We start from the raw sequence: 54,143 nt of genomic DNA on the forward strand, positions 1-54,143 counted from the left end.
GTCCGCCTCGATCCTGCGCTGGGACGGCCGGCAGTGGGCGCCGGAGCACCTGCCGCCGCTGGAGTTCGCGGAGCTGGCCGACATCGTGGCGCTGGCCGAGGACGACGTCTGGGCGGTCGGCGCGATCGTGGTCCGCCGCGACGGCGTGCGCTCGCTGCGCGAGGCGCTGGTCCTGCACTGGGACGGTACGGCGTGGCGGCGGGTCCAGCACCGCCCGGCGGCCACGGGCTACACGGCCGCCGCGCCCGACGGGACCGGCGGCCTGTGGCTGGCGACCGAGTCGGCCGAGGGCCCCGACACGCTCACCCGCCACCGCCGTGGCGCCTGGGAGTCGGTCGCGCTGGGCCTGCCGAAGGCCCAGGTCAAGGGCCTGGCCAACGTTCCGGGCAGCACCCGGATGTGGGCCACGGTGGACGCCGACGGCGAACAAGTGATCCTCTCGTACAAGTGAGTTTGGAATCATCGGTCCCGGTCGGCGATGCTGTGAGGGTGTCAACTGTGACTACTCCGCTCGCCGACGTCGCGTCTTCCAACGCGACGTTGCGAGCATTCCTGCACGGCCTGCCCGGTGTCGACCGGGTCGGCGCGGACCAGCGGGCCGCCATGCTCGGCACTCGCTCGATCAAGACCAGCGCGAAGGCGCAGGCCATCGACCTGGCCATCTCCATGGTCGACCTGACCACGCTGGAGGGCGCCGACACCCCGGGCAAGGTCCGGGCGATGTCCACCAAGGCGGTGCACCCCGGCGGGGACGCGCCTCGCGTGGCCGCGGTCTGCGTCTACCCCGACCTGGTCCACGTCGCCGCCGAGACGGTCAAGGGCTCGGGCGTCAAGGTCGCCTCGGTCGCCACCGCCTTCCCCAGCGGGCGCAGCTCGCTGGAGGTGAAGGTGAGCGACACCGCGCTCGCGGTCGCCGCCGGGGCCGACGAGATCGACATGGTCATCGACCGCGGCGCCTTCCTGGCCGGCGACTACGTCAAGGTCTTCGAGGAGATCCGCGCGGTCAAGGCCGCCTGCGGCGACGCGCACCTGAAGGTGATCCTCGAGACCGGCGAACTGGCCACCTACGACAACGTCCGGCGGGCGTCCTGGCTGGCGATGCTGGCCGGCGGCGACTTCATCAAGACCTCGACCGGCAAGGTGCAGCCCGCCGCGACGCTGCCGGTGACCCTGATCATGCTGGAAGCGGTGCGCGACTTCCGCGACGCCACCGGCGTCCAGATCGGCGTGAAGCCGGCCGGCGGCATCCGCACCACCAAGGACGCCATCAAGATGCTCGTCCTGGTCAACGAGACGGTCGGCGACGACTGGCTGTCGCCCGACTGGTTCAGGCTCGGCGCCTCCACGCTGCTCAACGACCTGCTCATGCAGCGGCAGAAGCTCACGACCGGGCGCTACGCCGGTCCCGACTACTTCACCTTGGACTGATGATGTTCGAATACGCACCTGCGCCGGAGTCGCGCGACGTCGTCGACATCAAGCCGTCCTACGGGTTGTTCATCGACGGCGAGTTCGTGGACGGGTCGGGCCAGGCCTTCAAGACCATCAACCCGGCCTCCGAGGAGTCGCTGGCCGAGGTGGCCGCGGCGAGCGAGGCCGATGTCGACCGGGCCGTCCAGGCCGCCCGCAAGGCGTTCGGCGGCTGGTCGGCGCTGCCCGGCGCCGAGCGCGCGAAGTACCTCTTCCGCATCGCCAGGATCATCCAGGAGCGCGCCCGCGAGCTGGCCGTCCTGGAGAGCCTCGACAACGGCAAGCCCATCCGCGAGTCGCGCGACGTCGACCTGCCGCTGGTCGCCGCGCACTTCTTCTACTACGCCGGCTGGGCCGACAAGCTCAACCACGCCGGCTTCGGCTCGAATCCGCGCCCGCTGGGCGTGGCCGGGCAGGTCATCCCGTGGAACTTCCCGCTGCTCATGCTGGCGTGGAAGATCGCGCCCGCGCTGGCCTGCGGCAACACCGTGGTGCTCAAGCCGGCCGAGACCACCCCGCTGACCGCGCTCGCCTTCGCAGAGATCTGCGTGCAGGCCGAGCTGCCGCCCGGCGTGGTCAACATCGTCACCGGCGCGGGCGAGACCGGCGCGGCCCTGGTCGCGCACCCCGACGTCAACAAGGTGGCCTTCACCGGCTCCACCGAGGTCGGCAAGCTCATCGCCCGCTCGGTCGCCGGCACCGCCAAGCGCGTGACGCTGGAGCTCGGCGGCAAGGCGGCCAACATCGTCTTCGAGGACGCGCCGATCGACCAGGCGGTCGAGGGCATCGTCAACGGCATCTTCTTCAACCAGGGCCACGTCTGCTGCGCGGGCTCGCGGCTGCTGGTGCAGGAGTCGGTGTACGACGAGGTGCTCGCCTCGCTCAAGCGCCGCGTCTCCACGCTGCGCGTCGGCGACCCGCTGGACAAGAACACCGACATCGGCGCGATCAACTCCGCCGAGCAGCTCGCCAAGATCCGCGAGCTGTCGGAGATCGGCGAGTCCGAGGGCGCCGAGCGCTGGTCGCCCGCCTGCGACCTGCCCGAGCGCGGCTTCTGGTTCCCGCCGACGCTCTTCACCGGCGTCGCCCAGTCGCACCGCATCGCCCGCGACGAGATCTTCGGCCCGGTCCTGTCCGTGCTCACCTTCCGCACCCCGGCCGAGGCCGTGGAGAAGGCGAACAACACGCCGTACGGCCTGTCGGCCGGCGTGTGGACGGAGAAGGGCTCGCGCATCCTGTGGATGGCCGACCGGCTGCGCGCCGGCGTCGTCTGGGCCAACACCTTCAACCGGTTCGACCCCACCTCGCCCTTCGGCGGCTTCAAGGAGTCCGGCTACGGCCGGGAGGGCGGGCGGCTGGGTCTGGAGGCCTACCTTGACGTGTGAGTACAAGAAGAAGACCAGGCGCCGCCGCCAGGCCACCCGTGGCAAGGCGTTCGCGCGGGCCGGGCGTCCGGTCCGCACGGGCTGGTTCGCGCACCGCTGCGGAGTGAGCCGCTGCGGTCAGATCTTCGTGCCGGTCCGGCCGATCCAGGAGCCACGATGAGCAGGCTGTCCGTCCGCAAGACCTACAAGTTGTTCATCGGCGGGGCCTTCCCCCGGTCGGAGAGCGGAAGGTCCTACGCCGTGACCTCCTCCAAGGGCGACTTCCTCGCCAACGCCTCGCGCGCCTCGCGCAAGGACGCCCGCGACGCGGTCACCGCCGCGCGCAAGGCCTTCCCCGGCTGGTCGGGCGCGACCGCGTACAACCGCGGCCAGATCCTCTACCGCATCGCCGAGATGCTGGAGGGCCGCCGCGCGCAGTTCGTGGACGAGCTCGGCGTCGGCAAGAAGGCCGCGCTGGAGCAGGTCGACGCGGCCATCGACCGCCTCGTCTGGTACGCCGGGTGGTCCGACAAGATCACTTCTGTGTACGGCGGAGCCAACCCGGTCGCCGGCCCGTACTTCAACCTCTCCACCCCCGAGCCCACCGGCGTCGTCGCGGTGATCGCCCCGGCCGATCCGCTGCTCGGCCTGGTCTCGGTCGTCGCCCCGGTGATCGTCACCGGCAACACCAGCGTGGTCGTCGCCTCCGAGCCCGCCCCGCTGGCCGCGATCACCCTGGCCGAGGTGCTGGCCACCTCCGACCTGCCCGGCGGCGTGGTGAACATCCTCACCGGCCGCCAGGCCGAGCTGGCCCCCTGGCTGGCCTCGCACATGGACGTCAACGGCCTCGACCTCAGCGGCGTGGCCGCCCCCGAGCTGGCCGTCGAGTGCGAGGTGGCCGCGGCGGACAACCTCAAGCGGGTGCTCCGCGGCCCCGCGGAGGCGGACTGGGTGGCCGAGCCGGGTCTCGACCGGATGACCCGCTTCCTGGAGACCAAGACCGTCTGGCACCCCGTGGGCGCCTGACGGCAGCGCGGTGGAGGGCCCGGCCTGGGATCCCAGGCCGGGCCCTCGGCATGGTCAGCGGGTCATCAGCAGAAGCGACTTGCCCACCGTGCGGCGCTCCTCCAGGGACAGATGCGCCTCGCGGGCGCGCTCCAGCGGTAAGGTCGCCCCGATCGAGGGCCGGATGCGCCCTTCGGGGGTCAGCCGCAGCGCCTCGCCGAGCAGTTCCCGGACGGCGTCCGGGCTGAGGCGCCGGTCGGTGATCGCGTTGTGCAGCGACACCCCTCGCGCGGCGGCCTCCTCCGGGTCGGGCTCGGCGAAGCCGCCGCGCGTGCTCATCGCCCAGCGAGCGCACCAGGGCGACCTTGGCCTCGCCGCGCGCCCGCGGCCTCCGGGCTGCCCAGGCCCGCGGGGGACCGAACGCCTCCACCTGGACGACACGCATGGTGCTCGCCTTCCTTCACATCGGAACTCAGGCGCTCAGCGTGTTCCCTCAAAGCGACTTGAGGTCAAGCCGAGTAGCCGGGCGCGTGTCTGGGCCAGGGGCGGGAGGCTTCGAGCTGGGCGGCCATGCCGAGCAGGTGCGGTTCACCGCCGGGCGGGGCGACGAGCTGGACGCCGATCGGCAGGCCGGTGCTGTGCGTGGCGAAGGGGACGGTGAGCGCGGGCCAGCCGCACATGTTCCAGGCGCCGGTGGCCGGGGCGTAACGCACGTTGACCAGGACGTTGCGCAGCAGGCCGCGGCGCCCCCAGCGGTCGGCGCGGGGCGGGACGGTGGCGAGGGTCGGGGTGACCAGCACGTCGACGGTGTCGAACCACTTGTCGGCGGCGTAGTCGCTCCAGCGGGCCCGGCCGCGGGCGCCGTCGAGGTTGAGGGACCGCAGCAGGCGGCCGGCCCGGGCCAGGGCACGGGTGCGGGGTTCGAGGCGGGTGCGGTCGAGCTCGTCGGCGTCCTCGGCGGCGCAGGCGAGCCAGGCGGCGACGGTCGCGGGGCCCAGCCAGACCGGGAGCCGGCGCGAGCGGTCGAGCGCGGTGTGCCCGGCGACGCGCAGCGCGTCGGCGGCGGCCCGGGCGGCGGCCTGGAACTCGGCGTCCACCGGCAGGCCGGGCGGGAGCGGCTGGGGGCTGACCGCCACGCGCAGGTCGAAGGGCTCGGGGCTGGTGCGGTTCAGGTCCTGGGGGGCGCGGAAGGCGTAGTCCTCGTCCTCGTCGGCCCAGACCGAGCGCAACATCCGGGGGGCCGGTTCGGTGCGCGTGCCGTACCGGTGGGCGTCGGTGAGGCCGGGGTCGGCGGCCAGCACGGACAGGGTGAGGGCGAGGTCGGCGGCGGTGGTGGCGATGGGGCCGTTCTCCGACAGGCCGCGCCAGGGGTGCGTGGGCGGCGGGACCAGGCCGGCGCCGGGCTTGATGGCCAGCACGCCGCAGGCGGCGGCGGGGATGCGCAGCGAGCCCATGCCGTCGTTGCCGAGGGCCAGCGGGACCATCCCGGCGGCGACGGCAGCCGCGCCGCCGCTGGAGGAGCCGCCCGCGGTCCTGGTGAGGTTCCAGGGGTTACGGACGGTGCCGAAGTGGCTGTCGCCGGTGCCGACCAGGCAGAGCTCCGGGACGTTGGTGAGGCCGACGATCACCGCGCCGGCGGCCCGTAACCGCTCGACGGCGGGATGGTCGTGCGCGACCGGGACCTTCGAGGTGGCGCGGGAGCCGTTGCGCGGGGCCTCGCCGGCGACCTCCAGGTTGTCCTTGACCGCGACCGGCACCCCGGCGAGGGGCAGGTCCGGCAGGTCGCGGCGGTCCTGGAGGGCCCGTGCCTCGTCGAGCGCCTGTTCACGGACCACGCGGAAGGCGTTGACCGCCTGGTCGCGCTTGGCGATGACGTCGAGGTGTTCACGGACCACGGTGACGGCTGAGACCTCGCCCTGCCGTACCGCCTCCGCGATCTCTGTCGCTGGTCTTCCGGCCCATGACATGTCCTGATTTTGGCCCCATGTCGGTGGCGTCGCATAGCCTCGTCCGTCATGACGTCGCTTGCTGTTGCGCAACGGTCCCTGGGTGACCCGGCGCAGACCTTCCCGTTGTGGCCGCCGCTGACCTCCGGGTGCCCGGTGACCAGCACCGCCGAGCTCGCCTTCCCCGTGGAGGTCGACTACTCCTACGCCGATCTTTCGCCGGAGTTCCGGAACGTGCGCTCGGGGCCGGACATCGCGCGCTGGCAGGAACTGCTGCCGCCCCTGCACGCGCCGACGCTGGGCGAGGGCGGCACGCCCTTGCTGGAGGTGGACGGGGTGTTCGTCAAGGACGAGTCGCGCAACCCCACGTGGTCGCACAAGGACCGTCTCAACCGGGTGACGGTGAGCGCGGCAGTGGGCGCGGGCGCGCCGGGCATCGTGGTGGCCTCCTCGGGCAACCACGGCGCCTCGGCCGCGGCCTACGCGGCTCGGGCCGGTCTTGACGCGATCGTGCTGGGCTCGGCGGAGTCGCCCCCGGCCGTCCAGGACTTCCTGCGCGCCTACGGGGCGAAGGTGTTGTCGGTGCCGGCCGAGGGGCGCTGGCCGCTGATGCGGCAGATCGTCGAGCGGCTGGGCTACCACCCGGTCAGCAACCTGACGGTGACGCACACCGGGCACCCGTTCGGCCCCGAGGGCTACAAGAGCATGGCCTACGAGCTGCACGACCAGCTCGGCCGGGCCCCGGCGGCGGTCTTCGTGCCGACCGGGTACGCCGAGCTGCTCTACGGGCTGTGGAAGGGCTTTCGCGAGCTGCGCGAGCTGGGGATCGCGCAGAGCGCGCCGAGGCTCTACTCCTGCGAGTCGGCGGTCAACGCGCCCCTGGCGCGCGCCTTCGCCGACGGGGTCGCCGCGGCGAAGATCAGCTACACGTCCGGTTCCCTCGCCTACGCCATCGGCGCGGGCGTGAGCGGCTACCGCGGCGTCGTCGCGCTCCGGGAGAGCGGCGGCGCGGCGCTCACCTTGACCGACGACGAGCTGGTCGCAGCCCGGCGGCGGCTGGCCGGTCAGGGCCTGTGGGCCGAGGTGTCGAGCGCCGCGGGCCTGGCCGGGTACCGGCAGCTCGGCGAGGAGTTCGACGGGCCGGTGGTCTGCGTGTCGACCTCCAGCGGCTTCAAGGACATGGGGGTCGGCACCGCCGTACCCGAGACGGTCGAGGCGAGCTGGGCGAGCGTCGAGCGGCTGCTCACCTGATCCAGACGCGCAGCGGGCCGGTGGTGGTGAAGCCGAAGGCGAGCGGGGCCGCCAGCTCGTCGGCGCCCTCGTAGCCGACCAGGGCCTGGCCGGGGAACAGATCCGCGGCCAGCGCCAGCGTGCCGGCCCAGGCGGCGTCGATGTCGCACGCCGAGGCGAAGACGTTGGAGACGCCGACGACCTCCTCGGAGGCGTTGAGCACCGACCCGCAGGCGATCTCGCCGTCGATCCGCGCGCACAGCAGCACAGCCTCGTCCAGCACCGAGGGCAGGAACAGGCCGCCCTCCGGCCACATCGGGAAGCACGCCCGCTCCCACTCGCGCACGTCCCGCGCGACCTCCCACTCCAGCGGCGTGCCGGTGCGGGCGCGCAGGTCGGCGGGCGCGGGCCGCGGCTCGCGGTGGATCCACTGCGCCTCGAAGAGCACCCGGAACCCCGCGCCGGTCAGGTCGAGCGTGGCGAAGCTGTCCTTCACCGAGGCGTCCGGTCCCAGGTCGATGTACGGCAGGACGTCCTCGGCCCGCGCCTCCGGCGACAGGGTGACGGCGTCCGGGTAGAGGACGGGCGTGCGGTGCGCGTTGGTCCAGGCGCGTTCGCCGAAGACGCCCGGGCGGCCGTGCGCCCGGCACATCAGGTCGCACCACTCGGCGTTGTTGCGTGCTGCCTGCTGGGTCGTCACGTCACGTCCTTGAGGGGGTCCTCCGGCCAGCGATGGCGCGGATAGCGGCCGCGGAGTTCGGCCCTGACCGCACGGTATCCCTCCCGCCAGAAGGACGCGAGATCCGCGGTGACCGCGGCCGGGCGGCCCGCGGGGGACAGCAGGTGGATCAGCAGCGGTACACCGGCGATCCTGGGCGCCTCGGTCCAGCCGAACAGCTCCTGGAGCTTGACTGCGAGCACCGGCTGGTCGCCGGAGTAGTCGAGCCGGATCTTCGCGCCGCTCGGCACCTGGACGCGTTCGGGGGCGACGGCCTCCAGGCGCTGGTTCCAGGGGACCAGCCGGCGCAGGGCCTGGGCGACGTCGATGCGGGCCAGGTCCTTGCGCCGCCGGGCCCTGGACAGTTCCGGCTCCAGCCACCGGTCGGCCAGGGCGATCAGGTCGCTGACGTCCGGCCACGGGTCGCCCAGGGCGCGGTGGCAGAACGCCAGCCGCTCGCGCAGGGCCACCGCCTCGCGGGTCCAGGTCAGCACCTCGCCCGTGCGCAGGCCGGCCAGCAGGGCCTCCCGGACGTCGGCGTCCTCCAGCGGTCGTTCGCCGAGCTCGATCGCGCCCAGTCTGGTCACCCGCCGGGCCACCACATCGCCGTCGCGCCACGCGACCTCGTCGGTGGTCGTGGGGTCGAGCGCCTGGCGGGCGGTCTCCTCGTCGATCACCACCGCCTGGCGGATCCGGGCCGAGGCCGCGCCCGTGGGCCGGTCGGCGACCGCGATGGCCAGCCATTGCGCCGTGCCCAGCCGGGAGCCCTCGGGCAGCTCCGCCCGGGTGCCGGAGGCCATCAGGTAGCCCCCGCCCCGCCGCCTGGCCACCCGCTCGGGAAACGCCAGCGCCACAGCGAGGCCCGCCACCTGCTCGTCCTTGTCGGGTACGGCGGAGCCGCCCCGCCCGGTCGAGCGCTCCAGCCGCTTGACCTCCTGCCGCCAGCGAGCCGCGAACCCGTCCCCGCCCCGGCGCGCCGTACGCCAGAGCTCGACCAGATCGTCCCCGGCCTCCCGCGGCAACTGCTCCGACAACAACGCCACCACACCGGCCGCCCGCGGCCCGACCTCCAGCAGCGCCCGAGCCAGCCGCGGATGCACCCCGGCCAGTGCCATCCGCCGCCCCAGCCCGCTGACCCGCCCCTCCTCCAGCGCACCGAGCGCGTGCAGCACCTTGAGCGCCGCGGCCATCGCCGCCCCGGGCGGCGGATCGAGCAGGGCCAGTCCGGCCCCGTCCGGCGCCCCCCAGCAGGCCGCCTGCAGCGCGAACCCGGTCAGGTCGGCCAGCGCGATCTCCGGCTGCGGCTGCTCGGCGAGCCGCTCGTGCTCGGCCTGCGTCCAGCACCGGTACACCACCCCGGCCGCCTCCCGCCCAGCCCGCCCCGCCCGCTGGGTGGCCGCCGCCCGCGAGACCCGCACGGTGACCAGCGAGCCGAGCCCCCGCGCGTGGTCGGTGCGCGGCTCGCGGGCCAGCCCCGAGTCCACCACCACCCGCACGCCGGGAACGGTCAGGCTCGACTCGGCGACCGAGGTGGCCAGCACGACGCGCCTGCGCTCGCCGGGCCGCAACACCGCGTCCTGGGCCTGCGCCGGGGCCCGGCCGTGGATCTGCAGCACCTCCAGGCCGCCGAGCTGGGCGGCGACCCGGCGGATCTCGCCCACGCCGGGCAGGAAGCAGAGCACGTCGCCCTCGTGGGTCTCGATCGCCTGCCGTACGACGGAGGCCACGTGCGCGAGCAGCGCGGGATCGACGCGCAGGCCGTGGGGCGGCGCGACGGGCCGGGGCGGCGGCGCCCACACGGTCTCGACCGGGTACGCGGAACCCGTGCCGACGATCACCGGCGCGTCGCCGAGCAGCCGGGACCAGGGCGCGGTGTCGGCGGTCGCGGAGGTGGCGACCAGGCGCAGGTCAGGCCGGAGCGTCTCGTGTACGTCGAGCAGGAAGGCGAGCGCGGTGTCGGCGTCGAGGTGCCGCTCGTGGCACTCGTCGAGCATGACCACGTCCACGCCCGGCAGCTCCGGGTCGCGGTGCAGGCGCTGGAGCAGCACGCCGGTGGTGACGACCTCGACGCGCGGGTCGGCGCCGGTGACGCGCTCGCCGCGGATGGTGTAGCTCACGCCCATGCGCCGGGCCGCGGCCCGGACGGCCAGCCGGCGCGGCTCGGCGACCAGCACGCGGTAGCCGGCGTCGGCCAGCGCGAGCGGGACGACGGTGGTCTTGCCGGTGCCCGGCGGCGCGGTCAGCACGGCCCGGCCGCCGTCGGGCGCGAGGGCGGCGAGCAGGTCGGGGATCACGGCGTGCGGTCGAGTGCCGCCGCGAGGACGGAGTCGAGCAGGCCGGGGAAGCGTTCCTCCAGGTCCGCGCGGCGCAGGCTCAGGTACTTGCGGCGCCCGTCCTGCCGGGTCAGCACGACGCCGGCCTCGCGCAGGATCCGGTAGTGGTGCGACATCGTCGACTTGTGCAGCCCGGTGTCGACGCCCAGCCTGAAGCAGGTCTCCTCGCCGTCGCGGTCGAGGCGGGCGACGAGGTCGAGCCGCACCGGGTCGGCCAGCGCGCGGAGCACCTCGGTGAGCTGGATCTCCGTGGTGGCCGGCTGCGGGAGCAGGGACATGCCAACCAGCTTAGGTCAGTTGGAAGGTTTGACAACAATCCAACAATAAGTCACCGTGACAAGCGTGATTCGCCGCCTGTATCCCCTCGCCATAGGGAATTTCGCGATCGGCACCGGCATGTTCGTCACCGCCGGCCTCGTCCAGCCGATCGCCCGTGACCTGGACGTCTCCCCGGCCGCCGCCGGGCAGATGATGACGGTCTTCGCCCTGTCCTACGCGGTGCTCTCGCCCGTCCTGGCCGCGTTGAGCGCTCGCCTGTCCCGCCGGACCGTCCTGGTCGCCGGCCTGGTCGTCTTCATCGTCGGCAACGTGCTGACCGCGCTGGCGCCGAGTTTCGGCCTGGTGCTGGCCACCCGCGTGCTCGCGGCCATCGGCGCCGCCCTGTTCACCCCCACCGCCTCGGCCGTGGCCAGCGCGCTCTCCCCGCCGGAACGGCGCGGCCAGGCGCTCGCGCTGGTGATGGGCGGGCTGACCATCGCCACCGCGCTCGGCGTGCCGCTGGGCACCTGGCTCGGCGCCACGAACTGGCGCGCGACGTTGTGGCTGGTGGCGGGGCTCGGCGTGATCGGCCTGATCGGTGTCGCCACCCAGGTCCCGGCCCTGCGGCTGGAGGCCTCCGGGCGGATCCGCGACCGCTTCGCGCCTCTGGCCGACCGGGGGCTGCTCGCCGTACTGATCACGCAGTTGCTCATCTTCGCCGGCGCCTTCAGCGCCTACACCTACCTCGGCGCGCTGATCGACCTGCCGCTGCCGGCCGTGTTGTGGGCATGGGGGATCGGCGCCATCGTCGGCACGCACTTCGGCGGACGGCTGACCGACGCCTACGGCCCGCGGCGGATGGTCTTCCTGGGCATGGCCGGGGCGACCGCGCTGATGGCGCTGACGCCGCTGGCCAACCTCTCGCTGGCGGTGGGCCTGGTCTGGTCGTTCCTGTGGGGGGCGCTGGGCTGGCTGCTCGGACCGTCGCAGCAGTACCGCACGGTGGCCGCGGTGCCGCACAACGTGCCGGTCGGGCTGGGCCTGCTCTCCTCCAGCCAGTACGTCGGCTTCTTCTTCGCCGGCGTCGCCGGCGGCCTGGCCCTGGAGTGGTACGGCAGGCCGGGCGTGATCGTGCTGGCGGCCGGGCTGGGTGTGGCCGCCCTGGTGTTCACCTTCGTGACCTACCCCGCGAAGTCGACGGCTCCGGTCAGGTAGCGCTGCAACGTCGGCCCCACGCTCGCCACGAGCGCCGGGGCCGGCATGGAGGCGAGCGGCTCGATCCGGATCACGTACCGCAGGACGGCCAGGCCGAGCAGTTGCGTGGCGGCCAGCACGGCCCGCTCCTCGGGGTGGTCGGCGCCGAGCCGCTCGATCAGCGGGCGCAGCAGTTCCCCGCGCATGAGCTCCTTGAGCAGCTCGGCGGCGGCGGGTGTGGACGTGGCCGCGGTGATCACCGCGAGCATGAGCGGGCCCTGCTCCGGGTCGGACCACAGCTCCAGGTAGCGGGTGATCAGCCGCTCGCCGAGCTGTCCCGGGTCGCCGTCGAGCGCCGCCTGCAGTTGCCGGATCGGCATCGCGCCGCCCTTGATCGCGGCGTCGAACAGGCCGTCCTTGGTGCCGAAGAAGTGCATGACCAGCGCCGGATCGACGCCGGCCTCCCGTGCCACGCCCCTGATGGTCGTCTTGCCGTACCCGTGCTCGGCGAAGGCGGCCATGGCCGCGTCGAGGATCGCCTCTCTGGTCTGCGAGGTCCCGGATCGCCTGCCCATGGGGGCTATTCAACCATGGTGAATTGAGCTACCTTCAATTCAACACAGTTGAAATCATCAGGTGGTGAGTTTCAGTGCGCAAAGTCATCGGCGCCATCGTGGGCGTCACTTTGCTCGGCCTGCTCTTCGCCGCGTCGTTCCTCGGCGCCTTCAGCAAGCCCGCCCCGCACGACGTCCCGGTGGGCGTCGTCGGCCCGGCCCCGGTCGTGGAGCAGCTCTCGGCGACCCTGGCCAAGGTCAAGCCCGGCGCCTTCGAGCTGACCGGCTACGCCTCGGCGGAGACCGCGCGGCAGGCGCTGCTCGACCGGGAGCTCGACGCGGTCCTCGACCCGCAGGCGGGCAAGCTCGTGGTGGCCTCCGCGGCCGGACGCACGGGCGCCAACGTGATCACCGCGGCCTTCCAGGGCGCGGCCCAGGCCCAGGGCAGGCCGCTGACGGTCGAGGACGCGGCCCCCACCGCCCCCGCCGACGCGGGCGGCATCGCGGGCATGTTCTTCACGCTCAGCCTGGTCATCCCGGGCGTCGCGCTGGCGGTGCTGCTCTTCCAGCTCGCGCCCCGGCTCGGCTTCGGCGCCCGCACCGGAGCGCTCGCGCTGGGCGCGCTGGTCGCCGGGTCGGCCACCGCCTGGCTGGCGCACTCGGTCTTCGAGGTGCTGCCCGGCGACTACTGGGCGCTGGCCGCGATCTCCTCAGGCCTGGTGCTGACCATCGCGCTGGTCGGATCCGGGCTGGTCAAGCTGCTCGGACCCGGCGGCGTCGGGCTCGCGGCGCTGCTCTTCGTCGTCGTCGGCGTCCCGGCCAGTGGCGGGCCGCTCGGCGCGCGCTACATCCCCGAGTGGTACGCGGCGATCGGCCACTACCTGCCGGTCGGGCCCGGCGCCGAGGCGATCAGGAACGTGGTGTTCTTCGACGGCGCGGCGCTGGCCTGGCCGCTGACCGTCCTCGGCGTCTGGGCCCTCGTCGGGCTGGTCCTGCTGGCCCTGCCGGGACGCGGCAGGGCCGCCGAGCCTCAGCCGGCCGGCAGGGGGTCGATCCAGCCGAGCGCCACGGCCAGGTAGATGAACAGGCCCAGGGCCACCCGGTAGACCACGAACAGGGTGAACTTGTGGGTGCTGATGTACTTCAGGAACCACGAGACCGCCAGGTAGCCCACCACGAACGAGATCACGGTGGCCAGGATGGTCGGCCCCCAGTCGGGCGCACCCGTCTCGCCGATGTCGGTGAGCTGGTAGACGCCCGAGCCGAGCACCGCCGGGATGGCGAGGAGGAAGGAGTAGCGCGCCGCCTCCTCGCGCCGGTAGTCGAGGAACAGACCGGCGGTGATGGTGCCGCCCGAGCGGGAGACGCCGGGGATGAGCGCCAGCGACTGGGCCAGACCGTAGATCACCGCGTGCAGGGGGTTGAGGTGCTTCTCCAGGGTGAGCTTGTTGCGGGCCGTACGGTCGGCGAAGAGCAGGATGAGGCCGAAGACGATCAGGGTGGCGGCGATCAGCCGCAGGTCGCGGAAGACGCCCTCGATCTCGTCCTCGAACAGCAGGCCCAGCACGACGATCGGCAACGTGCCGATGATCACGTACCAGCCCATGCGGGCGGCGGGCTCACCCCGCAGCTCCGGCTTGAACAACGCGAGCGTCCAGGTCTTGATGATCTCCCAGATCTGCTTGCGGAAATAGATCAGCACGGCCGCCTCGGTGCCGAGCTGGATCACCGCGGTGAACGCCGCCCCGGGGTCGTCCCAGCCGACGAACGCCGAGACGACGCGGATGTGCGCGCTCGACGAGATCGGCAGGAACTCCGTAAGTCCCTGGAGCAGTCCGAGAACCACCGCTTCCAACCAGCCCACGTGGCAACACCTTTCACGAACCGGGATCGACAAGCCAGGGTAGTGGAACGCGGTCGGGCCGGGCGCTCGGTCGAAAGGTTGATACCGGTGAGCGCATGCCGGGAGAATCGCCTCATGTACGGGCGCCCGCTGCTGCTCGTCGACGTCGATGGCGTGCTCAACCCGTTCTCCACGCAACCGGGCTTCAGACGCTATGAGTGCACGATCGGCGAGGAGCACTACACGGTCCATCTCAACCCGGCGCACGGCGCCTGGTTGATGGAGCTCGCCCTGGCCGCCCGCGCGGAGCTGACCTGGGCGACGACCTGGGAGGAGTCGGCCAACGAGTGGATCGCGCCGCGGCTCGGGCTGCCGCGGCTGCCCGTGGTGCCGCTGGCGCACGACGCGCCCAGCGAGCTGGGTGAGATGTTCAAGACGCCGCACGTCGCGAAGTACGTGGGTGACCGGCCGTTCGTGTGGTTCGACGACCACGTCTTCCTGGAGGACGAGGAGTACCTCAGGGGCTATCAGGGGACGGGTCAATTTCTGCTCGTCAACGTCGAGCCGCGGCGCGGGCTGACCAGGGAACATCTCGAAACGGCCCGCGAGTGGCTGTCCCTGACAGGGTTTTCTCAGGGTCCGTAGTGGAACGAAGGGAGCCTGGGTGTCCGTTTTCCTAGGCGAACACACGAACACACGGAGGAGAGCATGCACCGCTCAAGCAAGCACAAGGTTCTCGGCGGCGTCTGTGGCGGGATCGCCGAGTCGCTGGGCTGGTCGCCCACGCTCGTGCGCGTCCTGTGGCTGCTGGCCTCGCTGCTGCCGGTCGTCGGCTGGGTCCTCTACGTCGTGCTCTGGATCGCGTTGCCGCTGAGATAGCCTCGAAGCATGAGGCAACGCCCCCTGACGCTGATCCAGGACGACCTGGTCGACTACGACCAGGCGATGGAGCGGATGCGGGAGCTCGTCGGCGAACGCCAGCGCGACGAGCGCCCCGACACCCTCTGGTTGCTCAGCCACCCGCAGGTCTTCACCATCGGCCGGCGGACCCCTATGGACCACCTGCCCGACCCCGCCAAGGGCATCCCGGTCGTCGAGACCACCCGGGGCGGGCAGCTCACCTACCACGGCCCCGGCCAGCTCGTCGGCTACCTGATCGTCAAGCTCGGCGAGGGCGAGGGCATCGTCGACTACGTGCGCGAGGTCGAGCTGCGGCTCGTCGAGGCGCTCGGGAAGCTGGGCCTGCCGGCCGAGCGCCGCGACACCCCGCCCGGCTCCGAACTGCTCACCGGCGTCTGGACCGCCGAGACCGGACGCAAGATCGTCTCGATCGGCATGCGGCAGAGCCGCGGCGTCACCAGCCACGGGTTCGCCCTCAACGTCAACGGCGACCTGGAGCCCTGGCACTGGGCGGTGGCCTGCGGGATGCCGGACGTCGACATGACCTCGGTCCAGCGCGAACTGGGGCGGACCTCGATGGACGAGGTCCGCGCCGCAGTCGTCACCGCCTTCGAGGCGGGTTAGGGAGCCGGCACCTCGTCCACGTTGCGACGGGGTCCGGTGAACCACTTCCTCGCCGACAGCGTCCACCACAGCCCGATGCCGAGCAGGACGACGCCGACGGCGATGGGCGCGTAGTTGACCGCCTTCCAGTCGAAGTCCTCGCTGAACGGCACGCCCGCCGGGGAGACCGGCATGATGAAGTAGATCGAGATGATCACGATCTCGACGATCGCGATCAGGTTCAGGACCCTGTACTTCGACCCGAGCGTCCACGGGCCGGCGACGAACGCGTCGCCCATCCGCCAGCGCAGCCAGATCGGGATGAGGAAGGCCAGGTAGAGCCCGATCACCGCGATCGACACCACCGCCAGGAACGCGGTCGGGGTGACCGTACCGGGAGGGGCGTAGAGCGCCGGCAGGGTGATCACCAGGGCGGCGAGGCAGCCGCCCAGGATCGCCGCGACCGGCGTGCGGTTCCGGTCCACCCGCGACCACAGCCGCCAGCCCGGCACCGCGCCGTCACGCGAGAAGGCGTAGGTCATCCGCGACATCGACGTCACGCAGCTCATCCCGCAGAAGAACTGGCCGATCGTCGAGATGCCGAGGATCAGCGTCGCCGGGACCACGTCGAGCGCCGAGTTGAAGATGGCCACCACCTGGCCGCCGCCCTTGTTGATCGCGTCCACGTCGGTGGCCGCGAACAGGAAGGCCAGCAGCACGATCCAGCCGCCGATCGCCGAGTAGAAGATCGACTGCCAGAGCCCGCGCGCCGCCGAGTGCGCCGCCCCCTTCGTCTCCTCCGACACGTGCGCGCAGGCGTCGAAACCGGTGATCGTGTACTGCGTGAGCAGGAAGCCCAGCGGCAGCACGTAGAACCAGAACGGCAGGCCGCTCGTGCCGTCGCCGAACCCGGAGTTGTTGATCGTCTCGGTGAAGACGAACGACGCCGACTGGTGCCGCTCCGGCAGGAAGACCAGGATGCCGACGACGACCGCCGCGCCGACCACGTGCCACCAGACCGAGATGTTCTGCAGCAGCGAGATCAGCCGGTGGCTGTAGATGTTGATCAGCGCGTGCAGGGCCAGGATCGCCACGAAGAACAGGAACACCCGCAGCAGGCTCGGCTCCCAGGCGGTGAACTGCGTCAACGTCAGATCCAGGAACGTCGCGCAGCCGTAGTCCACCGACGCGGTCACCGCGATCAGGCCGACCAGGTTCAGCCACCCGGTGAACCAGCCGTGCACCGGCTTGCCCAGCTTGGCCGCCCACCAGTAGATGCCGCCGGCCGTCGGATAGGCCGAGACGAGCTCCGACATGGACAGGCCGATGATCAGGATGAAGATCGAGATGATCGGCCAGCCCCACGAGATGGCGACCGGCCCGCCGTTGTTCCACGCCTGGTAGAAGGTGGTGAAACAGCCCGCGAGGATGGAGATGATGGAGAAGGAGATGGCGAAGTTGGAGAAGCCGCTCCACGTCCGCGCCAGTTCTTGCTTGTAGCCGAGCTCGGCGAGCCGTTTCGCGTCCTCGTCGACTGTCATGGGGGGTGTCTCCTTGTCTGATCGATGAGCTGGCCGAAGGACGGGTCGTCCAGATCTCGTACGGCACGCGCGAACTTCTCCGCCGCCTCGGCGGCGTAGTCGAAGGCGCCCTGCCTGGCCATGAGCCCGTGATGGACCGAGAACCACAACGTCCACGTCACGTTCGACATGATCAGGAAGAGCCGGACCCTCGCCTCGTCGATGCCGTACGCCCTGGCCAGCCTCGCCGTCCGGTCAGGGTCGAAATCCGCCTCCGCCGCTATGTCGCCCAGCTCGAAGGCCGGATCGTTGTTGCCCGAGAGCTGGTAGTCGACGATCCGGATGCCGTCCGCGGTGGCGATGAAGTTGCCCGCCAGCAGGTCGTTGTGGCACGGGACGGTCGGCACCCGCGGCATCGCGCGCTCGATCTCCTCGACCGCGGGGAGCACGTCGTCGTAGCCGTCCGGCCTGCTCAGGCCGTACTGCCGGCAGATCTCCCGGAACTGCCGCAACTTGTCGAAGATCGAGAAGTCGTTCACGAATCGCGGGCCGGCGTGCAGGACCTTGCAGGCCTTCGCGATGCCCTCGATGTTCGCGGCCACCCCGGCCGCGTCGAGCGTCACCCCCTCCACGTACTCCAGCAGCAGCGTCCCGCACTCCGGCCAGCTCGCGACGATCGACGGACCCACGCCCGTGCGGGCGGCCAGCTCGGTGTTGGCGATCTCCTGCTCCAGCGGGATCCCCAGACCCGCCGCGCAGACCGCCGGATCCAGCACGCGCAGCACCCACTGCCGCCCGTCCTCGCACTCCACGCGCGAGACGCGATGGCTCAGGCCACCCTTGATCGGAACCTCGTGAACCGGTCGCCCGGCCCACGCTGCGACGAGCTCCAGCATGCGGACTCCTTTTGGCCTACGTTTAGACCATTCCTGGGCGGCGGGCTAGGTGTTACATCGCCGGTTTGATCACGCGTACTCGGCTAGATTCCACAACCCTCCGGAAAACTTGGCCCTCCGCCACGCACTTCTGGCCCTTTCCGGGGCTTCGGTCCTTCGCGAGGGCGCTTCGCGCATTTGGAGCTTCGGTCTGCGCTCCCCGGGCCTGGGGCGACCCGCAGGCTGGGGAGTTCCGGGGGTTGGAAGCCGGTGACCGGGCGCACGGCTCCGACCTAGCGGCGGCACCGATGTCCGCGGACGGCGAACCTCGGTGCTCGGGAGGTCCTCGAGGGATGGTCGGCTGGGCTCGCCGCGAAGTCGTCGTGGGGCGGGTCCGAGGGAGCGGTGCACCTCGTCCGGTCGGTGCGGTGGGCCGACTCGGGCCCATCGGGAAGGGGCGGTGACTATGGCGGCCGGTTCGACGGGGCAGGAGTCGCGGCGCTGGACCGGCCGAGATGGCGGGGTTACTCGGATGGGTGGGTGAGGCGGGTTCGGGTGGTGGGGCGGTCGATGCCGAGGTGGTCCAGCAACTGGGCCACGGGGTCGGGCGGTTCGTGGGAGAGCAAGGCCAAGAGGAGTTGGGCCGGCCCCTCGGTGTCGCGGTTCTTGCGGGTGGTGGTCTTGACGGCCTGGGTGAGGGCGGTGCGGGCCCCGGTGGCGAGGGCGGTGGGGGAGACCGTGGGGTGGCGGCGGGCCCGGGTGGGGGGTGGCGGGTCGATGTCGAGGCCGATGGCGCGGAGGGCGGCGGCGTCCAGGTCGGCCAGGGCGCGCCGGGCGGTGGCGAGGTCGACGCCAAGGGCGCGGCTGGTGATCGAGTCAGGGGTGCGCAGCAGGCCGAGCAGCAGGTGCTCGGTGCCGATCCGGCGGTCGCCACGCTGCCGGGCTTCGTCGGCCGCCGCCTTGATGGCGACGGCGAAGGGGCTCTTCTCGCTCCCGAACATGGCCGGTTCTCACTTCCCGTACTTGGCGTGCACAGACTGACGGGAGACGCCCAGGGCGTCCCCGATCTGCTCCCAGGTCCAGCCCTGCTCGCGGGCCAGCAGCACCGAGGTGGCCTCGACCTGCTCGGCCAGCCGGTGCAGGGCGCCCACCGCGCGGAGCCCGACGGCGGGGTCGTTCGTTCTGATGCGCTCGGACAGTTCCTCCAGATCCACGCTGTCAGGCTAGGTTGACGGCCGATGTTTGTCAATCTAGCCTGACAGGCATGGAGGACATCATCATCATCATCATCGGAGCAGGGCCCGTGGGGCTCCTGCTGGCCTGCGAGCTGAGCCTGACCGGCGCCCGCCCGGTCGTGCTGGACCGGCGTCCACAGCCTGGGGACACACCCAAGGCCAACGGGCTGGGCGGGCAGATCATCGACGTCTTAGACCATCGGGGGCTGCTGGAGCGGCTGAGCGCCGGGAGCCCCTTCTTCGGCGTGCCGCCGGGGTTCCCGTTCGGGTCGGTCCCGCTCCGGTTCGCCGGGGTGGACGGCATCCCGCTGCGGATGCTGATGATCCAGCAGCCCCGGCTGGAGCGGCTGCTGGGCGAGCGGGCGGCCGAGCTGGGGGTGCGGATCCGCTGGGGGCACGAGGTGACCTCGCTCGCGCAGGACGCGGAGTCGGTGACGGTCCAGGGCGAGGGGTTCGCCCTGCGCGGTCGCTATGCGGTGGGGTGTGACGGGGGCAGCAGCCGGGTCCGCGAGCTGGCGGGGATCGGCTTCCCCGGCACCACCGACGACGAGCAGGTGTGGCTCGGTCACTTCACCACCGGCACCGAGACCGGGGTGTTCGACCATCCTCGGGTGGCGGGGCTGGGGCCGGGGTGGAACCGCACGCCGGCCGGGCGGGTCCTGGTCACCTCGCTCCAGCCTGGAGTCCACATCGTCGGCGTCCGGGAGGTGCGCGGCGACGCGGCGGGGCGGGTCACGATCGCCGACTTCCAGGCGGCGGTCCGTCGGGTGCTCGGCGACGACCTGCCGCTGGGCGAGCCGATCTGGTTGTCGCGTACGCGGTCGCAGGCACGGGTGGCCGAGCGGTACCGGAGCGGGCGGGTGTTTCTGGCAGGTGACGCCGCGCATCTGTTCCCGGCGGGCGGCTCGGCGCTCAACGTCGGCCTGGTGGATGCGGTCAACCTGGGCTGGAAGTTGTCGGCGACGCTGGCGGGGGACGGGCCGGAGGGGCTGCTCGACACCTACGAGGCGGAGCGTCGTCCCGCGGCTGAGCGGGCGTTGATGCAGACGCGCGCTCAGGCCGCTCTGGAGCGGCTGCCGCAGGAGGAGGGGGACGCGTTGCGGTCGCTGCTGACCGAGGTTTTCGCCTATGAGGAGCCGGTGCGGCACATGGCCGCGCTGCTGCACGGGTCCGACTTGCCGTACGGCAGCGGCGGTCACTCGCTGATCGGGCGGCTGGTTCCCGATCTTCGGGTGGTCACCGAGGACGGGGAGCGGCGGGTGGCCGAGCTCATGCATCGGGGCCGGCCGGTGCTGCTCGATCTGGTTGGTACGGCAAGCCTCGACCAGGAGCTCGGCGGGCGGGTCGAGGTGGTTCGGGCTCGGTGCGCCGACGCCCCCGCCGAGGCCATCCTGATCCGGCCGGACGGGGTCGTGGCGTGGGCGGGGAGCGGCGGGGACGGGCTGGCGGCGGCTGCGGAGCAGTGGTTCGGGCGCGGCTCGGTCGGGGCGGTCCGCTAGTCGGCGGCGGGGAGGTCGAGGGCGGTGCCGTACAGGCGGGTGACGGGCAGTCTGATCACCACGCGCTGTTCGTCCACCTGGCGGCGGAGGAAGGCAGCCTCCTCCGCCGGGTCGGCGAATCCCGGGGTGATCGCGAGGAGCTCCCTGCTGGTGGCGTCGCCGGGCTCGGTGGTGACCTCCGAGACCTCCGCGTCGCCCTCGGCGACGGCGAAGGACCAGATGGACGGGCCGGTCACGTGCAGGGAGATGCGGGGGTTGGCGCGGACGTGGCGGGCCTTGAGGCGGTCGGTCGTGGTGGAGATCCGGATGACTCGTTCGTCCGGGTTCCAGTGGTACATGACGGTGGACTGGTGGGGGTGGCCGCTGCGCTTGACGGTGGACAGGACGCCGAACCGCTGGGTGGCGAGCAGGTGGGAGAGGTCCGCGTCGGTGAGCGGGCGAGGGGCCACGGGGGTGGACTCGGTCTGGGTCATGGGTCTGGGTCCTGTCTGCAGTCGGTGGGGTTCAGCGGTTCAGGCGACGAGGAGGGGCTCTGGAGCGGGGGTGCGGGGCTGGCGGAGGACGAGGAGGGTGACGGTGAAGGCGGCCACGAGCAGGGTCGCGGCGACCGCGAAGGCCACGTGGTAGCCGCCGGTCAGCGCGGCGGCCCGGCTCTGGCCGGCGGCGAGCAGGTCCTCGGTGCGGGTGGCGGCCAGGGTGGACAGGACGGCGACGCCGAAGGCCATCCCGATCTGCTGCGTGGTGTTGAACAGCCCTGAGGCCAGCCCCGCGTCGTCGGCCTTGGCCCCGGACATGCCGAGCGAGGTCAGCGCGGGCAACACCAGGCCGCCACCGGCGATGAGCAGCATGACCGGGAGCAGGTCGGTGACGTAGTCGGCCTGGACGGGGACGCGGGTCAGCCAGCCCATCGCGCCGAGCAGCAAGGCCAGCCCCGCCAGCAGTACGGCACGCTCGCCGTACCGCGTGTTGAGCCGTGCGGAGACGAACAGCGACACCCCGCCGATGGCCAGCGCCGCGGGCAACATCGCCAGGCCGGTCGCCAGCGCGCCGTACCCGAGCACCTGCTGCATGTAGAGCGCGACGAGGATCTGGAAGGCGAACATGGCCGCCAGCGTGAGGATCTGCACCAGGTTCGCCCCGGAGACGTTGCGCGAGCGGAAGATCCGCAGCGGCATCAGCGGCGCCCGGGCGCTCGCCTGCCGCAGCACGAACAGCGCCAGCAGCACGAGCGACACCGCGCCGAGGCCCAGGGTGTGCGCGGCGAGCCAGCCGTACTGCTCGACCTTGACCACGGTGTAGATGCCCAGCATCAGCCCGGCGGTGACCAGCACGGCCCCGACGACGTCGGCGCCCCCGGCGAGCCCGGCGCCGCGGTCGGCGGGCAGGACGCGGACGGCCAGGGCGATCGTGGCCAGCCCGATGGGGAGGTTGATGAGGAAGATCCAGTGCCAGCTCAGCAGGTCGGTCAGGACCCCGCCGAGCACCTGGCCGATCGAGGCGCCCGCCGCGCCGGTGAAGCTGAACACGCCGATCGCCTTGGCCCGCTCGGCCGCGCCGGTGAACAGCGTCACCAGGATGCCGAGCAGGACGGCCGAGGCCATCGCGCTGCCCACGCCCTGCAGGAACCGGGCGGTGATCAGCAGGCCCGGCCCGGCCGACGCGGCGGCCAGCACCGAGGCCGCGGTGAAGACCGCGTTCCCGGCCAGGAACATCGCGCGGCGGCCGATCAGGTCGCCGAGCCGGCCGGCCAGCAGGAGCAGCCCGCCGAAGGCGATCAGGTACGCGTTGACCGTCCAGCTCAGGCCGGCGGGGGAGAAGTCGAGGTCGCGCTGGATGGCGGGCATCGCCACGGTCACGATGCTGCCGTCGAGGATCGTCATCAACATCGCCGCCGACAGCACCATGAGGGCCAGTCGGCGGGATCGGGGTGTGGTGGAGGCCATGAGCTTTCTCTCCTGCTCCGTTGGGGGACAGGAGAGACCATAGCAGATAGTTTTGTTATAGACGATCCTTCACGGATCCAATCAAGCCTTCTGGCGGGCCCGCCGTACCCCCTGCGGGGCCTCGACCGGGGTGGCCAGATGGCCGGTGACCAGGCGGTTCATCGCTCGCAGGAACACCTCGCGCTCGTCGTCCGGCAGGGCGCTCAGGGCCGCCTGGTGCACGCCGTCGACGATCTCCTGGCTGCGTGCGGCCACCTCCGCGCCCTTCGGGGTGACCGCGATGATCCGGGCCCGCCGGTCGGTGCTGGACGGGCGGCGCTCGGCCAGGCCCGCCTTCTCCAGCGCGTCCACGGTGACCACCATCGTGGTCTTGTCCATGTCGCCGATCTCGGCGAGCTGGATCTGCGTGCGCTCCTCCTCCAGGGCGTGGACCAGCACGCAGTGCATGCGCGCGGTCAGCCCGATCTCGGCCAGCGCGGCGGCCATTTTCGTGCGCAGCACGTGGCTGGAGTGGTCGAGCAGGTAGGAGAGGTCCGGTTCGGTGCGGGCGGGCGCCATGGCGGTCATCTCGACAGCCTACCAACTGGTCCTGATCCGGATTATCTGCTTCCTTCCCACTCTGCGGGGGGCAAAAATCTTCCCCCTGGTCGGGCCCGAAATAGCCGCCCGCATTACCTCCCGCGTAATCGCGCAGGTCACCCCGTTCGCGACAACCTTGGGACATCGCACGGGGAAACACCCCGGAAGGGAGCTCGAAATGACCGCCATGACCGTCACCGCGGACCGCACCCGGTTCCTCCGTCTCGCCCTCGCCACCGACGCCGTGGTCACCGGTGGGAACGGCCTCATCTACCTGGCCTTCGCCGGACCGGTCGGCGACCTCCTCGGGCCCGACACCGGCCTGCTGCGCGGGATCGGGGTCTTCCTGCTCGTGTACGGCGCAGCCGTCGGCTTCCTCGCCGCGCGGCCCAACGCCGCGGCCGTCAAGGCGGTGATCGCGCTCAACATGATCTGGGCGCTCGGCAGCATCGCGGCGGTGGTGACCGGGGTGATCGAGTTCAGCACTCTCGGCGCGGTCTGGGCCATCGCCCAGGCGCTGGTCGTCGGCGGCTTCGCTGAGCTCCAGATCATCGGCCTCCGCAAGGCCAACCGCCCCTGACCCCCGTCACCTGCCAGCCCCCTGGCGCTGGCCGAGTTCCCGGCACCCGCCCTTGGCACCGGCCGGACCCCCGGCACCCGCCCCTGGCCCCTGGCCCCTGGCCCCTGGCCCCTGGCCCCTGGCCCCTGGCCCCTGGCCCCTGGCCCCTGGCCCCTGGCCCCTGGCCCCTGGCCCCTGGCTTCCGGCCCACCTGATCTTTGGTTCCACCCCTGACCGCTCACCTGAAAGGGCTGCTCCCATGACGAACGACCTGCTCGCCCGCTACCTCGCCGCCTGGAACGAGACCGACGCCGACGCCCGCGCCAAGGCCGTCGCCGACCTGTGGACCGAGGACGGCACCTACACCGACCCCCTGGCCGACGTCGCCGGCCACGAGGCCATCGCCGCAGTGATCGCCGGCGCCCAGGGCATGTTCCCCGGCCTGGTGTTCACCGCCGGGCAGGTGTTCGAGGCCCACCACGACGTGGCCCGCTTCACCTGGCACCTCGCCCCCGAAGGCGCGACCGAGCCCGTCGCGATCGGCTTCGACGTGGTGCGCCTCACCCCGGAAGGCCGGATCCGCGAGGTCATCGGCTTCCTGGACAAGCTGCCCGGCTGACCACCCGCACCGGACAAGGCCCCTCAACGAGGGGCCTTTCGCCGTTGGGCAGGCAGACCAGATTGGGACGGTAGTAGCGGGCCCGCCAGCAGGTCACTGCGGGCCACTGGCCGGCGGTGTCCCTCCCTGGCTCGGTCCGGCTTCCTCTACCTGGGCCGGGACGCGGGCCGTCGCGTCGGTCCGGAGCCACCTTCGGTGGACTTCCACCAGACTGGTCTTCTCCAGGGGCACCAGCCCGTCCCCGAAGGCGCGCAGTCGTGCGTAGTCGCGGCGAAGCTCGGCGATCGAGGGGAAGTGGCCGAGCTCGATCGCCAGGGTGAGGACGTCCTCAATGCTGAGGACGGGGATGTTCCACCGGGCGGCGAGCCGCTGACCTTCTTGATCGTCTAGGGCGGCGATGACCTCGTGACCCAGTTCGGCCAGGTGAACGCTGTGGGCGACCACAACCACCTCGCCCAGGTCGCGGCGGGCACGTACGGCTTGCTCAAGGTCGAGGCCACGAATCTCCTCGATCACTTCCACGACCCGGGGAGCCGCCGTGGCGAGCTCCAGCGCGGGCAGCACCTCGATCCGCCCGCTGGCAGCCAGCCGCGCCCAGCGTTGCCGCAGACCGGGGTACTTGCCGTCCTTGCCGGCGACTTCCTCGCAAACCTCGTGCGGGACGAGAAGAACAAGCCCGGCCTTGGTCAGCACATCGATCAGGAGAGGATGGAGGTTCGCCCCCACGAAATGGACACAGATCACCGCGTCCAGGACACATATCTCGTCTCCCCGATCGGGCACGTCAGTCCTCCCGGGCGGCTCGTGTTCGAGCCCGCGACAGCAGGCGACCGAGGTCGGCGTGACGCACCGGCGGGCTGTCCGGATTGATGCCCGCCTCAGCCAGGCCGGCCGCCAGTTCGGCCACATCGCGCGCTTCGATCGCGGCCAGCGCGCGGATGCCGAGTCGTCCCGCGCGGTACGCGGTGGTCGCACGTTCGAGGACCCGCCGTGGTGGCCGCCGAACGCGCGCGTTCTCCTGCTCGCGGTCGTATTGCGCCCCCCAGCCGTAGCGCCGCGCGAGATGCGCGCCGGAAGGTCCACGAAGGGTCTCGACCTGTGCATCGGTGAGCAGGCCGAGCTGCCGGAGCTGGATGAGGATCACCATGAGGCTCACGCCGAAGTGGCGGGCGAGCAGGGCGCAGTCGCGTTCGGCCAGCGGGCGGCCGGTAGGGGCGAGCCACGCCCGGATCCCGTCCTGCGGGGCGAGCAGATGCCGGGCGAAGGCGTCGCAACGGACCTCGGCCGGAGTACGGCACGCGGTGACGGCGTCGCTGTGCGCGCCGTCGCCGAAGAGCAGGTGGCCGAGCTCATGGGCGAAGGTGAAGCGCTGACGTTCCGCCACAGCACGCGAGCCGATGGCGATCAGGACGACTCGCCGGTCGGGGTCGATGACCGTCAAGCCGTCCACCCCTGCGGGAAAGTCGAGCACCGCGGTATCGGCCCCGGTCAGTCGCTCGGCGAGCTCTCCGGGGTCCGACAGGGGCGCGCCGCCGAGATCCAGGAGGTGACGAACCGCCTCGGCGAGCATCCGGCCCTGGGTCTCGGCCGGTAGCGACGCGTCGGGGAGCGGGAGGTCGGGCCGGGGCGGAGGGGTGTAGGGGGCGACGAGCCGGTCCAGTCGGTCATCGAGAACCAGGATGTCCATCGCCTGCTGGATCGCGACGGTCGCGGCTTCGTCATCCGGCCGGCCGATCCGTGCGGCGACGCGGGCGCGGGAGCGTACCGGGTTGCCGCGGGTCAGGTCGGCGAGGGGAATCCCCAGCGCGGCGGCCACAGTGTCGAGTTCGGCGATGGTGACTTTCGTTCGCGTGCCCAGCTCGATGCGGGCCAGTGTCGGTTGTGACAGGCCGGTTTGCGCGGCGAGCTCGCGCTGGTTGAGGCCGGCCCGTTCGCGCTCGGCTCTGACTCGCTGGCCGACGGTCTTGAGATCCATGGAGCCTCCTCTCGCTGAATCAAGTCTACAGATTTGATTCAGCAAGGGAGAGGTGTCCAGCATCGCAGCCGAACCTCAGTAAATCGCCGCACGCTCGGGTAGCGCGAGGGGCCGGAGGCTCCTCGCATCGGGGGGTGTGGGGGGACGCCGGAGGCGGCCCCCCACAGGGCAGGGCCCGAGGCCCGGACGCGCGGAGCGCGCCCAGGCCGAGGATGGAGCCCCGACGTGTGGAGCACGCCGGGGCGGGGGACGAGGTCAGGGCAGGACGGTGCCGGCGCCGACGGTGAGGCCGCCTTCGCGGATGGCGAAGCCAAGCCCCGCCTCGACCGCCACAGCCCTGCCGAGGTGCACGGTGACCTCGACGGTCTGGCCGGGCTCGGCCGGGCCGGGCAGGTCGATGCGGCCGGGCACGTCGGTGGTCCGCAGGTAGAACTGCGGCCGGTACCCGTCCACGATCGGCTTGCGCCGGCCGCCCTCCTCGGGGGTGAGGAGGTAGACCCGGGCGGTGAAGCTGTCCCGGGCGAGCTGCGAGCCGGGCGCGGCCAGGACCATGCCCCGCCGTACCTGCTCGCGAGGGACGCCGCGGAGCAGCACGGCGGCGTTGTCGCCGGCCTCGCCGCGCTCCATGGTCTTGCCGAACGTCTCGACGCCGGTGACGACCGCGGTGTACGGCTCGCCGTACCCCACGACCTCGACGGTGTCGCCGACGCGGACCGCGCCGCGCTCGATGGCGCCGGTGACGACGGTGCCGCGCCCGGTGACGGTGAGGACGTTCTCGACCGGCATCAGGAATGGCACGTCCACGTAGCGGACGGGCACCGGGATGTGGTCGTCCACCGCCTGGAGCAGCGCCTCGATCGAGGCGGTCCAGGCGGGGTCGCCCTCCAGCGCCCGCAGCCCGGAGACGCGGACCATGGGCACGTCGTGGTAGTCGTGCTCGGCCAGCAGCTCCGACAGCTCCAGCTCGACGAGGTCGGCGAGCTCGGGGTCGGCGCCGTCGGCCTTGTTGAGCGCGACGACCAGGTGCTCGACGCCGACCCGCTTGGCGAGCAGGACGTGCTCGCGGGTCTGCGGCATGATGCCGTCCTGCGCGGAGACCACGAGGATGGCGCCGTCGAGCTGCGCCGCCCCCGTGATCATGTTCTTCACGTAGTCGGCGTGGCCCGGCATGTCGACGTGCGCGTAGTGGCGGGTGGCCGTCTCGTACTCGACGTGCGAGATGTTGATCGTGATGCCGCGCTGCGCCTCCTCGGGCGTGCGGTCGATCTTCTCGAACGGCGTGAACGTGGCTCCGCCGCGCTCGGCGAGCACCTTGGTGATGGCGGCGGTCAGGGTGGTCTTGCCGTGGTCGACGTGGCCCATCGTGCCGATGTTGAGGTGCGGCTTGTTCCGCACGTAGGCCTGCTTGGCCATGGGAGTTCCTTGTCGCGAGTGCCTGAAGGGGGTGACCCGAACGGGTCGGTCGACCTCCCCCCGCCGGGTCACCAGGACTTACGGGGAGAGGTCAGCGCTCCAGGCCGTCGCAGACACGCTCGAGCACACCCGCGGCGATCGCGGGCGTGGTCAGGAGAGCGTGCCGGAACATGAGCGTCATAGTGCCGCGTACAAGCGCGCTGCGGCAACGGATTATTCCGGCAGCGGCGGCGACCGCCGCTGCCGTGGTACGACGCCGGTCAGCCGAAGGCCTCGACGGCGGCCTGGCAGAAGGCCTTGAGGTCGTCCGGCTTGCGGCTGGTCACCAGCGTGCTCGGCGCCGCGTTGCAGACGACGACCTCCTGGTCCACCCAGGTGGCGCCGGCGTTGCGGAGGTCGGTCTGGAGGCTGGGCCAGGACGTCATCGTGCGGCCGCGGACGACGTCGGCCTCGATGAGCGTCCAGGGCGCGTGGCAGATCGCGGCCACGGGTTTGCCGGCGTCGAAGAACTCCCGGACGAAGGCGACGGCTTTCGGTACCGTACGCAGGAAGTCGGGGTTGGCGACCCCGCCGGGCAGGACGAGTCCGTCGAACTCGGCCGAGCTGGTGCTGTCGACGGTGGCGTCGACGGCGAAGTGGTCGGCCTTGTCGAGGTGGTTGAAGCCCTGGACGTGTCCCTGCTCGGTCGAGACCAGGAGCGCGGTGCCCCCGGCCTGCTTGATCGCCTTCCACGGCTCGGTCAGCTCGATCTGCTCGACGCCTTCTGGTGCGACGAGGAATGCGATGGTCATCATAGGGATCCGCTACCCCGAATATGGCGGCCTAGTACCCCTAGGGGGTATAGTTGGGGTTATGACGGTGACGACTTTTCAGGTTGAAGGCATGACGTGCGGCCACTGCGTGAGCTCGGTGACCGCCGAGGTGGGCAAGGTCGCGGGGGTCAGCGGGGTGCGGATCGACCTGGCCACGAAGGCGGTCACGGTGACCAGCGAGGGCCCGGTGGACGAGGCGCTCGTCGGCGCGGCGGTGGCCGAGGCGGGCTATGAGCTCGCCCCCAAGGTGGAACTGCTCCCGCAGGCCGGCGGCTCCTGCTGCGGCTCCGGCGGCTGCCACTGATCTCCCCGCAGCCTGACAACCCACTTCACGGCCGGCTCTCCGACACGGAGCGCCGGCCGTACGCATGGAGGAGGAACGCCAGCAGCCCGCCCACGGCGTACCAGAGCAGATCGGGGGCGTTGAAGGTGCTCCCGAACACCGGCCGCAAAACCTCAGGAATCCCCACAATCTGCGCAAATTCGATCACCCAGCTCGCCCCGACCGCGATGAGCAGCGTCCACAGCGGTTTCAACCTGGGCCACACGAGCAACACCAGCACATAGATCAGCACCGTGTAGAGCGCGTCGCCGCCGTACTTCGCGAAGGGCCCGTCCATGAACATCCTGAGCCCGAGGCCTGCGGCAACGGTGATCAAGGCGAGGGCGGCGAGCGCGAGACGCATGGCGGAACCCTAGCGGACTGAAAATTTACACCGCGGAATGCAACGGGAATGAAACAATTTTCCGCCGTTCGTTGACACACGCTCTCCCTAGGGTGTGCCTTCTTGTACAACAGGTAACCCCCCGCCTGAAGGTGAGGCACTGATGACGAAATGGCTCGCGCGCCTGTCGGCGCTCGGCGTGGCTTTTTTACTGCTGGTCCAGGGGCAGGCCGCCCTGGCCCAGGATCCCTCGGCGGGTAAGAAGATCGTGCGCATCGGCTCGATCCAGTCCGTCGACTCGATGAACCCGTTCAAGGCGGTGCGCCTGATCGCCGGGCAGCTCCAGCGCTGGACGTACCTCTTCCTGACCACGCCCGACCCCAAGACGCTCGCTCCCAGCCCGGACCTGGCCGAGTCGTGGACGACCAGCCCCGACGGGCTGACCTGGACGTTCAAGATCCGCGAGACCAAGTGGTCGGACGGCAAGCCGGTGACCGCGCACGACGCGGCCTGGACGTTCAACAAGATCATGACTGACGACAAGGCCAAGACCGGCAACGGCCCGGCCGTCGAGAACTTCGAGAGCGTGTCGGCCACCGACGACCGCACCCTCGTCATCAAGACCAAGGCCCCGCAGGCCTCGATGCTGGAGAACCCGATCCCGATCGTGCCCAAGCACGTCTGGGAGAAGGTCGCCGACATCGACGCCTACGAGGCGGAGGACAACCCCGCGGTCAACGGCGCGTACATCCCGTACGAGCAGAAGAAGGACCAGTACGTCAAGCTGAAGGCCAACCCCGACTACTGGCGCGGCAAGGCCAAGATCGACGAACTGCAGGTCGTCTTCTACGAGAACCCCGAGGCCGCCGTCGCCGGTCTGAAGAAGGGCGACATCGACCTCATCGGCCGCCTCGCCGCCCCGCAGTGGGAGGCCGGCGCGGGCGACGCGAACATCGTCCAGTGGAACACCCCGGGCCGCCGCGCCGCCTACCTGCAGATCAACCACGGCGCGACCACCTCCGACGACAAGCCCATCGGCGACGGCCACCCCGCGCTGAAGGACGTCAAGGTACGGCAGGCGCTGCACTACGCCATCGACAAGAAGGCCCTGGTCGACCAGGTCCAGAACGGCCTGGCCGTCCCGGCGGAGGGCTCGATCGTCCCGCCGATGTACAAGGACTTCTTCTGGCAGGCCGAGGGCGCCGACAAGGTCAGCTTCGACCTGGCCAAGGCCAACCAGATCCTCGACGAGGCGGGCTACAAGAAGGGCGCCGACGGCGTCCGCACGATGCCCGACGACCCGAACAAGAAGCTGGAGTTCCGCTTCAGCATCCACACCGAGACGCCCACCGAGGAGAAGCTGGCGCAGTTCCTGACCGGCTGGTTCAAGGAGATCGGCATCACGCTGACCACCCGGGCGCTCGACTCCAACAAGTTCACCGAGGAGACCGGCAGCACCGCGCTGTTCGACATCGCCATCAGCGGCTGGTCGGTCAACCCCGACCCCGAGGAGGTGCTCGCCACGCACCTGTGCAGCCGGCGGCCCACCCCCTCCGGCGAGGGCGGCGGCACCGAGTCCTTCTGGTGCAACCAGGAGTACGAGGGCCTCTACACCAACCAGCTCAAGGAGCTCGACCGGGCCAAGCGGGCCGACCTGATCAAGCAGATGCAGAAGAATCTGTACGTCAACGCCCCGGTGATCGCCATCTACTACCCGAACAACCTGGAGCTGTACCGCAAGGACCGCATCACCAGCATCGAGCCGGTGCCGGCCGGCCGCCAAGGTGAGGGCATCCTGTACGGCGGCAGCAGCGGCTGGCCGATGTACTCGATGGACGCCCCCGCGCCGGCGGGCGCCGCGAGCGGTGGCGGCATGAGCACCGGCCTGATCGCCGGCATCGTCGGCGGCGTCGTCGCGGTGGCCGCGGTCGGCTTCCTGGCTCTGCGCCGCCGCAAGACCACGGCGGACGACCGAGAGTGACCAGCACGATCGACACCGGGCTCGCCGCCGATCTGGCGGCGGGCCCGGCCTCGCGGGGAATGTGGCGGTACGCCCTGACCAAGCTGGGCGGCGCGCTGCTCAGCATCGTCATGGTGGTCATCGCCACGTTCTTCCTGTTCCGCCTCATCCCGGGCGACCCTGTGATCGCCTACACCCGGGACGTGCCGCTCAGCCCCGACCAGATCAACCTCCTGCGCAAGCAGATGGGGCTCGACCAGCCGGTCCCGCAGCAGTTCCTCGACTTCCTGGTCAGGACCTTCACCTTCGACTTCGGCACCTCCTACGAGTACCGCCGGCCGGTGCTCGACCTCATCGGCGAGCGCTTCGGGCCCACGCTGCTGCTCACCGGCGTCGGCGTGATCATCTCGGTCGCGCTCGGCCTGTGGCAGGGCACCCGCGCCGCGTGGAAGCACGGCGGCCGCTTCGACCGCTACTCCACCGCGGTCTCGCTGGTGCTCTGGTCGGTGCCGACCTTCTGGCTGGGCCTGCTCCTGCTCATGACGCTCGCCTCGGGCATCGGGCCGATCCCCGGCCTGTTCCCGACCCGCGGCATGGAGAGCGTGGACTCGCCCGACGGCTTCGCCTACGTGCTGGACGTGGCGCACCACATGGTGCTGCCGTGCCTCACCCTGGTCGCCGTCGTCTACGCCCAGTACCTGCTGGTCATGCGCTCGTCGTTGCTGGACGAGATCGGGCAGGACTACGTGGTCACCGCGCGGGCGAAGGGCCTGCGCGACGACCTGGTCCGGCGGCGGCACGCCGTGCCCAACGCGTTGCTGCCGACGGTCACGCTGGTCTTCATCCACATCGGCTTCGTGGTCGGCGGCGCGGTGAGCGTGGAGTACGTCTACTCCTGGCCCGGCCTGGGCCTGCTCTTCGTGGAGGCGATCAAGGGGCCTGACTTCCCGGTCATGCAGGGCACCTTCATCGTGGTCTGCGTCGCGGTGATCATCATGAACACGCTGGCCGACGTGCTCTACCACGTGCTCGATCCGAGAGTGAGGTCGACGTGACGACTATCGCCTGGCAACGGCGGCGGGCCGGGCTGGGCCGGTTCTGGGCGGAGTTCAGGAAGCAGCGGGCCGGCGTCATCGGCGGCGCCATCCTGCTCGCCGCGGTCGCGCTCGCCCTGCTCACGCCCCTGCTCAGCGACATCTCGGTCATGGACGTGACCAAGGCCACGGGGCAGAAGCTCGCCCCGCCCAGCTTCGAGTTCCCGCTCGGCACGGACGAGTCGGGCCGCTCGGTCCTGGAGATGATCATGTGGGGCTCGCGGGTCTCGCTCTTCATCGGCTTCCTGGCCGCGTTGCTCAGCATCGGCATCGGCACCGTGGTCGGGATCGCCGCCGGGCACTTCCGCGGCTGGCTGTCGGCGGTGCTCATGCGCGTCACCGACTGGTTCCTGGTGCTGCCCTCGCTGGTGCTGGCCCTGGTGCTGTCGGCCATCCTCGGCGGCAGCGGCGCGACGATCATCCTGGCCATCGGCATCACCTCGTGGGCGACCACCGCGCGGCTGATCCGCGCGCAGACGCTCGCGGTGGAGGCCCGGCCGTACATCGAGCGGGCCAAGGCGCTCGGCGCCGGCCACTGGCACATCATGTCCAGGCACGTGCTGCCGAACGTGGCGCCGCTGGTGCTGGCCAACACCACCCTGCAGGTGGCCAGCGCGATCGTCGCCGAGTCCACGCTGGCCTTCCTCGGCGCGACTTCGGGGTCGACGTCCTGGGGGAGCCTGCTGCGCGGCGCCTACGACTGGGGCGCGGCGACGAAGGGCGCGTGGTGGTACATCCTGTCGCCCGGCGTCTGCATCGTCGCGGTCGTGCTCGCCTTCACGCTCTGCGGCCGGGCGCTCGAGGCCGTGCTCAACCCACGTCTGCGGGGTGTGTCGCGATGAGCCTGCTCGAACTGGACGAGTTGTCCATCACCTACCGGATCGCCTCGGGCGAGGTGCCCGCCGTGCGCGGGGTCTCGCTGGCCCTGGCGCCGGGCGAGGCGCTCGGCATCGCGGGCGAGTCCGGGTCCGGCAAGTCGACGCTGGCCATGGCGCTGCTGCGGCTGCTGCCGGCCACCGCCCGCGTCGAGGGCAAGATCATGCTCGGCGGCGAGGACATCCTGGCCATGAAGTGGGGCCGGCTGCGCGCGGTCCGCTGGGCGGAGGCGTCGATCGTCTTCCAGGGCGCGCAGCACGGGCTCAACCCGGTGCGCCGGATCGGGGAGCAGATCGCCGAACCGCTCATCATCCACGAGATAACGAAAAATCCGGATAAGAGGGTGGCTGAGCTGCTCAGCCAGGTCGGCCTCCCGGCCTGGCGCGCCCGCAGCTACCCGCACGAGCTCTCCGGCGGCCAGCGCCAGCGCGTGATGATCGCCATGGCCCTGGCCTGCGAGCCGCGCCTGATCATCGCCGACGAGCCGACCACCGCGCTCGACGTCATGGTCCAGGCCCAGGTGCTCACCCTGATCAAGGGCCTGATCGCCGAGCGCGGCATCTCGATGATCATGATCTCGCACGACCTGTCGGTCCTGGCCGACATGTGCGACCGGCTCGGCGTCATGTACGCCGGCCGCCTGGTCGAGGTCGGCCCCTCCCACGAGGTCTTCCACGACGCCAAGCACCCCTACAGCCGGGCCCTGGCCGCCGCCTTCCCCACCGTCGGCGACCCGGTCTCCCGCCTGGCGCCCAAGGGACTCGGCGGCGACCCGCCCGACCCCATGGACCTGCCGGCCGGATGCCCCTTCCACCCGAGGTGCCCGGTCGCGCTGCCCGGCTGCGCCTCGCTCGACGTCCAGCTCTGGCGGGCCGGCGACCGCCGCGAGGCCGCCTGCGTGCACGTCCTCGAAACGGAGGCGTCATGACGATGACCGTCACCCAGACCCTGCTCGAAGCCCGCGACCTGCACGTCGAGTTCTCCTCCCGCGGCCGGCGGGCCCGGGCCGTCGACGGGGTCAACCTGGCGGTCGGCCAGGGCGAGATCGTCGCGCTGGTCGGCGAGTCCGGATGCGGCAAGACCACCCTCGCCCGCACCCTGCTCGGCCTCGAACGCCCCACCAAGGGCCAGGTCCTGTACGGCGGAGCCGCCCTGGACTACTCCTCCAAGGCGCTCAAGGCCTACCGCCGCCAGGCCCAGCTCGTCCTCCAGGACCCGACCGGCGCGCTCAACCCCAGGCACACCGTCTACGAGGCGGTCGCCGAAGGCCCGCGCATCCACGGCCTGGCCAACGAGGAGGAGATCGTGCGCAGCGCGCTCAGCCGGGCCGGGCTGCGCCCGCCGGAGCGCTTCTTCCTGCGCTACCCGCACGAGCTGTCCGGTGGCCAGCGCCAGCGCGTGGTCATCGCCGGGGCGCTCGCGCTCGACCCCAGCCTGCTGGTCGCCGACGAGCCGGTCGCCTCGCTCGACGCCTCGGTGCGCGGCGAGATCCTCGCGCTGCTGCTGCGGCTGCGCGACGAGCTGGGCCTGTCCGCGCTGGTCGTCACGCACGACCTCGGGCTGGCCTGGAACATCGCCGACCGGGTGGCGGTGATGTACCTCGGGCGCATCGTCGAGTCGGGGCCGGTGGAGCAGGTGCTGACCGAGCCGAGGCATCCGTACACGCAGGCGCTGCTGTCGGTGCTGCCGGAGTCTACCGAGCGGGTCGTGCTCACCGGCGAGCCGCCCGACCCCACCCGGGTGCCCGGCGGGTGCCGGTTCCACGCGCGTTGCCAGGTGCTCAGCAGCGGGCGGGCCGCGGAGGCCGGCGTGGCCGACCTGTGCAGGGGCGAGTTGCTGAGCGTGCTGCCTGCCGTACCGGACGCCCAGGCGGCCTGCCACTACGCCGCGCGGAGCCAGTCCGGCTGACGGGCCTACGATCGCAGGTATGCGCTTCGGCATCCTCGGGCCGCTGACGGTCGAGAGCGCCTCCGGAGAGGAGGTCGCCGTCGGCGGCCCCAGGCCGCGGGCGCTGCTGACCATGCTCCTGCTGGAGGCCGGGCGGGTGGTGCCGGTCGAGCGGCTGATCGACGGCCAGTACGGCGACGCGCCGCCCGCCGGAGCGGCCAACGCGCTGCAGGCCCAGGTCTCGCGGCTGCGGCGGCACCTGCCGGTCTCCTTCGAGGGCACCGGTTACCGGCTGGCGGTCGAGCCGCTCGACGTGGACGCGCACCTGTTCGAGCGGCTGGCCGGGGAGGGGCGTGACCTGCTTTCGCGGGGCTCGCACTCGGCTGCCGTCCAGCGGTTGCGTGAGGCCCTGGGGCTGTGGCGGGGGCCGGCGTTGCCCGACCTGCCCTTCGGCGCGGCGCAGGTGGCTCGGCTGGAGGAACTGCGGCTGTCGGCGGTCGAGGACCTGGCCGAGGCCACCCTGGCCCTGGGTGCCCCCACCACGGAGAACCAGGCACCCCCGGGGAGCGGGGCCTTCGGTGGCGGGGTGCCGGGGTTGGTGGCCGAGTTGGGTGGGCTGGTGGCTCAGCATCCCTTGCGGGAGCGGCTGGCGGGGCTGCTCATGCGGGCGCTGGTGGCCACCGGGCGGCCGGCCGAGGCGCTGGCGGTGTTCGAGGCGACCCGGGCACGCCTGGCCGCCGAGCTGGGCGCGGATCCCTCGCCTGAGCTGGCCGCCCTCCACCTGTCCGTGCTGCGGGCCGAGCGGCCGGCCGTGCGGGGACTGCCCGCCCAGCTCACCAGCTTCGTCGGCCGGGCGGGCGAGCTCGGTGGCCTGGGCGGCGAACGGCTGGTCACCCTGCTCGGCCCCGGCGGCGTCGGCAAGACCCGGCTCGCGGTCGAGGCCGCCGCCCGCGACCCTCGCGAGGTCTGCTTCGCCGACCTGTCCGCCGTAGAAGCCCGCCCGCCCCGTGGCGGGTCCGAGGTGGTCGCGCTCACCGTGCTGGGTGCGCTGGGCGTGCGTGAGGGCGGCGGGTTCCTGCCGCACACCCCCGCCGGGCCGCTCGACCGGCTGACCGCCGCGCTGGCCGGCCGGGAGCTGCTGCTGGTGCTGGACAACTGCGAGCACGTGATCGACGCCGCCGCCGCGCTGGCCCGGCATCTGCTGGCCGCCTGCCCCGGCCTGGCCATCCTGGCCACCAGCCGGGAGCCGCTCGGCCTGACCGGCGAGCACCTGGTCCCCCTGGCCCCGCTCGCCGCACCGCCGCCGGGCGCCACCCCGGCCGAGGCCCTGGCCTACCCCGCGGTCCGGCTCTTCGCCGATCGGGCGGCAGCCGTACGTCCGGGGTTCGAGGTCACCGAGGCCAACGTCGAAGCGGTCACCGAGGTCTGCGCCACCCTCGACGGCCTGCCGCTGGCGCTGGAGCTGGCCGCCGCCCGCCTGCGCACCTTCCCGGTCGCCGAGCTCGCCGCCCGGCTCGCCACCGACGGCCGCTTCCGCCTGCTGTCCCGAGGCGACCGTACGGCAAGCGCCCGCCACCAGACCCTGCGCGCGGCGGTCGAGTGGAGCTGGAGCCTGCTCACCCCGCACGAGCAGGAGCTGGCCAGGCGCTTCTCGGTCTTCGCCGGCGGCGCCTCGCTGGAGGCCGCCGAGGCGTTGTGCGGCGACATCGCCGACCTCGTCGACAAGTCCCTCGTCGTGCTCGAAGGCTCGGGGTTCCGGATGTTCGACACGATCCGCTACTTCTGCGCGGCCACCCTGACCGACGACGTCCGCGCCGAGCACGCCCGCTACTACCTCGACCTGGCTCTGCGCGCCGAGCCGCACCTGCGCCGGGCCGAGCAGCTCGACTGGCTGGCCCGGCTGTCGGCCGAGCACGCCAACCTGACCGCGGCGATGCGGCACGACCCGGAGACCGGGCAGCGGATGGTCGCCGCGCTGGCCACGTACTGCTGGCTGAGCGGCCGGCGCGGCCAGGTCGGTGAGATCGCGGCCGGTCTGCTGGAGCCGCTGCCGGGCCTGGAGGAGGAGTACGTGGCCTGCGTCCTGCACGCGGTGCCGCGCGCCTCGGAGGAGCACTGGGACCGGGCGGCGGCGATCATGCGGGGCATGGACCGGCCGCTGCGGCACCCGTTCACCGCGGCGTTGTGGGGGATGTTCGTGGGCCCCGACGGGTTCGGCTCGCCCGCGCTGCTCGGCGGCGACGACTGGAACGTGGCGCTGGGGCGGCTCAGCGACGGGCTGGTCCGGGTGCTGGGCGGTGAGCCGGGCGAGGGGGACCGGCTGCTGGACGGGGTGCTGAGCCGGTTCCGTGCGCTCGGCGAGCGGTGGGGGATGGCGCAGGCGCTCGACTGGCAGGCCCTGGTGGCGAGCTGGCGTGGGCAGTGGGAGCGGGCCCATGAGCTGCGGGCCGAGGCCCTGGACCTGCTGGAGGAGCTCGGTGCGCTGGAGGAGTCGGCCGACGTGCTGGCCCGGCGGGCCGAGACGCGGGTGCGGGAAGGGGACCCGTCGGCGGTCGCCGACTTCCAGGCTGCTGACGAGTCGCGGGCCAGGGCGGGGCAACCGCCGATCGCCGCGCTCGGGCTGGCTCGGCTGGCCCGCTGGTCGGGGGACCTCGACGGGGCCCGGCGGCAGGTCGAGCGGGCGGCGACGGCGGCCGAGGGGCAGGGGTTCGGGCTCGACGCCGGTCCGGCCCGGGTGCTGACCGAGCGGGCCAGGATCGCCGGTGCGCTGGGCGTCGAGGGGGATTCGGTGGCCGGGTGGCATCGGGAGGCGGTGGCGTTGGCGCGGCAGTCGCCGCTGGTCGCCGAGCTGGCTGATGCGGTGGAGGGGCTGGCGGAAGCCGTACCGGCGGAGGAGAGTGCGCGCCTGCTCGGGGTGGCCGTGGCGCTGCGCGGGCTGGCGGTGGCGGGGGATCGGGACGTGGCCGAGACCGCGGCCCGGGCACGCGCGGCCCTGGGCCAGGAACGCTTCGCCACGACCTACGCCGAGGCCGCCGCCCTCGACCGCGAAGCCGCCCTGGCCGCAGTGGCCAAGGCCGTGGACGGTGAGCACCCCCGCTGACAGTCGGGGCGGGGGCTGTCAGCGATCGGGCCGTCGGTTGTCAGCGGCCCAGCCGAAGGTGTGGGCATGACGCTGACGAACACCACGGTCCTCATCTCCGGCGCGAGCATCGCCGGCCCCGCCCTCGCCTTCTGGCTGGCCCGCGCCGGCGCCAAGGTGACCCTCGTGGAGAAGGCCCCGGCGCTGCGCCCTGGCGGCCAGGCGGTCGACTTCAAGGGCGAGACCCACCTGACCGTCCTGGAGCGCATGGGCGTCCTGGAGCGGATCCGGGAGCACCAGACCGGCGGCACCGACCTGACGATCATCGACGAGAAGGGCCGCGAGGTGGCGGTGTGGCCGGGCGAGTTCACCGGCGGCGACCTGGAGATCCTGCGCGGCGACCTGGCCCGCATCCTGGTCGAGCAGACCGAGAAGAGCTGCGAGTACGTCTTCGGCGACTCGATCACCTCGCTGACCGAGACCCCGGCGGGCGTGCACGTGAGCTTCGAGCGAGGCGCGCCCCGCACCTTCGACCTGGTGATCGGCGCCGACGGCATCCACTCCAACGTCCGCCGGCTGGCCTTCGGCCCGGAGCACGAGCACGTCCGTCACCTGGGCTACTACTACGCGCTGGCCGACCTCGACCTCGATGTCGAGCCGGTGATGTACAACGAGCCGGGCCGCATGATCAGCCTGGGCGGGAGCAAGGCGGCCAGCTTCTTCGTCTTCGCCTCGCCGGAGCTGTCCTACGACCGCTACGACGAGGAGCAGCAGAAGGAGCTCGTCCGCGCGGCCTTCGCCGGCTGCGGCTGGCGGGTGCCCGAGGTGCTGGCCGCGCTGGACCGGGCGGGGAGCGTCTACCTCGACTCGATCAGCCAGGCCCGGGTGGGCAGCTACGCCGCAGGCCGCGTCGCCCTGATCGGGGACGCGGCCTACGGGAACACGCTGGGCGGGTTCGGCACGGGCCTGGCGGTCGTGGCGGCCTACGTGCTGGCCGGGGAACTGGCCACCAACGCCGACCACCGCACGGCCTTCCGGCGCTACGAGGAGCTCTTCCGCCCCTACGCCAAGAGCGCCGAGAACGGCAACGCCGGCCCGTTCATGGCCCCGAAGACCCGCCCTGGCCGCTGGCTGCGCAACCAGCTCTTCCGCCGCCGCTTCCTGCTCACTTCGATGATCAAGATGGGTGACCGGATGGCCAGCCGCATCGACCTGCCCGACTACACCTGCTTGAGGTGGCCGGCGTCGACGACGAAGTCGGCTCCGGTGGTGGCCGCCGAGCGCGGCGACACCAGCAGCGTGATCACGTCGGCGACCTCCTGAGGATCGACCAGGCGCCCGGTGGTGAGGTTCATCATCTCAGGGGCGACCTTGTCCAGCACGGCCTCGCGGTCGGCGCCGGTGGCGCCGGCCAGCACGTCGGCCGCGCCGCCCGACTCGGTCCACCAGGCGGTCCGGGTGGGCCCGGCCGAGACGGTGTTCACCCGGATGCCCTGCGGCCCGTACTCCTCCGACAGCGACTTGGTCACCGTGCTCAGCCCGGCCTTGGCCGCGCTGTAGTCGACGTTCATCGGGGCGGGCATGCGGGCCATCGTGGTCGAGACGTTGACGATCGCGCCACCGCCGCGCTCCAGCATCAGCGGGATCGCCGCCCGGATGGCACGCACCGGGCTCAGCAGGTTGAACTCGAGCATCTGGCGCCAGTCGTCGTCACCGGGCGTCAGAAAGCCGAAACGCGGCAACGTCACACCGGGGGGCGGGCCGCCGGCGTTGTTCACCAGGATGTCGAGCCCGCCGAACCGCTCGGCCACGTAGCGCACCGCGGCCGCGGGCGCCTCCGGGTCGGTCAGGTCGGCGGCGAAGTGGTCGGCGTCGAGGCCGGGGGCGGGGGTCCGCGACACCGCGACCACGTGGGCGCCCTCCGCGGCCAGGGTGCGGGCGACGGCCAGGCCGATGCCCTTCGAGGCACCGGTGACCAGGGCGATCTTGCCGTTCAGTCCAAGTTCCATGCCTGCCAACGTAGACGCTGGTCAGGTCGGAGAACCGGCGGTAATCGGACCACCGGTTCTCGCGGAAATCGGACTCAGAAGGCGCTTATCGTGGCCGGGGCGCGCTCGGCCCGGCTCAGCGCGCGGATGACCGCGGTCGGCCCGTGCCGGTGTACGGCCAGCCGCGCCAGCAGGTCGACCACGGGGTCGATGACCTCGGCCGGGAGCTCGGGCGTGGGCACGCCGACGCTCGCCGCCAGGTCGTCGGAGTGCACGACGATCTCCATCATCCTGGTGAGCAGGAAGTCGTCGAGGGTGAGCGCCCAGCCGGCCCACGGCAGGAAGACGACCCGCTCGGGGCTCTCCTCGGGCAGGACCTCGCGGAAGGTCTCCAGGAGTACCTCGCTCCTCGACACCACCGCGTCCGCGCCTTCGGCGGCCACGGCCTCGCCGCCTCGCCGTACGCCGATGTTGCTCTCGTGGTCGAGGCCGGCCTCGACCCAGGGGGAGCGGAAGTAGTGCTCCAGCAGCGGCGCCGGCTCGTGGCTGTCCTCCGGAAGGGCCAGCACGTCGGAGACGCGGACGAGCTGGTGACCCAGGTGCGCGGCCAGGCCGCCGACCGAGAACTCCGTGAGGGCGCTGGGCTTGTTCCAGGCGGCGGCCACCGCCGGTTCCCGCAGCAACGAGACCGCCGAGGCGGCGGCGACCAGGTAGGACTCCCTGACCATGGGGACCTCTCTCAGGTGGTGCTGAACAACGCGCTGACCGATTCGCCGTCGTGGATCCTGCGCATGGCCTCGGCCAGCGCGGGCGCCACCGACAGCACGGTCAGCTTGTCGCTCGGCTTGGGGACGGGGACGGTGTTGGTGCAGACGATCTCCAGCACGCCGGGCTCCTCGCTGAGGCGCTCGACGGCGCCGCTGGCGAACAGGCCGTGCGTGCAGGCCACGCGGAAGGATCGGGCGCCGCGCTCGCGGAGCCGGGCGAGCAGCTCGATCACGGTCGAGCCCTTGGCGATCTCGTCGTCGAGGATGATCACGTCCTTGCCGGCGACCTCGCCGATCACGGAGCTGATCACCACGCGGTCGTCGGCGAAGCGCTGCTTGGCGCCGACCGCGACCTCCGCGCCGAGCAGCCGGGCGAAGGCGGCGGCCTCCTTGGCGTTGCCGAGGTCGGGCGAGACCACCACGGTGTTGGACAGGTCGTAGCGGACGAAGTGCGCGGCCAGCTCGCGCAGGGCGTGCAGGTTGTCCACGGGCACGCTGAAGAAGCCGTGCACCTGCGGCGAGTGGAGGGTCATCGTCAGCACCCGGCTGGCTCCGGCGGTGACGAGCAGGTCGGCGACCAGGCGTGCCCCGATGGAGATGCGGGGCGCGTCCTTCTTGTCCGACCTTGCGTAGCTGTAGTGAGGCATCACGACGGTGGTGCGAGCGGCCGAGGCGCCGCGGGCGGCGTCCAGCATCAGCAGGAGTTCCACGAGATGCTCCTGCACCGGCGGCACCAGCGGCTGGATGAGGAAGACGTCGCGCTCGCGGCAGTTGGCCTGGAGTTGCACTTCGAGGCAGTCGTTGGCGAAGCGGCTGACCCGGACCGGGTGGAGCGGGGTGCCGAGATGGGCGCAGATCTCCTCGGCCAGTTCGGGGTGGGCGCTTCCGCTGAAGACCGTGATGTCGCGCACGGAAGTGGAGCCTAACCCATGGCTGAAAACGTCTACAGCCCACCCCTGAGCTGCGGCTGACCGCCTCGGGCGGCTCAGCCCCGCTTGTCGCGGACGGTCAGCCATTCGGCGTGGCTCGGCTGGTAGCCGAGGTGCCCGGTGAGGAAGTCGGCCACGGCCGTCATGTGGTGCGCGCCGTACACGACCGCGGTGACCAGCGGCTCCTGCTGGTGGAGCCGGTAGACCTTCGCCAGCGCGGCGATCAGCGCCCGGTCGCGGTCGCGGTCCTCGACGGCGAAGCGGCCCCAGACGCGGGCGATGCGGCCGGTCGGCTGGTCCTCGCGGGTGGTGTCGTCGACGTCGGGCAGGTCCTTGGGGAAGCTGACCCGGCTCAGCCACGTGGCCACCGCCCCGGCCGATTCGGCCAGGTGGTCCCACTTGGTGGGGGCCTGGTCGCTCACCCGATGCTCCGGCCACAGGATCGGCACGCCCAGCGACTCCAGGTCGAGCGCCACCACCTGGTCGACCAGGTCGTCGAGGCGGTGGGTGGCGAGCTTCCGCAACCGGCGCATGTGCGGGCGGGGGAAGCCCTCGGCGACGATCAGCCCGCAGCCGCGCAGCCGGGTGGCCACCTCGTCGTAGAAGGCGGGCTGGGCGATGTGGACCATCGGGAACAGGACGAACTGCATGGGCGTGCCGGGCCGCCGGAGCGTGCTGACCGACGACCGGATCCCGAGGTCGTTGGACTCGATGAACCGCATCATGCGGAAGAACGAGCGGCGGGCCCGCTGTGTTCCTGGCGGGTCCCCTTGAGGGCTCCTCCTGGCCGGTCAGGGCAGGCGGGTGTTCTGGTCGTGCAGCAGCGACCAGCCGTCCGGGCCGTGGGTGAAGACCAGGCTGAGCACGTTGCGCGCGTGGATCGGCGCGCCCTGGGCGTCGACGTCGCGGTAGTCGGCCTCGTAGGTGGCCACCAGCGTGCCGGCCGTCTCGATCACCGACAGCGGAGTGAGCTCCTGGGTCCAGTCGAGGTCGGCGAACCAGTCGCGGTGGAAGTCGGTCACGGCCTGGCGGCCTTCGAGCCGGCTGCCGTTGGGCAGGACGACCACGACCTCCTCGTGCAGGGTCGCGGTGAAGGCCGCGAGGTCGCGGGCGGTGAGGGCGGCCAGGTGGGCCTGGAGGGTCTGCTCGGCGCTCATCCCGCCAGGGTAGGGCTCGCCGCGGGTCGTCCGGCCCACGCCGGGGGCCGGGCGCGACACTAGGCTCCATGAGGACACGACGCCTGCGCGATTTCGGGCACACCATCGGCATCCTGGCTCCGGGGCCGCACAACGCCATCACCGACGTTCCCGGGGTGCTGGTCGGCCAGACCACCGTGATCGACGAGGCGCGGGACGTGTACTCCGGGGTGACCGCCATCGTGCCGCCCGAGCTGCCCACCGCGGCCGGTCTGTTCGTGGGCAACGGGTACGGCAAGCTGGTCGGGGCCACGCAGCTCCAGGAGCTGGCGGAGCTGGAGACGCCGATCCTGCTCACCTCCACCTTGAACACCTTCCGGGTGGCCGACAGCCTGCTGAGCTGGCTCCTGGACCGCGCGCCCGAGCCGCTCACCTCGGTCAACCCGGTGGTCGGCGAGGTGAACAACGGCTGGCTGTCCACCGGGGACCCGCGCCCGGTGACCGGCGAGCACGTCTACGCCGCCCTGGACGGCGCCGCCGACGGGCCGGTCGAGATGGGCAACGTCGGCGGCGGCGCCGGGGCGTGCGCGCTGGGCTTCAAGGCCGGTATCGGGAGCGCCTCCCGCCAGGTCGCGCTGTCGGACTGCGAGCTCACCGTCGGGGTGCTCGTGCAGGCCAACATGAGCGGCCACCTCCGCCTGCTCGGCAAGACCTTCGCCCCCGCCCCGGAGCAGCCGGCCGACGAGGGCTCGTGCGTGGTGGTCGTCGCGCTCGACCTGCCGTGCAACCCCCGCCAGCTCGAACGCATCGCCGCGCGCGGCGTGTTCGCGCTCGGGCAGGTGGGGGCGGCCTTCAGCCAGGGCAGCGGCGACTACGGGCTGGCCTTCTCCACGATCCCGGACCCGGCGCCGCGCACGCTCGAACCGGCCGACCTCGACCGGGTGTTCGCCGGGGTGCTGGAGGCGGTCGAGGAGGCGGTGATCGACGCGTTGCTGGCCGCCGACACGGTACGGACCTCCCTGGGGCGGCAGGCCCTTGCTCTGCCGTACGAGCTGCTGGGTTAGCCGGGCTCGCGCTTGGCGGTGATGGGCAGCAGGCGGCGGACGACCGGCGGCCGGGGGCCGGCGGTGCGGCGGAAGCGGGCCGGTTCCTGGCCGTCGCGCAGGCCGTCGAGCACCCGGTCGATATGCACCAGGAGCTCGCCGTGCAGCGGCCAGTGGCCGGGGTCCTCGCGCAGCAGCCAGCTCAGGTCGTCGCGCTGGCGGCGGCCTTCGGCGATGGAGTCGTTCAGCCGGGCGGTGAGCTCGGCGGCGAGCTCCGGCTTGCGGGTGGTGACCGCGCCGGAGTAGTCGCGGGTGGCGCAGGCCAGCTCGCGCAGCACGCCGGCCAGGTGCTCGCGCACGTCGGCCTCCCACATCTCGGCCCCGAGCCCGCCGCTGTCGCGCAGGTACAGCTCGGTGCGGTCGGCGATGCTGCGCGCCAGCCCCCGGACGGTCACCGTCGAGCGTTCGAGCGTCTCCAGGGCGTCGCGCAGCGCCAGCGTGTACTGCATGCCGGTCCAGGAGCGCGGCTTGTACTGCGAGGCCTCCACGGCGGCGGTGAGCTCCTCCTCGACCCGCTGGATCTCGCGCCCGAGGCTCTGCGCCCGGTTCATCCACTCGGACACCGTCGAGTCGTCCGGCGCCCGGTCGAGCCCCTGGGCCATGGAGTCGAGCAGCGAGGCCGTGCTCCGGCCGAGGTCGCCGATGGCCTCCTCGGCCGGCCGCAGCTTGACCGGCGAGGCGATCAGCCCGGCCAGCAGGCCCACGGCCGCCCCGATCAGCGTCTCGATGATGCGGTCGACGGCGGCCGCGTCCGTCCCGATCTGCAGGATGAGCATCGCGCTGATCGGCACCTCCAGCAGGTGGTCGCCGAGTTTGAGCAGGTAGCCGATGATGAGTGCGGCCAGGATGGCGAGGGTGAGGCTCAGCCAGGTGAAGGGGAAGACGTTGGCCAGGAGCACGGCGATCAGCACTCCGCAGGTGACGCTCACCACCCGTTCGATGGCGATGCGCACCGTGCGGTAGAGCGAGACCTGGACCACCAGCAACGCGGTCAGCGGCGCCAGCAGCGGAGCCTTGACGCTCAGCAGGTTGTCGGCGAGCACGTAGGCGAGCATGGCCGTGATGACCAGCCGCGCGATCGACAGCGCGGCCGGCTGAGCACGGCGGTGGAGCAGCCGCAGCCGGTTTGGCATGACAGAGAGCACCCCCTTTCTGAAGGAATGACCAGAATTCCGCGCGTCATTCCCCCCTTTATGGGGTGTTTGTCACCTCAGGCCAAGATGCGGTGAATCCGGTCAGGAGTCCGTGACGATCACGCCGCTGCTCAGCACGCGGTTGCGCAGCAGCAACATCGCCGCGTCGTCGTGCAGGGGCGAGTCGACGTGGGCCACGAGGTCCAGCCGCAGGGCCTCCAGCGCCGCCTCCGGGTCCTCGTTCTTCAGCAGCACCGCCGCCCGCTCCTGCAGCGGGTAGAAGCCGCCGTCGCGGTCGCGCGCCTCGATGACGCCGTCGGTGTAGAGCAGGATCTGGTCGCCGGGCCCGAACTCCACCCGTTGCGGCTCCGGCCCCTCCACGCCCAGCGCGGCCAGGCCCAGCGGCGGGGCGTAGTCGCCGGTGTCGGCGAAGCTGCTGGTGCCGTCGGCGCGCAGGACCAGGGGCGGCGGGTGCCCGTAGTTCAGCAGGATCAGCCGCCCGTCGGCGTGCGCCTCGGCCAGGACCGCGGTCACGAACTCCTCGCCGGACAGCCGCCGGTTGAGCGCCTTCTCCAGCCGGGCGCTCACGCCCTGCAGGTCGATCTCGTCGTGCGCCGCCTCGCGGAAGGCGCCCAGGACCAGCGCCGCGGTCTCGACCGCCTCCAGGCCCTTGCCCTGCACGTCGCCGACGATGACCCGCACGCCGGAGGGCGAGGTCACCACCTCGTACAGGTCGCCGCCGATCCGCGCCTCGGCCATCGCCGAGGTGTAGGACACCGCCGCCCGCAGGTGCCCGGCCCGCCGGGGGACCGGGCGCAGCAGCACGCTCTGGGCCACCTCCGCGATCGAGCGCACGTTGGCCAGCTCGCGCTCGCGGTACTGCCGGCCCAGGGTCGCGATGAGCCCGGCCCCGGTCACGCCGGCGATCACCAGCAGGGCGACGAGGCTCTGCCGCGTTCCCCACAGGTCGTTGTAGAGCGCCAGGCCCATCGACAGCAGCGCCGCCAGCACGCCGATCGCGGCGGCTCGCCGTACCCCGCCGACCAGGCCGGCGAAGGCCGGGCCGAGCGCGAGCAGGGCCATGAAGCCGAAGTCGGTGCCCGACATCAGGTCGGTGAGGGTCACCACGCCCATCGCCCCGTACGGCAGGGCGCCCAGCAACTGCTGCGTGCGCCGATCCGACCACGTCAGGCGCGCGTTGCGCCGGGAGTCGTCGCTTCGCGGCGCACTCGACACCTGGCCTCCCAGGGCGGAGAGAACTCAACCAACAAGGCCGACCAGACTTCCCGGCTCGCCGCGACCACCCTAACAAGCAACCTCGAGAAACGGGGAGTACGCCCCGTTCAGGCGTGTTCCGTCCGCTCTGTGCGGACTCGCTGGAGCTGCCGCCACCGGACCACCAGGGCGGCCACGGCCACCACGGTCAGCACGCCCAGGCTCGGCAGGTCGTGCGAGTGGCCGCCGGCGTGCCGGTCCAGGTAGTGCGACAGGGTGTGCATCCCGCTGCCCACGGTGAACCCGGCCAGCGCCACCACCAGGCGGTCGTGCCAGATCAGCGCCGCGGCCATCGTCGCGCCGATGCCGAGCTGGAAGGCGCCCAGATCGTGCGTGAGGTGCTCGTTGTAGGGGTGGTAGTTCACGAAGTCGATGAACGACCGCGGGGCCAGGAACGCCCAGAAGCCGAAGGCGATCATGATGGCCGCGCCGAGCACGACCGCGGTGTTGATCAGGAAGCCGTTCTTCATCGTCCAGCTCGTTTCGTAGGTCCGGTGCTTCCTCCTCTGGACGGGGCGGCCCGGCCGGATGTGACAGCTCATCGTCGATGCAGACTTACCGGCATTCGCTGCACGAGCTTGCAGCTTTATGAGCAAAAACTGCATTTTCAATCACAAGATATCAACCCGTTACAGCGACTGTCTTGTTGGCCGCTTTTGCCGGTTCTAGGGTCCAGGCAGATCTCTTCCGAAGGGTGATGCGAGATGCGCGGACCGAAGATCGTGGCTGCCGGCGTCGCGGCGGCGCTGGCACTGGCCGCCTGCGGCGGAAGCGGCCAGGCGGGCACGGAGTCCAAGGGCGGCGAGTTCACGTACTGGTCGATGTGGCGGGCCGACGAGCCCCAGGCCAAGGTGATCAAGGCCGCGATCGACCGGTTCCAGGCCGAGACCGGGACCAAGGTGACGGTCGAGTGGCAGGGCCGCGACGTCCGCCAGAAGATCGGCCCCGCCATCGCCGCCAACAAGGCGCCCGACCTGTGGGACCAGGGCGCCGACGTGGTCGCCACCACCGCGCTGGCCGGCCAGGCGGCCGACCTGTCGAAGGTCTACGACGCCGAGATTCCGGGCGAGGGCAAGAAGGTGTCGGAGGTCATCGACGCCAAGTACGTCGACGCTCTGCCCAAGGACCCCGAGGGCAACAGCCGGTGGCTCGTGCCGTACGAGCTGATCTCGACCGCGCTGTTCTACAACGCGGCCGACCCCGCGCTGGCCACGCCCCCGGCGACCTGGGCGGAGTTCATCGAGCTCTGCGAGACGCTCAAGGGCGCCGGCAAGGCCTGCCTGGCCTCGGACGGCGAGCTGGGCTGGGAGAACTTCCTCACCCTGGACACGCTCCTGGTGCGCGACAACGGCCCCGGCACGCTCAGGAAGATCTACGACGACAAGTCCGGCGCCGGCTGGGACGCCCCCGGCGTGCTGGAGTCGGCCAAGCGCATGGAGCAGCTCGTCAAGGGCGGCCACGTGATCTCCGGTTACGACGCCAGCAAGTACCCGGCCCAGCAGACCAACTGGGCCAAGGGCAAGGCCGCCTTCCTGATGAACGGGAGCTGGGTGGCCAGCGAGGTCGCCACCCTGGTCGGGCCCGACTGGAAGATGGGCGCGCTGCCCGTCCCGGTCACCAAGGGCGGCAACACCGAGACCAACGTGATCCTCATGGGCTTCTCGGTGCCGAAGCGGGCCAAGAACCCCGAACCGGCGATGCGCTTCCTGGCCTACTTCCTGAAGAAGGAGAACCTGGGGAAGATCGCCACCGAGACCAAGAACATCACCCCGCGCGCCGACATCCCGGCCCCCGCCGAGCTGGCCGGGGTGCAGAAGACGCTGACCGAGAACCCGGTCCGCTCCATCCTGGACAACGTCACCGGCGACTACGGCGACAAGGTGCTCTACCCGGCCTTCCTGGAGCTGTGGCACGGCAAGATCGGCGCCGAGCAGTTCGTGGCCAAGGCCAAGGAAGCGCACATCCAGTACTGGAAGACCGCGAGCTGATGGCGGCCACGCGGCGGAACGGCCCGCTGGAACGCCAGCGGGCCCGCCTCTACTGGCCGTTCCTCGCGCCCGCGCTGCTGGTGTACGGCCTGCTGTTCCTGGCCCCCATCGCCTACTCCGCCTGGACCAGCCTGTACCGGTGGGACGGCATGGGCGAGATGCAGTGGAAGGGCCTGGACAACTACCGGGTGCTCTGGCACGACCCCGCCTTCGCCACCTCGATCGGCAACACGCTGAAGATCCTCGTGGTCGGCGGGCTGATCACCTTCCTCTGCAGCTTCCTGCTCACGCTGCTGCTGCGGGAGATGCGGGCCAAGTTCTTCGCCCGCTCGGTGCTGTTCTTCCCCAACCTGGTCAACGCCATGGTCTTCGGGGCGGTCGCGGGCTTCCTGTTCAGCCCGGACGGGCCGGTCAACGTGGTGCTGGGCTGGCTGGGCGTGGACGCGCCCAAGTGGCTGGGCTCCGACAACGTCTTCGCGCTGATCATCGCCACGCTGATCTGGACCGCGACCGGCTACTACACCACGATCATCATGGCCGCGGTGGACCAGATCCCGCCCTACCTCTACGAGGCCGCGGCCCTGGAGGGCGCCACCGCGTGGCAGCGGCTGCGGCACGTCACCATCCCGCTGGCCTGGGACGTGATCACCGTCTGCGCGGTGCTGTGGACGGTCAGCTCGGTCAAGGTCTTCGAGCTGATCCTGCTGTTCGGCGGCGGCAACGCGGGCAACCCGCCCGCCCAGACCTGGACCACCGCCGTGTACGTCTACACCGCCGCCTTCCCCACCAGCTCGGTGCCGCGCCTCGGGCTGGCCTCCGCCGCCGCCCTGGTCAGCCTGGTCATGGTCGGCCTGTTCACCGTGCTGCTCCGCCGCATCATGCGCCGCGAGCCGATCCAGGGGATGTCATGACGCGCAAACTCGGGCTGACCCTGGTCTGGGTGATCGTCGCCGGGGACCTGGTACTGCTGGCCTGGATCTTCCTGACCTCCGTCCGCACCACGGGCGACATCTTCGAGCGGCCCTTCGCCCTGCCCGGCTCGGTGGAGCTCGGCAACTACGCCAACGCCTGGGGCGAGGGCGGCTTCGGCGCCGCCGCGGCCAGCAGCGTGCTCATCGCGGTGATCTCCTCGGTGGCCGCGGTCACGATCGCCGCGCCCGCCGCCTACATGCTGGCCCGCCGGCGCACCCGCACCTCCAGCGCGCTGACCATGGCCTTCGCGATGGGCCTCGGCGTGCCCGGCCAGGTGCTGCTCGTGCCGCTGTTCACCGGCATGGCCACGATCGGGCTCGTGGACAGCTACCTCGGCCTCACCCTCGTCTACGTCGGCCTGGCGATGCCCTTCACCGTCTACCTGCTGACCGGCTTCTTCGCCGGCGTCCCGCAGGTGCTGGAGGAGGCCGCGGCCATCGACGGCGCCGGCGGGCTGCGCGCCTTCGTCCGGGTGATCCTGCCGGTCGCCAGGGGCGGGCTGATCACCGCCTTCCTGCTGCAGTTCATCGGCGCGTGGAACGAGACGCTCTTCGCCATCGCCTTCATGCAGTCCGACGACCGGGTCACGCTGCCGGTGGCGCTGGTGAACTTCGTCAAGATGCAGCAGTTCAACGGCCTCGACTGGGGAACCATGTTCGCCGGCGTCTGCATCATCCTCGCGCCGATGGTGGCGCTGTTCGCCTGGATGGGCAACCGCATCATCCAGGGCATGACCGTCGGCATCGGCCGGTAAGCACCGCACCTCGGGGAGCCCTCCACATGACCAGCAAGCTGCGCCTCGACGTTCTGACGCTGCCCGCCGCGGCCGCGCCGGCGTCCAGCCCGCTGCCCCTTCTGTACGGCACGCGGGCCCGATCCGGCCTGACCGGGGCGGACGAGGAGATGACCCGGCAGATCCGGTACGGCCAGCCGTACTCGCTGCTGCCCTACACCGCCCAGGACGACTACGACCGCACCCGCGAGGAGCGCGAGCAGCCGGCGGTCGTCCTGGAGAACGAGGTCCTGACCGCCACCTTCCTGCCCGGCCACGGCGGGCGGCTGTGGTCGCTGGCGCACCGGCCCTCCGGGCGGGAGCTGCTGCACCGCAACCCGATGCTCCAGCCGGCCAACCTCGCGCTGCGCGACGCCTGGCTGGCCGGAGGCGTGGAGTGGAACCTCGGCGCCACCGGGCACTGGCCGCTGACCTGCGCGCCGCTGCATGCCGTGCGGCTGGAGCTGCCGGACGGCACGCCCGTGCTGCGGATGACCGAGTTCGAGCGGATGCGCCGGCTGGTGGTCCAGCTCGACGCCTGGCTCCCGGCGGGCTCGCCGGTGCTGCGGGTGGCGGTGAGCATCCACAACCCCGGGCAGGAGGAGACCCCGGTCTACTGGTGGTCGAACATCGCCGTCCCCGAGGCGGCCGACGTCCGGGTAGTCGCCCCGGCCGAGCAGGCCTACCACTTCGACTACGGCAGCCGGCTGGGCCTGGTGGACTTCCCCGAGCTCGGCGGCGTGGACCGCAGCTACCCCGACCGGGCGGACTCGGCGGCCGACTACTTCTTCGAGATCCCCGCCGGGCGGCGGCGGTGGATCGCGGCGCTCGACGGGTCCGGGCGGGGCCTGGTCCAGGTCTCCACCGACCGGTTGCGCGGGCGCAAGCTGTTCCACTGGGGCACCGGCTCCGGCGGGCGGCGCTGGCAGGAGTGGCTGAGCGGGCCGTCCGCGCGCTACCTGGAGATCCAGGCCGGACTGGCCCGCACCCAGCTCGAACACCTGCCGATGCCCGGACGGGCCACCTGGAGCTGGGTGGAGGCCTACGGGCTGCTGGAAGCCGACCCGGACGCCGTGCACGGGTCGTGGCCGGCCGCCGTCGAGGCGGTCGGCGCGGCGGTGGACCGGCTGGTGCCGCCGTCCTCGCTGGAGCCGCTTTCCGACGCCACGGCAGGCGAGGTCCTCATGCGCGGGTCGGGGTGGGGAGCGCTGGAAGGGCTGCCCTTCGGCGAGCTCGGACCGGAGCAGCGGCCCTGGGCCGAACTGCGCGAGACCGGACGGCTGCCGGTCTGCGACCCGCCCGCCGCACCGATCACCGGGCCGCATTGGCGGGCCCTGCTGGAGGCGCACCCGGCCGACTGGCACGCCCGCTACCACCTGGGGCTGGTCCGGCACGCCGACGGCGACCCCGAGGGCGCTCGCGCGGCGTGGGAGGAGTCTCTGACGCTCGCGCGCACTCCGTGGGTGTTGCGCTGCCTGGCCGAGTCGTCCCGGCTGACCGGGACGGGACACCGGTCCGACCTGCTGCTGGAGGCGCATCGGCGGGCGCCGACGGTGTGGCAGCTCACCGTGGAGACCCTGCGGGCGCTGCTGGCCGACTCACGGGCCGGTGAGGCGCTCGACCTCGTCGACCGGCTGGCGCCGGGGCAGCGGGCGCTCGGCCGGATCCAGCTCCTGGAGGCCGAGGCGGCGCTGGCGCACGGCGAACTCGACCGGGTCGGCGAACTGCTCGCCCGGGGCATGGAGATCGCGAACCTGCGCGAAGGCGAGGACTCGCTGGATGCGTTGTGGTTCGCCTACCACGAGCTGCGCGAGGCGCGCGGAGGCGAGGTCACCCCCGAGGTGGCCGCTCGCGCACGCCGGGAGCACCCGTTGCCCGCGCACTACGACTTCCGTATGCGCGGCTGACCGCTTCTGGCCCCCGAACCTCGGACGGCAGGGGGCTTCGGTCAGGGTCGGTATCGGTCAGAGCTTGTAGAGCTTGGGAAAGGGAGTGGTGATCCGCTCCTGGCGCGAGCCGAAGTCGACCACGACGGCGATCTCGTCCTCGACCGCGATGACGACTCCCAGGCCGTACCGGTCGTGACTGACCCGGTCGTCCATGCTGAACCGCTCTGCCGGCCTGGCGGGAGGCGGAGGTTTGAAGGGACTGGTGGGCAGGTGACGGCGGGGCTGGCCGCTTGCTGACTTCATCTCTCACAGTATGTGCCGCGTTTGATAACGCTCGCGCCACAAGCACCGGCAAACACAAGATCAAATCACGCGAATCCCGTGGCCTTGCCTCTGTTGAGAAATCAAGAAGAGATCTACGACCCGGCGCGCACGGTGTAGATCGTCGTCACCAGATGATCGAGGAGCGGGCGCAGCGCCCGGCCCTCGGCGAGCAGGTCGTCGGTGGCCTGGTCGCCGATCGTGGCGCGCAGCTCGGCCTCGTCCCGCTCCCACAGCGCGTGCAGGCGCCCCCAGGCCCGCTCGACCCCGCTCTGGCGCACCGCGTTCTCCACGGTCAGCCCGGCCTCGGCGAGCGAGTCCGGCCACGGCCGGATCCGCTCGTGGCCGGGGTGGCTGGGGCCGAGCACGGTGGAGGTGAACACCGCCCGGGCGCCGGGCCGCAGGATCCGCGCCAGCTCGCGCAGGGCGGCCGTGCGGTCGGGGGAGAGGGGGAGCGCGTCCATGCTGACCACGCCGTCCGCGCAGGCGTCCGGGAGGCCGGTGGACTCGAAGGCGCCGACCTCGAAGCGGGCCCGGCCCGGCGCGACGAACGCGGCGGCCCGCTCGGCCGCCATCGCGACGCCCTCGGGTGAGACGTCGACGCCGACCAGCCGGGCCGAAAGCGCCCTGGCCAGCCACAGGCCGGTCCCGCCGCGGCCGCAGCCCAGGTCCACCAGGAGCTCGTCCGGGCGCAGGCGCAGGCCCGTGACCATCTCGCCGAGCACCTGCCAGGTGCAGCCGCTCGCCGCGTCCACCTCGGCCGGGCGCTCCGGGCCGAACGCCTCCGCGTACAGCCTGCCCTGCAGCCCGCCGGCGGCGTAGGCGCGGTGGAAGCGGTCGGAGCGTTCGGTGGTGAAGGTGAACGGGTCGGTCGTGGGCACAGGTCCTCCTTGATCGGTCGGGGCGGATCCTACGGGGATCGGCTGGGGAAGGCGGCGGGGACGCGGTGGAGCAGGGCGGCCGAGGCGGCCACCACTGCGGCCACCAGCCACCAGGCGGCCGAGGTGCCCAGGCCCAGGGCGAGCGGCGCAAGGGTCAGATTGGCCAGGGCCGCGCCGCCCGAGCCGGCCAGCGAGGTGGTCGAGCTCATGGTGGCCCGTTCGGCCGAGGTGACCCGGTGGTGGGTGAGCTCGGCCTTCAGGACGCCGTGCACGCCGAGGCCGACGAAGAGCACGACGTACGGCAGGCCGGCCAGGACGATCGCGCCCAGCCCCGGACCTTCGGCGAAGGCGGCGGCGAGCGCCATCCCGGCCAGGGCGACCCCGCCGAGCACCAGCCCGGCCGCGGCCCCACGAACCGACCTGGCGGCTTCACCTGGTGTTCCGACGGGTTTGGGAGTGAGGAGGCGGGCGGTGGCGGGGGCCAGGGCGCTGCCGAGGGCGCTGCCCGCGAAGCCCAGCGCGGCCAGCACCGCATAAGCCGTGGCGCCGAGTTCGGCCGAGCCGGTGAGCCCGGCCAGGTGCCCGGGCACGAGCAGCTCCACGCAGGTCAGGGCCATCCCGATCGCGGCCGACAGCAGGACGAGCCGCCGCAACATGCCGTCCCGCACGGCCAGCAGTACTCCTGAGGTCACGGTCGCCGGGACCCCGCGCAGCAGGCCGCCCAGCGACGCGCGCTCGTGCGGCGGCTCGGGCAGGGCGACCAGCACGACCACCAGCCAGCCCACCGCGGCCACCGCCCCGAGCAGGATCGGGACCGCCAGCGGGTCCAGCCCGCCGAAGGCCGCCCCCGCCAGGGGCAGCGCCCCGCCCGCCACGACGCCTGCGCAGAGGGCGACGTCCTCCAGCATGAGCCCCCGCGCCAGCCCCGGCTTGAGGTCGGCGTCCGGGCCTTCGAGCGCGTGCAGGGTGTCGACGTACCAG

Annotated in this window: 56 protein-coding genes and 1 pseudogene (2 of these 57 cut by a window edge); 27 read left to right on the plus strand and 30 right to left on the minus strand. The window is 72.0% G+C overall.

Going from position 1 to position 54,143, the window contains the following annotated elements; translation table 11 throughout:
- The 5 genes in view from ACIBG7_RS31620 to ACIBG7_RS31640 are tightly spaced (at most 47 nt apart) and all read left to right on the plus strand, a layout consistent with a single transcriptional unit that may run on beyond the window.
- Positions 1-451 carry the end of a hypothetical protein gene (locus tag ACIBG7_RS31620; RefSeq protein WP_397338550.1) on the plus strand. The gene continues 473 nt to the left of window position 1, outside the view, so only the last 451 of its 924 coding nucleotides appear in the window; its start codon lies beyond the left edge, outside the window; its stop codon occupies positions 449-451.
- A gap of 47 nt (positions 452-498) precedes the next feature.
- Positions 499-1,428, plus strand: coding sequence for a deoxyribose-phosphate aldolase (deoC, locus tag ACIBG7_RS31625; RefSeq protein ID WP_357920187.1), 930 nt, complete (start codon positions 499-501; stop codon positions 1,426-1,428).
- Positions 1,428-2,855 carry an aldehyde dehydrogenase family protein gene (locus ACIBG7_RS31630; protein WP_357920190.1) on the plus strand — a complete coding sequence of 476 codons (1,428 nt, stop codon included), beginning with the start codon at positions 1,428-1,430 and terminating at the stop codon, positions 2,853-2,855. The genes deoC and ACIBG7_RS31630 overlap by 1 nt, the downstream gene beginning before the upstream one ends.
- Positions 2,845-3,015 carry a hypothetical protein gene (locus ACIBG7_RS31635; RefSeq protein ID WP_357920193.1) on the plus strand — a complete coding sequence of 57 codons (171 nt, stop codon included), beginning with the start codon at positions 2,845-2,847 and terminating at the stop codon, positions 3,013-3,015. The genes ACIBG7_RS31630 and ACIBG7_RS31635 overlap by 11 nt, the downstream gene beginning before the upstream one ends.
- A complete protein-coding gene (locus tag ACIBG7_RS31640; protein ID WP_397338551.1) occupies positions 3,012-3,860 on the plus strand; it encodes an aldehyde dehydrogenase family protein in 849 nt (282 codons plus the stop codon). The genes ACIBG7_RS31635 and ACIBG7_RS31640 overlap by 4 nt, the downstream gene beginning before the upstream one ends.
- Before the next feature lie 54 nt (positions 3,861-3,914).
- On the opposite strand, the gene ACIBG7_RS31645 is transcribed toward ACIBG7_RS31640, so the two are convergent.
- Positions 3,915-4,178 carry a zinc-binding dehydrogenase gene (locus ACIBG7_RS31645; protein ID WP_397338552.1) on the minus strand — a complete coding sequence of 88 codons (264 nt, stop codon included), beginning with the start codon at positions 4,176-4,178 and terminating at the stop codon, positions 3,915-3,917.
- Positions 4,179-4,348: 170 nt separating this feature from the next.
- On the minus strand, positions 4,349-5,806 hold the full coding sequence (locus ACIBG7_RS31650) for an amidase (protein WP_397338553.1): 1,458 nt from the start codon (positions 5,804-5,806) through the stop codon (positions 4,349-4,351).
- A 48-nt stretch (positions 5,807-5,854) separates the two neighbouring features.
- Here ACIBG7_RS31650 and ACIBG7_RS31655 point away from each other — a divergent pair, with 48 nt between their 5' ends.
- Entirely contained in the window at positions 5,855-7,036 is a 1,182-nt protein-coding gene (locus tag ACIBG7_RS31655) for a pyridoxal-phosphate dependent enzyme (RefSeq protein WP_397338554.1), read from the plus strand.
- Here ACIBG7_RS31655 and ACIBG7_RS31660 read toward each other — a convergent pair.
- Genes ACIBG7_RS31660 through ACIBG7_RS31670 form a run of 3 tightly spaced genes read right to left on the minus strand, consistent with a single transcriptional unit; the run spans position 7,029 to position 10,344 of the window.
- Positions 7,029-7,715, minus strand: coding sequence for a hypothetical protein (locus ACIBG7_RS31660; RefSeq protein ID WP_397338555.1), 687 nt, complete (start codon positions 7,713-7,715; stop codon positions 7,029-7,031). The two genes, ACIBG7_RS31655 and ACIBG7_RS31660, sit on opposite strands and share 8 nt — an antisense overlap.
- A complete protein-coding gene (hrpB, locus tag ACIBG7_RS31665; RefSeq protein ID WP_397338556.1) occupies positions 7,712-10,027 on the minus strand; it encodes an ATP-dependent helicase HrpB in 2,316 nt (771 codons plus the stop codon). Before hrpB ends, ACIBG7_RS31660 begins: the two co-directional genes overlap by 4 nt.
- Positions 10,024-10,344 carry a metalloregulator ArsR/SmtB family transcription factor gene (locus ACIBG7_RS31670; protein WP_357920213.1) on the minus strand — a complete coding sequence of 107 codons (321 nt, stop codon included), beginning with the start codon at positions 10,342-10,344 and terminating at the stop codon, positions 10,024-10,026. Before ACIBG7_RS31670 ends, hrpB begins: the two co-directional genes overlap by 4 nt.
- Positions 10,345-10,408: 64 nt before the next feature.
- On the opposite strand from ACIBG7_RS31670, the gene ACIBG7_RS31675 reads away from it, so the two are divergent.
- Entirely contained in the window at positions 10,409-11,539 is a 1,131-nt protein-coding gene (locus tag ACIBG7_RS31675; RefSeq protein ID WP_357920215.1) for an MFS transporter, read from the plus strand.
- Here the strand turns inward: ACIBG7_RS31675 and ACIBG7_RS31680 are convergent.
- Complete coding sequence (locus ACIBG7_RS31680; RefSeq protein ID WP_357920218.1) at positions 11,506-12,093, minus strand: TetR family transcriptional regulator; 588 nt, start codon at positions 12,091-12,093, stop codon at positions 11,506-11,508. The two genes, ACIBG7_RS31675 and ACIBG7_RS31680, sit on opposite strands and share 34 nt — an antisense overlap.
- 74 nt (positions 12,094-12,167) lie before the next feature.
- Between ACIBG7_RS31680 and ACIBG7_RS31685 the strand changes: the two genes are divergently transcribed.
- Positions 12,168-13,151: a hypothetical protein gene (locus tag ACIBG7_RS31685; protein ID WP_397338557.1), complete on the plus strand. Its 984-nt coding sequence runs from the start codon at positions 12,168-12,170 to the stop codon at positions 13,149-13,151.
- Here the strand turns inward: ACIBG7_RS31685 and ACIBG7_RS31690 are convergent.
- Positions 13,103-13,936, minus strand: a complete 834-nt coding sequence (locus tag ACIBG7_RS31690; protein ID WP_357920224.1) for an undecaprenyl-diphosphate phosphatase — start codon at positions 13,934-13,936, stop codon at positions 13,103-13,105. The two genes, ACIBG7_RS31685 and ACIBG7_RS31690, sit on opposite strands and share 49 nt — an antisense overlap.
- 114 nt (positions 13,937-14,050) lie before the next feature.
- Between ACIBG7_RS31690 and ACIBG7_RS31695 the strand changes: the two genes are divergently transcribed.
- The 3 genes from ACIBG7_RS31695 (at position 14,051) to lipB (ending at position 15,439) form a co-directional block, all read left to right on the plus strand.
- Entirely contained in the window at positions 14,051-14,560 is a 510-nt protein-coding gene (locus tag ACIBG7_RS31695; protein ID WP_357920227.1) for an HAD domain-containing protein, read from the plus strand.
- A gap of 63 nt (positions 14,561-14,623) precedes the next feature.
- Positions 14,624-14,794, plus strand: a complete 171-nt coding sequence (locus tag ACIBG7_RS31700) for a PspC domain-containing protein (RefSeq protein WP_357920231.1) — start codon at positions 14,624-14,626, stop codon at positions 14,792-14,794.
- A 9-nt stretch (positions 14,795-14,803) separates the two neighbouring features.
- Positions 14,804-15,439, plus strand: a complete 636-nt coding sequence (gene lipB, locus ACIBG7_RS31705) for a lipoyl(octanoyl) transferase LipB (RefSeq protein WP_397338558.1) — start codon at positions 14,804-14,806, stop codon at positions 15,437-15,439.
- On the opposite strand, the gene ACIBG7_RS31710 is transcribed toward lipB, so the two are convergent.
- From ACIBG7_RS31710 to ACIBG7_RS31725, 4 genes are all read right to left on the minus strand, one after another.
- Positions 15,436-16,959 (minus strand): amino acid permease, encoded by a 1,524-nt coding sequence (locus ACIBG7_RS31710; RefSeq protein WP_397338559.1) that lies wholly within the window; start codon positions 16,957-16,959, stop codon positions 15,436-15,438. The genes lipB and ACIBG7_RS31710 overlap by 4 nt on opposite strands.
- Positions 16,956-17,834: a phosphotransferase gene (locus ACIBG7_RS31715; protein WP_397338560.1), complete on the minus strand. Its 879-nt coding sequence runs from the start codon at positions 17,832-17,834 to the stop codon at positions 16,956-16,958. The genes ACIBG7_RS31710 and ACIBG7_RS31715 overlap by 4 nt, the downstream gene beginning before the upstream one ends.
- A 503-nt stretch (positions 17,835-18,337) precedes the next feature.
- Positions 18,338-18,814 (minus strand): Clp protease N-terminal domain-containing protein, encoded by a 477-nt coding sequence (locus ACIBG7_RS31720; RefSeq protein WP_397338561.1) that lies wholly within the window; start codon positions 18,812-18,814, stop codon positions 18,338-18,340.
- 9 nt (positions 18,815-18,823) lie between these two features.
- Positions 18,824-19,027, minus strand: a complete 204-nt coding sequence (locus ACIBG7_RS31725; protein WP_357920246.1) for a helix-turn-helix domain-containing protein — start codon at positions 19,025-19,027, stop codon at positions 18,824-18,826.
- A gap of 50 nt (positions 19,028-19,077) precedes the next feature.
- Here ACIBG7_RS31725 and ACIBG7_RS31730 point away from each other — a divergent pair, with 50 nt between their 5' ends.
- Positions 19,078-20,547, plus strand: a complete 1,470-nt coding sequence (locus tag ACIBG7_RS31730; protein WP_397338562.1) for an FAD-dependent monooxygenase — start codon at positions 19,078-19,080, stop codon at positions 20,545-20,547.
- On the opposite strand, the gene ACIBG7_RS31735 is transcribed toward ACIBG7_RS31730, so the two are convergent.
- The 3 genes from ACIBG7_RS31735 to ACIBG7_RS31745 form a co-directional block, all read right to left on the minus strand.
- Complete coding sequence (locus ACIBG7_RS31735) at positions 20,544-21,020, minus strand: TIGR03618 family F420-dependent PPOX class oxidoreductase (RefSeq protein WP_397338563.1); 477 nt, start codon at positions 21,018-21,020, stop codon at positions 20,544-20,546. The genes ACIBG7_RS31730 and ACIBG7_RS31735 overlap by 4 nt on opposite strands.
- A gap of 39 nt (positions 21,021-21,059) precedes the next feature.
- Positions 21,060-22,490 (minus strand): MFS transporter, encoded by a 1,431-nt coding sequence (locus ACIBG7_RS31740; protein ID WP_397338564.1) that lies wholly within the window; start codon positions 22,488-22,490, stop codon positions 21,060-21,062.
- Between the two features lie 81 nt (positions 22,491-22,571).
- A complete protein-coding gene (locus ACIBG7_RS31745) occupies positions 22,572-23,057 on the minus strand; it encodes a MarR family winged helix-turn-helix transcriptional regulator (RefSeq protein WP_357920258.1) in 486 nt (161 codons plus the stop codon).
- A 190-nt stretch (positions 23,058-23,247) separates the two neighbouring features.
- On the opposite strand from ACIBG7_RS31745, the gene ACIBG7_RS31750 reads away from it, so the two are divergent.
- Both ACIBG7_RS31750 and ACIBG7_RS31755 read left to right on the plus strand, forming a co-directional pair.
- Positions 23,248-23,649 carry a hypothetical protein gene (locus ACIBG7_RS31750; protein ID WP_397338565.1) on the plus strand — a complete coding sequence of 134 codons (402 nt, stop codon included), beginning with the start codon at positions 23,248-23,250 and terminating at the stop codon, positions 23,647-23,649.
- Positions 23,650-23,887: 238 nt separating this feature from the next.
- Positions 23,888-24,247, plus strand: coding sequence for a nuclear transport factor 2 family protein (locus ACIBG7_RS31755; protein ID WP_397338566.1), 360 nt, complete (start codon positions 23,888-23,890; stop codon positions 24,245-24,247).
- A 93-nt stretch (positions 24,248-24,340) separates the two neighbouring features.
- Here the strand turns inward: ACIBG7_RS31755 and ACIBG7_RS31760 are convergent, their stop codons facing one another.
- From ACIBG7_RS31760 to ACIBG7_RS31775, 4 genes are all read right to left on the minus strand, one after another.
- Complete coding sequence (locus ACIBG7_RS31760) at positions 24,341-25,030, minus strand: hypothetical protein (protein ID WP_397338567.1); 690 nt, start codon at positions 25,028-25,030, stop codon at positions 24,341-24,343.
- Position 25,031: 1 nt separating this feature from the next.
- Entirely contained in the window at positions 25,032-26,222 is a 1,191-nt protein-coding gene (locus tag ACIBG7_RS31765; protein WP_357920269.1) for an XRE family transcriptional regulator, read from the minus strand.
- Positions 26,223-26,477: 255 nt separating this feature from the next.
- Complete coding sequence (gene tuf / locus ACIBG7_RS31770) at positions 26,478-27,635, minus strand: elongation factor Tu (protein WP_397338568.1); 1,158 nt, start codon at positions 27,633-27,635, stop codon at positions 26,478-26,480.
- A 260-nt stretch (positions 27,636-27,895) separates the two neighbouring features.
- On the minus strand, positions 27,896-28,429 hold the full coding sequence (locus tag ACIBG7_RS31775; RefSeq protein WP_397338569.1) for a type 1 glutamine amidotransferase domain-containing protein: 534 nt from the start codon (positions 28,427-28,429) through the stop codon (positions 27,896-27,898).
- A gap of 58 nt (positions 28,430-28,487) precedes the next feature.
- Here ACIBG7_RS31775 and ACIBG7_RS31780 point away from each other — a divergent pair.
- Positions 28,488-28,685: pseudogene (locus tag ACIBG7_RS31780) on the plus strand (heavy-metal-associated domain-containing protein); the annotation flags it as partial.
- Positions 28,686-28,776: 91 nt separating this feature from the next.
- On the opposite strand, the gene ACIBG7_RS31785 reads toward ACIBG7_RS31780, so the two are convergent.
- Positions 28,777-29,133 (minus strand): DUF2809 domain-containing protein, encoded by a 357-nt coding sequence (locus ACIBG7_RS31785; RefSeq protein WP_397338570.1) that lies wholly within the window; start codon positions 29,131-29,133, stop codon positions 28,777-28,779.
- A 142-nt stretch (positions 29,134-29,275) separates the two neighbouring features.
- Between ACIBG7_RS31785 and ACIBG7_RS31790 the strand changes: the two genes are divergently transcribed.
- The 7 genes from ACIBG7_RS31790 (at position 29,276) to ACIBG7_RS31820 (ending at position 39,331) form a co-directional block, all read left to right on the plus strand.
- Positions 29,276-31,093 carry an ABC transporter substrate-binding protein gene (locus tag ACIBG7_RS31790; RefSeq protein WP_357920280.1) on the plus strand — a complete coding sequence of 606 codons (1,818 nt, stop codon included), beginning with the start codon at positions 29,276-29,278 and terminating at the stop codon, positions 31,091-31,093.
- Entirely contained in the window at positions 31,090-32,127 is a 1,038-nt protein-coding gene (locus ACIBG7_RS31795) for an ABC transporter permease (RefSeq protein WP_357920283.1), read from the plus strand. The genes ACIBG7_RS31790 and ACIBG7_RS31795 overlap by 4 nt, the downstream gene beginning before the upstream one ends.
- Positions 32,124-33,008: an ABC transporter permease gene (locus ACIBG7_RS31800; RefSeq protein ID WP_397338571.1), complete on the plus strand. Its 885-nt coding sequence runs from the start codon at positions 32,124-32,126 to the stop codon at positions 33,006-33,008. The genes ACIBG7_RS31795 and ACIBG7_RS31800 overlap by 4 nt, the downstream gene beginning before the upstream one ends.
- Entirely contained in the window at positions 33,005-33,970 is a 966-nt protein-coding gene (locus tag ACIBG7_RS31805; RefSeq protein WP_357920285.1) for an ABC transporter ATP-binding protein, read from the plus strand. Before ACIBG7_RS31800 ends, ACIBG7_RS31805 begins: the two co-directional genes overlap by 4 nt.
- Entirely contained in the window at positions 33,967-34,950 is a 984-nt protein-coding gene (locus tag ACIBG7_RS31810) for an ABC transporter ATP-binding protein (RefSeq protein WP_397338572.1), read from the plus strand. The genes ACIBG7_RS31805 and ACIBG7_RS31810 overlap by 4 nt, the downstream gene beginning before the upstream one ends.
- A gap of 19 nt (positions 34,951-34,969) precedes the next feature.
- Entirely contained in the window at positions 34,970-38,029 is a 3,060-nt protein-coding gene (locus ACIBG7_RS31815) for a BTAD domain-containing putative transcriptional regulator (RefSeq protein WP_397338573.1), read from the plus strand.
- Positions 38,030-38,095: 66 nt separating this feature from the next.
- On the plus strand, positions 38,096-39,331 hold the full coding sequence (locus ACIBG7_RS31820) for an FAD-dependent monooxygenase (protein ID WP_397338574.1): 1,236 nt from the start codon (positions 38,096-38,098) through the stop codon (positions 39,329-39,331).
- Here ACIBG7_RS31820 and ACIBG7_RS31825 read toward each other — a convergent pair.
- The 5 genes from ACIBG7_RS31825 to ACIBG7_RS31845 all read right to left on the minus strand — a co-directional run bounded on the left by ACIBG7_RS31825 (position 39,229) and on the right by ACIBG7_RS31845 (position 42,849).
- A complete protein-coding gene (locus ACIBG7_RS31825) occupies positions 39,229-40,017 on the minus strand; it encodes an SDR family oxidoreductase (protein WP_357920293.1) in 789 nt (262 codons plus the stop codon). The two genes, ACIBG7_RS31820 and ACIBG7_RS31825, sit on opposite strands and share 103 nt — an antisense overlap.
- A 74-nt stretch (positions 40,018-40,091) precedes the next feature.
- Positions 40,092-40,724 carry a maleylpyruvate isomerase N-terminal domain-containing protein gene (locus ACIBG7_RS31830; RefSeq protein ID WP_357920296.1) on the minus strand — a complete coding sequence of 211 codons (633 nt, stop codon included), beginning with the start codon at positions 40,722-40,724 and terminating at the stop codon, positions 40,092-40,094.
- 11 nt (positions 40,725-40,735) lie between these two features.
- Complete coding sequence (locus tag ACIBG7_RS31835; protein ID WP_397338575.1) at positions 40,736-41,674, minus strand: ribose-phosphate diphosphokinase; 939 nt, start codon at positions 41,672-41,674, stop codon at positions 40,736-40,738.
- 74 nt (positions 41,675-41,748) lie between these two features.
- Positions 41,749-42,417 (minus strand): hypothetical protein, encoded by a 669-nt coding sequence (locus ACIBG7_RS31840; RefSeq protein ID WP_357920301.1) that lies wholly within the window; start codon positions 42,415-42,417, stop codon positions 41,749-41,751.
- A gap of 66 nt (positions 42,418-42,483) precedes the next feature.
- The gene (locus tag ACIBG7_RS31845) at positions 42,484-42,849 is read right to left on the minus strand and encodes a YybH family protein (protein ID WP_397338576.1); all 366 of its coding nucleotides are present in this window, start codon (positions 42,847-42,849) and stop codon (positions 42,484-42,486) included.
- 68 nt (positions 42,850-42,917) lie between these two features.
- Here ACIBG7_RS31845 and ACIBG7_RS31850 point away from each other — a divergent pair, with 68 nt between their 5' ends.
- Positions 42,918-43,892 carry a P1 family peptidase gene (locus tag ACIBG7_RS31850; protein ID WP_397338577.1) on the plus strand — a complete coding sequence of 325 codons (975 nt, stop codon included), beginning with the start codon at positions 42,918-42,920 and terminating at the stop codon, positions 43,890-43,892.
- On the opposite strand, the gene ACIBG7_RS31855 is transcribed toward ACIBG7_RS31850, so the two are convergent.
- The 3 genes from ACIBG7_RS31855 to ACIBG7_RS31865 form a co-directional block, all read right to left on the minus strand.
- Positions 43,889-45,064, minus strand: coding sequence for an FUSC family protein (locus ACIBG7_RS31855; RefSeq protein WP_357920309.1), 1,176 nt, complete (start codon positions 45,062-45,064; stop codon positions 43,889-43,891). The two genes, ACIBG7_RS31850 and ACIBG7_RS31855, sit on opposite strands and share 4 nt — an antisense overlap.
- Before the next feature lie 102 nt (positions 45,065-45,166).
- Positions 45,167-46,300: a PP2C family protein-serine/threonine phosphatase gene (locus tag ACIBG7_RS31860; protein ID WP_357920312.1), complete on the minus strand. Its 1,134-nt coding sequence runs from the start codon at positions 46,298-46,300 to the stop codon at positions 45,167-45,169.
- A gap of 107 nt (positions 46,301-46,407) precedes the next feature.
- A complete protein-coding gene (locus tag ACIBG7_RS31865) occupies positions 46,408-46,809 on the minus strand; it encodes a hypothetical protein (RefSeq protein ID WP_397338578.1) in 402 nt (133 codons plus the stop codon).
- A 234-nt stretch (positions 46,810-47,043) separates the two neighbouring features.
- On the opposite strand from ACIBG7_RS31865, the gene ACIBG7_RS31870 reads away from it, so the two are divergent.
- The 4 genes from ACIBG7_RS31870 to ACIBG7_RS31885 are packed head-to-tail and all read left to right on the plus strand — an operon-like array spanning position 47,044 to position 51,978.
- On the plus strand, positions 47,044-48,327 hold the full coding sequence (locus ACIBG7_RS31870; protein ID WP_397338579.1) for an ABC transporter substrate-binding protein: 1,284 nt from the start codon (positions 47,044-47,046) through the stop codon (positions 48,325-48,327).
- Complete coding sequence (locus ACIBG7_RS31875; RefSeq protein ID WP_397338580.1) at positions 48,327-49,238, plus strand: carbohydrate ABC transporter permease; 912 nt, start codon at positions 48,327-48,329, stop codon at positions 49,236-49,238. The genes ACIBG7_RS31870 and ACIBG7_RS31875 overlap by 1 nt, the downstream gene beginning before the upstream one ends.
- A complete protein-coding gene (locus ACIBG7_RS31880) occupies positions 49,235-50,053 on the plus strand; it encodes a carbohydrate ABC transporter permease (protein WP_397338581.1) in 819 nt (272 codons plus the stop codon). The genes ACIBG7_RS31875 and ACIBG7_RS31880 overlap by 4 nt, the downstream gene beginning before the upstream one ends.
- 26 nt (positions 50,054-50,079) lie before the next feature.
- Positions 50,080-51,978: a DUF5107 domain-containing protein gene (locus tag ACIBG7_RS31885; protein ID WP_397338582.1), complete on the plus strand. Its 1,899-nt coding sequence runs from the start codon at positions 50,080-50,082 to the stop codon at positions 51,976-51,978.
- Between the two features lie 57 nt (positions 51,979-52,035).
- On the opposite strand, the gene ACIBG7_RS31890 is transcribed toward ACIBG7_RS31885, so the two are convergent.
- From ACIBG7_RS31890 to ACIBG7_RS31900, 3 genes are all read right to left on the minus strand, one after another.
- On the minus strand, positions 52,036-52,263 hold the full coding sequence (locus tag ACIBG7_RS31890) for a hypothetical protein (RefSeq protein WP_397338583.1): 228 nt from the start codon (positions 52,261-52,263) through the stop codon (positions 52,036-52,038).
- A gap of 113 nt (positions 52,264-52,376) precedes the next feature.
- Complete coding sequence (locus tag ACIBG7_RS31895; RefSeq protein WP_397338584.1) at positions 52,377-53,162, minus strand: class I SAM-dependent methyltransferase; 786 nt, start codon at positions 53,160-53,162, stop codon at positions 52,377-52,379.
- 29 nt (positions 53,163-53,191) lie between these two features.
- Positions 53,192-54,143, minus strand: the 3' portion of a protein-coding gene (locus ACIBG7_RS31900; RefSeq protein WP_397338585.1) for an MFS transporter. Its footprint extends 347 nt past the window's final position; 952 of the gene's 1,299 nt are visible here — the last part of the coding sequence; its start codon lies off the right edge, out of view — the gene reads right to left on this strand; the stop codon is at positions 53,192-53,194.

The sequence above is a fragment of the Nonomuraea sp. NPDC050328 genome, assembly GCF_044459405.1.
GTDB lineage: Bacteria > Actinomycetota > Actinomycetes > Streptosporangiales > Streptosporangiaceae > Nonomuraea.

Bases quoted from the DNA above. Each gene is read 5' to 3' on its own strand.
- ACIBG7_RS31630 (WP_357920190.1), top strand. From the start codon at position 1,428: ATGATGTTCGAATACGCACCTGCGCCGGAGTCGCGCGACGTCGTCGAC.
- ACIBG7_RS31640 (WP_397338551.1), top strand. From the start codon at position 3,012: ATGAGCAGGCTGTCCGTCCGCAAGACCTACAAGTTGTTCATCGGCGGG.
- ACIBG7_RS31645 (WP_397338552.1), bottom strand. From the start codon at position 4,178: ATGAGCACGCGCGGCGGCTTCGCCGAGCCCGACCCGGAGGAGGCCGCC.
- ACIBG7_RS31650 (WP_397338553.1), bottom strand. From the start codon at position 5,806: ATGTCATGGGCCGGAAGACCAGCGACAGAGATCGCGGAGGCGGTACGG.
- ACIBG7_RS31655 (WP_397338554.1), top strand. From the start codon at position 5,855: ATGACGTCGCTTGCTGTTGCGCAACGGTCCCTGGGTGACCCGGCGCAG.
- ACIBG7_RS31670 (WP_357920213.1), bottom strand. From the start codon at position 10,344: ATGTCCCTGCTCCCGCAGCCGGCCACCACGGAGATCCAGCTCACCGAG.
- ACIBG7_RS31680 (WP_357920218.1), bottom strand. From the start codon at position 12,093: ATGGGCAGGCGATCCGGGACCTCGCAGACCAGAGAGGCGATCCTCGAC.
- ACIBG7_RS31695 (WP_357920227.1), top strand. From the start codon at position 14,051: ATGTACGGGCGCCCGCTGCTGCTCGTCGACGTCGATGGCGTGCTCAAC.
- ACIBG7_RS31700 (WP_357920231.1), top strand. From the start codon at position 14,624: ATGCACCGCTCAAGCAAGCACAAGGTTCTCGGCGGCGTCTGTGGCGGG.
- lipB (WP_397338558.1), top strand. From the start codon at position 14,804: ATGAGGCAACGCCCCCTGACGCTGATCCAGGACGACCTGGTCGACTAC.
- ACIBG7_RS31710 (WP_397338559.1), bottom strand. From the start codon at position 16,959: ATGACAGTCGACGAGGACGCGAAACGGCTCGCCGAGCTCGGCTACAAG.
- ACIBG7_RS31715 (WP_397338560.1), bottom strand. From the start codon at position 17,834: ATGCTGGAGCTCGTCGCAGCGTGGGCCGGGCGACCGGTTCACGAGGTT.
- ACIBG7_RS31720 (WP_397338561.1), bottom strand. From the start codon at position 18,814: ATGTTCGGGAGCGAGAAGAGCCCCTTCGCCGTCGCCATCAAGGCGGCG.
- ACIBG7_RS31730 (WP_397338562.1), top strand. From the start codon at position 19,078: ATGGAGGACATCATCATCATCATCATCGGAGCAGGGCCCGTGGGGCTC.
- ACIBG7_RS31735 (WP_397338563.1), bottom strand. From the start codon at position 21,020: ATGACCCAGACCGAGTCCACCCCCGTGGCCCCTCGCCCGCTCACCGAC.
- ACIBG7_RS31740 (WP_397338564.1), bottom strand. From the start codon at position 22,490: ATGGCCTCCACCACACCCCGATCCCGCCGACTGGCCCTCATGGTGCTG.
- ACIBG7_RS31745 (WP_357920258.1), bottom strand. From the start codon at position 23,057: ATGACCGCCATGGCGCCCGCCCGCACCGAACCGGACCTCTCCTACCTG.
- ACIBG7_RS31750 (WP_397338565.1), top strand. From the start codon at position 23,248: ATGACCGCCATGACCGTCACCGCGGACCGCACCCGGTTCCTCCGTCTC.
- ACIBG7_RS31755 (WP_397338566.1), top strand. From the start codon at position 23,888: ATGACGAACGACCTGCTCGCCCGCTACCTCGCCGCCTGGAACGAGACC.
- ACIBG7_RS31765 (WP_357920269.1), bottom strand. From the start codon at position 26,222: ATGGATCTCAAGACCGTCGGCCAGCGAGTCAGAGCCGAGCGCGAACGG.
- tuf (WP_397338568.1), bottom strand. From the start codon at position 27,635: ATGGCCAAGCAGGCCTACGTGCGGAACAAGCCGCACCTCAACATCGGC.
- ACIBG7_RS31775 (WP_397338569.1), bottom strand. From the start codon at position 28,429: ATGATGACCATCGCATTCCTCGTCGCACCAGAAGGCGTCGAGCAGATC.
- ACIBG7_RS31785 (WP_397338570.1), bottom strand. From the start codon at position 29,133: ATGCGTCTCGCGCTCGCCGCCCTCGCCTTGATCACCGTTGCCGCAGGC.
- ACIBG7_RS31790 (WP_357920280.1), top strand. From the start codon at position 29,276: ATGACGAAATGGCTCGCGCGCCTGTCGGCGCTCGGCGTGGCTTTTTTA.
- ACIBG7_RS31805 (WP_357920285.1), top strand. From the start codon at position 33,005: ATGAGCCTGCTCGAACTGGACGAGTTGTCCATCACCTACCGGATCGCC.
- ACIBG7_RS31810 (WP_397338572.1), top strand. From the start codon at position 33,967: ATGACGATGACCGTCACCCAGACCCTGCTCGAAGCCCGCGACCTGCAC.
- ACIBG7_RS31815 (WP_397338573.1), top strand. From the start codon at position 34,970: ATGCGCTTCGGCATCCTCGGGCCGCTGACGGTCGAGAGCGCCTCCGGA.
- ACIBG7_RS31820 (WP_397338574.1), top strand. From the start codon at position 38,096: ATGACGCTGACGAACACCACGGTCCTCATCTCCGGCGCGAGCATCGCC.
- ACIBG7_RS31825 (WP_357920293.1), bottom strand. From the start codon at position 40,017: ATGGAACTTGGACTGAACGGCAAGATCGCCCTGGTCACCGGTGCCTCG.
- ACIBG7_RS31830 (WP_357920296.1), bottom strand. From the start codon at position 40,724: ATGGTCAGGGAGTCCTACCTGGTCGCCGCCGCCTCGGCGGTCTCGTTG.
- ACIBG7_RS31840 (WP_357920301.1), bottom strand. From the start codon at position 42,417: ATGATGCGGTTCATCGAGTCCAACGACCTCGGGATCCGGTCGTCGGTC.
- ACIBG7_RS31845 (WP_397338576.1), bottom strand. From the start codon at position 42,849: ATGAGCGCCGAGCAGACCCTCCAGGCCCACCTGGCCGCCCTCACCGCC.
- ACIBG7_RS31850 (WP_397338577.1), top strand. From the start codon at position 42,918: ATGAGGACACGACGCCTGCGCGATTTCGGGCACACCATCGGCATCCTG.
- ACIBG7_RS31855 (WP_357920309.1), bottom strand. From the start codon at position 45,064: ATGCCAAACCGGCTGCGGCTGCTCCACCGCCGTGCTCAGCCGGCCGCG.
- ACIBG7_RS31865 (WP_397338578.1), bottom strand. From the start codon at position 46,809: ATGAAGAACGGCTTCCTGATCAACACCGCGGTCGTGCTCGGCGCGGCC.
- ACIBG7_RS31870 (WP_397338579.1), top strand. From the start codon at position 47,044: ATGCGCGGACCGAAGATCGTGGCTGCCGGCGTCGCGGCGGCGCTGGCA.
- ACIBG7_RS31875 (WP_397338580.1), top strand. From the start codon at position 48,327: ATGGCGGCCACGCGGCGGAACGGCCCGCTGGAACGCCAGCGGGCCCGC.
- ACIBG7_RS31880 (WP_397338581.1), top strand. From the start codon at position 49,235: ATGACGCGCAAACTCGGGCTGACCCTGGTCTGGGTGATCGTCGCCGGG.
- ACIBG7_RS31885 (WP_397338582.1), top strand. From the start codon at position 50,080: ATGACCAGCAAGCTGCGCCTCGACGTTCTGACGCTGCCCGCCGCGGCC.
- ACIBG7_RS31890 (WP_397338583.1), bottom strand. From the start codon at position 52,263: ATGAAGTCAGCAAGCGGCCAGCCCCGCCGTCACCTGCCCACCAGTCCC.